This is a genomic window from Streptomyces sp. NPDC093225 (assembly GCF_044753805.1).
Classification (GTDB): Bacteria; Actinomycetota; Actinomycetes; order Streptomycetales; family Streptomycetaceae; genus Streptomyces.
Genome location: NZ_JBIVNX010000016.1, coordinates 1 through 54,942 on the forward strand (window position 1 = coordinate 1; position 54,942 = coordinate 54,942).

The 54,942-nt window shown below is 74.6% G+C and carries 54 protein-coding genes; 30 read left to right on the forward strand and 24 right to left on the reverse strand.

Features of this window, described 5'->3' with window-relative positions:
• The first annotated feature begins 282 nt into the window (after positions 1-282).
• Together ACIQCH_RS16785 and ACIQCH_RS16790 are read left to right on the forward strand one after the other, a co-directional pair.
• Entirely contained in the window at positions 283-1,176 is an 894-nt protein-coding gene (locus ACIQCH_RS16785) for an alpha/beta fold hydrolase (RefSeq protein ID WP_402581446.1), read from the forward strand.
• 151 nt (positions 1,177-1,327) lie between these two features.
• On the forward strand, positions 1,328-4,129 hold the full coding sequence (locus ACIQCH_RS16790; protein WP_402581448.1) for a hypothetical protein: 2,802 nt from the start codon (positions 1,328-1,330) through the stop codon (positions 4,127-4,129).
• Between the two features lie 52 nt (positions 4,130-4,181).
• Here ACIQCH_RS16790 and ACIQCH_RS16795 read toward each other — a convergent pair whose 3' ends face one another.
• The 7 genes from ACIQCH_RS16795 to ACIQCH_RS16825 all read right to left on the reverse strand — a co-directional run bounded on the left by ACIQCH_RS16795 (position 4,182) and on the right by ACIQCH_RS16825 (position 12,110).
• Entirely contained in the window at positions 4,182-4,793 is a 612-nt protein-coding gene (locus tag ACIQCH_RS16795; RefSeq protein ID WP_402581450.1) for a TetR/AcrR family transcriptional regulator, read from the reverse strand.
• 160 nt (positions 4,794-4,953) lie between these two features.
• Positions 4,954-6,123, reverse strand: coding sequence for an acyl-CoA dehydrogenase family protein (locus ACIQCH_RS16800; protein WP_402581452.1), 1,170 nt, complete (start codon positions 6,121-6,123; stop codon positions 4,954-4,956).
• A gap of 114 nt (positions 6,124-6,237) precedes the next feature.
• Positions 6,238-7,413 carry an acyl-CoA dehydrogenase family protein gene (locus ACIQCH_RS16805; RefSeq protein WP_402581453.1) on the reverse strand — a complete coding sequence of 392 codons (1,176 nt, stop codon included), beginning with the start codon at positions 7,411-7,413 and terminating at the stop codon, positions 6,238-6,240.
• Positions 7,414-7,528: 115 nt separating this feature from the next.
• Entirely contained in the window at positions 7,529-9,730 is a 2,202-nt protein-coding gene (locus ACIQCH_RS16810; protein WP_402581455.1) for an acetate--CoA ligase family protein, read from the reverse strand.
• Position 9,731: 1 nt separating this feature from the next.
• Positions 9,732-9,923 carry a ferredoxin gene (locus ACIQCH_RS16815; protein ID WP_402581457.1) on the reverse strand — a complete coding sequence of 64 codons (192 nt, stop codon included), beginning with the start codon at positions 9,921-9,923 and terminating at the stop codon, positions 9,732-9,734.
• A gap of 156 nt (positions 9,924-10,079) precedes the next feature.
• Entirely contained in the window at positions 10,080-11,369 is a 1,290-nt protein-coding gene (locus tag ACIQCH_RS16820; protein WP_402581459.1) for an NADH-ubiquinone oxidoreductase-F iron-sulfur binding region domain-containing protein, read from the reverse strand.
• Between the two features lie 375 nt (positions 11,370-11,744).
• On the reverse strand, positions 11,745-12,110 hold the full coding sequence (locus tag ACIQCH_RS16825; RefSeq protein ID WP_402581461.1) for a hypothetical protein: 366 nt from the start codon (positions 12,108-12,110) through the stop codon (positions 11,745-11,747).
• Positions 12,111-12,666: 556 nt separating this feature from the next.
• Here ACIQCH_RS16825 and ACIQCH_RS16830 point away from each other — a divergent pair.
• The 7 genes from ACIQCH_RS16830 (at position 12,667) to ACIQCH_RS16860 (ending at position 21,257) form a co-directional block, all read left to right on the forward strand.
• Positions 12,667-14,100: an SRPBCC family protein gene (locus ACIQCH_RS16830; protein WP_402581463.1), complete on the forward strand. Its 1,434-nt coding sequence runs from the start codon at positions 12,667-12,669 to the stop codon at positions 14,098-14,100.
• Positions 14,101-14,231: 131 nt separating this feature from the next.
• On the forward strand, positions 14,232-15,416 hold the full coding sequence (locus tag ACIQCH_RS16835; protein ID WP_402581465.1) for a spermidine/putrescine ABC transporter substrate-binding protein: 1,185 nt from the start codon (positions 14,232-14,234) through the stop codon (positions 15,414-15,416).
• Position 15,417: 1 nt separating this feature from the next.
• The gene (locus tag ACIQCH_RS16840) at positions 15,418-16,392 is read left to right on the forward strand and encodes an ABC transporter permease (RefSeq protein ID WP_402581467.1); all 975 of its coding nucleotides are present in this window, start codon (positions 15,418-15,420) and stop codon (positions 16,390-16,392) included.
• Entirely contained in the window at positions 16,389-17,291 is a 903-nt protein-coding gene (locus tag ACIQCH_RS16845) for an ABC transporter permease (protein ID WP_402581469.1), read from the forward strand. The genes ACIQCH_RS16840 and ACIQCH_RS16845 overlap by 4 nt, the downstream gene beginning before the upstream one ends.
• A 3-nt stretch (positions 17,292-17,294) precedes the next feature.
• Positions 17,295-18,443: an ABC transporter ATP-binding protein gene (locus tag ACIQCH_RS16850; protein WP_402581471.1), complete on the forward strand. Its 1,149-nt coding sequence runs from the start codon at positions 17,295-17,297 to the stop codon at positions 18,441-18,443.
• 14 nt (positions 18,444-18,457) lie between these two features.
• Complete coding sequence (locus tag ACIQCH_RS16855; protein WP_402581473.1) at positions 18,458-19,777, forward strand: flavin monoamine oxidase family protein; 1,320 nt, start codon at positions 18,458-18,460, stop codon at positions 19,775-19,777.
• Between the two features lie 55 nt (positions 19,778-19,832).
• Positions 19,833-21,257, forward strand: a complete 1,425-nt coding sequence (locus ACIQCH_RS16860; protein WP_402581688.1) for an aminobutyraldehyde dehydrogenase — start codon at positions 19,833-19,835, stop codon at positions 21,255-21,257.
• 113 nt (positions 21,258-21,370) lie between these two features.
• Here ACIQCH_RS16860 and ACIQCH_RS16865 read toward each other — a convergent pair whose 3' ends face one another.
• Positions 21,371-22,690, reverse strand: a complete 1,320-nt coding sequence (locus ACIQCH_RS16865; protein WP_402581475.1) for a cytochrome P450 — start codon at positions 22,688-22,690, stop codon at positions 21,371-21,373.
• Positions 22,691-22,882: 192 nt separating this feature from the next.
• On the opposite strand from ACIQCH_RS16865, the gene ACIQCH_RS16870 reads away from it, so the two are divergent.
• The 6 genes from ACIQCH_RS16870 (at position 22,883) to ACIQCH_RS16895 (ending at position 28,981) form a co-directional block, all read left to right on the forward strand.
• Positions 22,883-23,482: an SgcJ/EcaC family oxidoreductase gene (locus ACIQCH_RS16870; protein WP_402581477.1), complete on the forward strand. Its 600-nt coding sequence runs from the start codon at positions 22,883-22,885 to the stop codon at positions 23,480-23,482.
• Entirely contained in the window at positions 23,479-24,288 is an 810-nt protein-coding gene (locus ACIQCH_RS16875) for an SDR family NAD(P)-dependent oxidoreductase (RefSeq protein ID WP_402581478.1), read from the forward strand. Before ACIQCH_RS16870 ends, ACIQCH_RS16875 begins: the two co-directional genes overlap by 4 nt.
• A 131-nt stretch (positions 24,289-24,419) precedes the next feature.
• Positions 24,420-26,546, forward strand: coding sequence for a SpoIIE family protein phosphatase (locus tag ACIQCH_RS16880; RefSeq protein ID WP_402581480.1), 2,127 nt, complete (start codon positions 24,420-24,422; stop codon positions 26,544-26,546).
• A 273-nt stretch (positions 26,547-26,819) separates the two neighbouring features.
• Complete coding sequence (locus tag ACIQCH_RS16885) at positions 26,820-27,218, forward strand: Ser-Thr-rich GPI-anchored membrane family protein (RefSeq protein ID WP_402581481.1); 399 nt, start codon at positions 26,820-26,822, stop codon at positions 27,216-27,218.
• Positions 27,219-27,355: 137 nt separating this feature from the next.
• On the forward strand, positions 27,356-28,369 hold the full coding sequence (locus tag ACIQCH_RS16890; protein ID WP_402581483.1) for a helix-turn-helix domain-containing protein: 1,014 nt from the start codon (positions 27,356-27,358) through the stop codon (positions 28,367-28,369).
• Between the two features lie 69 nt (positions 28,370-28,438).
• Positions 28,439-28,981, forward strand: a complete 543-nt coding sequence (locus ACIQCH_RS16895; protein WP_402581485.1) for an RICIN domain-containing protein — start codon at positions 28,439-28,441, stop codon at positions 28,979-28,981.
• A gap of 48 nt (positions 28,982-29,029) precedes the next feature.
• Here ACIQCH_RS16895 and ACIQCH_RS16900 read toward each other — a convergent pair whose 3' ends face one another.
• Together ACIQCH_RS16900 and ACIQCH_RS16905 are read right to left on the reverse strand one after the other, a co-directional pair.
• A complete protein-coding gene (locus ACIQCH_RS16900; protein WP_402581487.1) occupies positions 29,030-29,620 on the reverse strand; it encodes a hypothetical protein in 591 nt (196 codons plus the stop codon).
• A complete protein-coding gene (locus tag ACIQCH_RS16905; protein ID WP_402581489.1) occupies positions 29,617-30,294 on the reverse strand; it encodes a hypothetical protein in 678 nt (225 codons plus the stop codon). Before ACIQCH_RS16905 ends, ACIQCH_RS16900 begins: the two co-directional genes overlap by 4 nt.
• Positions 30,295-30,364: 70 nt before the next feature.
• Between ACIQCH_RS16905 and ACIQCH_RS16910 the strand changes: the two genes are divergently transcribed.
• Positions 30,365-30,733 carry a hypothetical protein gene (locus ACIQCH_RS16910; RefSeq protein ID WP_402581491.1) on the forward strand — a complete coding sequence of 123 codons (369 nt, stop codon included), beginning with the start codon at positions 30,365-30,367 and terminating at the stop codon, positions 30,731-30,733.
• Positions 30,734-30,879: 146 nt separating this feature from the next.
• On the opposite strand, the gene ACIQCH_RS16915 is transcribed toward ACIQCH_RS16910, so the two are convergent.
• The 3 genes from ACIQCH_RS16915 to ACIQCH_RS16925 all read right to left on the reverse strand — a co-directional run bounded on the left by ACIQCH_RS16915 (position 30,880) and on the right by ACIQCH_RS16925 (position 32,663).
• Positions 30,880-31,620 (reverse strand): ATP-binding cassette domain-containing protein, encoded by a 741-nt coding sequence (locus ACIQCH_RS16915; RefSeq protein ID WP_402581493.1) that lies wholly within the window; start codon positions 31,618-31,620, stop codon positions 30,880-30,882.
• Between the two features lie 123 nt (positions 31,621-31,743).
• Entirely contained in the window at positions 31,744-32,154 is a 411-nt protein-coding gene (locus tag ACIQCH_RS16920) for a hypothetical protein (RefSeq protein ID WP_402581495.1), read from the reverse strand.
• Positions 32,155-32,240: 86 nt separating this feature from the next.
• Positions 32,241-32,663 carry a hypothetical protein gene (locus ACIQCH_RS16925; RefSeq protein ID WP_402581497.1) on the reverse strand — a complete coding sequence of 141 codons (423 nt, stop codon included), beginning with the start codon at positions 32,661-32,663 and terminating at the stop codon, positions 32,241-32,243.
• A gap of 371 nt (positions 32,664-33,034) precedes the next feature.
• Between ACIQCH_RS16925 and ACIQCH_RS16930 the strand changes: the two genes are divergently transcribed.
• Genes ACIQCH_RS16930 through ACIQCH_RS16945 form a run of 4 tightly spaced genes read left to right on the forward strand, consistent with a single transcriptional unit; the run spans position 33,035 to position 35,203 of the window.
• The gene (locus tag ACIQCH_RS16930; protein ID WP_402581499.1) at positions 33,035-33,550 is read left to right on the forward strand and encodes an RICIN domain-containing protein; all 516 of its coding nucleotides are present in this window, start codon (positions 33,035-33,037) and stop codon (positions 33,548-33,550) included.
• A 34-nt stretch (positions 33,551-33,584) separates the two neighbouring features.
• Positions 33,585-34,103 (forward strand): RICIN domain-containing protein, encoded by a 519-nt coding sequence (locus ACIQCH_RS16935; RefSeq protein ID WP_402581500.1) that lies wholly within the window; start codon positions 33,585-33,587, stop codon positions 34,101-34,103.
• Between the two features lie 29 nt (positions 34,104-34,132).
• Positions 34,133-34,648, forward strand: a complete 516-nt coding sequence (locus tag ACIQCH_RS16940; protein WP_402581502.1) for an RICIN domain-containing protein — start codon at positions 34,133-34,135, stop codon at positions 34,646-34,648.
• Between the two features lie 30 nt (positions 34,649-34,678).
• Entirely contained in the window at positions 34,679-35,203 is a 525-nt protein-coding gene (locus ACIQCH_RS16945; RefSeq protein ID WP_402581503.1) for an RICIN domain-containing protein, read from the forward strand.
• Positions 35,204-35,248: 45 nt separating this feature from the next.
• Here ACIQCH_RS16945 and ACIQCH_RS16950 read toward each other — a convergent pair whose 3' ends face one another.
• Both ACIQCH_RS16950 and ACIQCH_RS16955 read right to left on the reverse strand, forming a co-directional pair.
• Positions 35,249-35,884: an isochorismatase family protein gene (locus ACIQCH_RS16950; RefSeq protein WP_402581505.1), complete on the reverse strand. Its 636-nt coding sequence runs from the start codon at positions 35,882-35,884 to the stop codon at positions 35,249-35,251.
• A gap of 41 nt (positions 35,885-35,925) precedes the next feature.
• Positions 35,926-36,918, reverse strand: a complete 993-nt coding sequence (locus ACIQCH_RS16955; RefSeq protein ID WP_402581507.1) for a GlxA family transcriptional regulator — start codon at positions 36,916-36,918, stop codon at positions 35,926-35,928.
• Between the two features lie 190 nt (positions 36,919-37,108).
• On the opposite strand from ACIQCH_RS16955, the gene ACIQCH_RS16960 reads away from it, so the two are divergent.
• From ACIQCH_RS16960 to ACIQCH_RS16975, 4 genes are all read left to right on the forward strand, one after another.
• Positions 37,109-37,618, forward strand: a complete 510-nt coding sequence (locus ACIQCH_RS16960) for a hypothetical protein (RefSeq protein WP_402581509.1) — start codon at positions 37,109-37,111, stop codon at positions 37,616-37,618.
• A gap of 158 nt (positions 37,619-37,776) precedes the next feature.
• Positions 37,777-39,030 (forward strand): MFS transporter, encoded by a 1,254-nt coding sequence (locus ACIQCH_RS16965; protein WP_402581511.1) that lies wholly within the window; start codon positions 37,777-37,779, stop codon positions 39,028-39,030.
• Between the two features lie 201 nt (positions 39,031-39,231).
• The gene (locus tag ACIQCH_RS16970; protein ID WP_402581513.1) at positions 39,232-40,092 is read left to right on the forward strand and encodes an alpha/beta hydrolase; all 861 of its coding nucleotides are present in this window, start codon (positions 39,232-39,234) and stop codon (positions 40,090-40,092) included.
• Positions 40,093-40,224: 132 nt separating this feature from the next.
• Positions 40,225-40,521, forward strand: a complete 297-nt coding sequence (locus ACIQCH_RS16975) for a hypothetical protein (protein ID WP_402581515.1) — start codon at positions 40,225-40,227, stop codon at positions 40,519-40,521.
• 18 nt (positions 40,522-40,539) lie between these two features.
• Here ACIQCH_RS16975 and ACIQCH_RS16980 read toward each other — a convergent pair whose 3' ends face one another.
• The 3 genes from ACIQCH_RS16980 to ACIQCH_RS16990 all read right to left on the reverse strand — a co-directional run bounded on the left by ACIQCH_RS16980 (position 40,540) and on the right by ACIQCH_RS16990 (position 45,535).
• On the reverse strand, positions 40,540-44,175 hold the full coding sequence (locus ACIQCH_RS16980; protein ID WP_402581517.1) for an AfsR/SARP family transcriptional regulator: 3,636 nt from the start codon (positions 44,173-44,175) through the stop codon (positions 40,540-40,542).
• Between the two features lie 121 nt (positions 44,176-44,296).
• Positions 44,297-44,668 carry a hypothetical protein gene (locus ACIQCH_RS16985; protein WP_402581519.1) on the reverse strand — a complete coding sequence of 124 codons (372 nt, stop codon included), beginning with the start codon at positions 44,666-44,668 and terminating at the stop codon, positions 44,297-44,299.
• A gap of 84 nt (positions 44,669-44,752) precedes the next feature.
• Positions 44,753-45,535, reverse strand: a complete 783-nt coding sequence (locus tag ACIQCH_RS16990) for a TetR/AcrR family transcriptional regulator C-terminal domain-containing protein (RefSeq protein WP_402581521.1) — start codon at positions 45,533-45,535, stop codon at positions 44,753-44,755.
• A gap of 165 nt (positions 45,536-45,700) precedes the next feature.
• Here ACIQCH_RS16990 and ACIQCH_RS16995 point away from each other — a divergent pair, with 165 nt between their 5' ends.
• From ACIQCH_RS16995 to ACIQCH_RS17005, 3 genes are all read left to right on the forward strand, one after another.
• Positions 45,701-46,438 carry a DUF4386 domain-containing protein gene (locus tag ACIQCH_RS16995; RefSeq protein WP_402581523.1) on the forward strand — a complete coding sequence of 246 codons (738 nt, stop codon included), beginning with the start codon at positions 45,701-45,703 and terminating at the stop codon, positions 46,436-46,438.
• A gap of 126 nt (positions 46,439-46,564) precedes the next feature.
• Complete coding sequence (locus ACIQCH_RS17000; RefSeq protein ID WP_402581525.1) at positions 46,565-46,972, forward strand: YidB family protein; 408 nt, start codon at positions 46,565-46,567, stop codon at positions 46,970-46,972.
• Positions 46,973-47,105: 133 nt separating this feature from the next.
• Complete coding sequence (locus tag ACIQCH_RS17005) at positions 47,106-47,774, forward strand: hypothetical protein (protein ID WP_402581527.1); 669 nt, start codon at positions 47,106-47,108, stop codon at positions 47,772-47,774.
• A gap of 104 nt (positions 47,775-47,878) precedes the next feature.
• Here ACIQCH_RS17005 and ACIQCH_RS17010 read toward each other — a convergent pair whose 3' ends face one another.
• The 4 genes from ACIQCH_RS17010 to ACIQCH_RS17025 all read right to left on the reverse strand — a co-directional run bounded on the left by ACIQCH_RS17010 (position 47,879) and on the right by ACIQCH_RS17025 (position 50,869).
• Complete coding sequence (locus ACIQCH_RS17010) at positions 47,879-48,721, reverse strand: class I SAM-dependent methyltransferase (protein WP_402581529.1); 843 nt, start codon at positions 48,719-48,721, stop codon at positions 47,879-47,881.
• A 205-nt stretch (positions 48,722-48,926) separates the two neighbouring features.
• The gene (locus ACIQCH_RS17015) at positions 48,927-49,379 is read right to left on the reverse strand and encodes a GNAT family N-acetyltransferase (RefSeq protein WP_402581530.1); all 453 of its coding nucleotides are present in this window, start codon (positions 49,377-49,379) and stop codon (positions 48,927-48,929) included.
• A gap of 39 nt (positions 49,380-49,418) precedes the next feature.
• The gene (locus ACIQCH_RS17020) at positions 49,419-50,126 is read right to left on the reverse strand and encodes a class I SAM-dependent methyltransferase (RefSeq protein WP_402581532.1); all 708 of its coding nucleotides are present in this window, start codon (positions 50,124-50,126) and stop codon (positions 49,419-49,421) included.
• A 137-nt stretch (positions 50,127-50,263) separates the two neighbouring features.
• Positions 50,264-50,869: an RNA polymerase sigma factor gene (locus tag ACIQCH_RS17025; protein ID WP_402581534.1), complete on the reverse strand. Its 606-nt coding sequence runs from the start codon at positions 50,867-50,869 to the stop codon at positions 50,264-50,266.
• 261 nt (positions 50,870-51,130) lie between these two features.
• Between ACIQCH_RS17025 and ACIQCH_RS17030 the strand changes: the two genes are divergently transcribed.
• The gene (locus tag ACIQCH_RS17030; RefSeq protein WP_402581536.1) at positions 51,131-52,153 is read left to right on the forward strand and encodes an alpha/beta fold hydrolase; all 1,023 of its coding nucleotides are present in this window, start codon (positions 51,131-51,133) and stop codon (positions 52,151-52,153) included.
• Here ACIQCH_RS17030 and ACIQCH_RS17035 read toward each other — a convergent pair.
• Positions 52,132-52,386, reverse strand: a complete 255-nt coding sequence (locus tag ACIQCH_RS17035) for a DUF6225 family protein (protein WP_402581538.1) — start codon at positions 52,384-52,386, stop codon at positions 52,132-52,134. The two genes, ACIQCH_RS17030 and ACIQCH_RS17035, sit on opposite strands and share 22 nt — an antisense overlap.
• Positions 52,387-52,584: 198 nt before the next feature.
• Positions 52,585-53,277, reverse strand: a complete 693-nt coding sequence (locus ACIQCH_RS17040) for an ABATE domain-containing protein (protein ID WP_402581540.1) — start codon at positions 53,275-53,277, stop codon at positions 52,585-52,587.
• Positions 53,278-53,438: 161 nt separating this feature from the next.
• Between ACIQCH_RS17040 and ACIQCH_RS17045 the strand changes: the two genes are divergently transcribed.
• A complete protein-coding gene (locus ACIQCH_RS17045; RefSeq protein WP_402581689.1) occupies positions 53,439-54,182 on the forward strand; it encodes a metallophosphoesterase in 744 nt (247 codons plus the stop codon).
• Positions 54,179-54,880 (forward strand): LysE family translocator, encoded by a 702-nt coding sequence (locus tag ACIQCH_RS17050; protein ID WP_402581542.1) that lies wholly within the window; start codon positions 54,179-54,181, stop codon positions 54,878-54,880. The genes ACIQCH_RS17045 and ACIQCH_RS17050 overlap by 4 nt, the downstream gene beginning before the upstream one ends.
• The last annotated feature ends 62 nt before the right edge of the window (positions 54,881-54,942 follow it).

The following is a 54,942-nucleotide window of genomic DNA, read 5'->3' on the forward strand; positions in this document are numbered from 1 at the left end:
GGGGGGGGGGCGGGGCGGCGGGGGGGGCGGGGGGGCGGCCGGCGCCCGGCGGGGGGGGGGCCCCCCCCCCCCCCCCCCCCCCCCCCCCGCCGGGGGGGGGCCCCCCCCCCCCCCCCCCCCCCCCCCCCCCCCCCCCCTCCGCCGTTTCCGACCCGCCGTTTCCGACCCGGGCACCGGCGTCCCGGCACCGGACGGAACTTTTTTCGCGGACAGCGATGAGTTCCGAACCCGACGCCGGTCCAACCCATGACAGCACCGCACGCAGCACGAAGGAGAAGGACCATGACCTCCATGACCGGGACGGTGACCCGCACGCTGGAGTCCGTCGGCGCGACGATCGCGTACGACGTGCGCCCCGCGCAGGGTGCGGGCGAGGGGACCGGGGACCGGCCCGCCCTGCTCCTGATCGGCTCGCCCATGGACGCCACGGGGTTCACCACGCTCGCGTCGCACTTCCCCGACCGGACCGTGATCACGTACGACCCGCGGGGTGTCGGCCGCAGCGTCCGCACCGACGGCGTCGCCGAGAACGTGCCCGGCGAGCACGCCGAGGACCTGCGGCGGGTGGTCGAGGCGGTCGGCGCGGGACCGGTGGACGTCTTCGCGAGCAGCGGCGGCGCGGTCAACGGGCTCGCCCTGGTGGCGGCCCACCCGGAGCTGGTCCGCACCCTCGTCGCGCACGAGCCGCCCACCGCCCAGGTGCTGCCGGACCGGGAGGCGGCGCTGGAGGTGTGCGCCGACATCCACGCGACGTACCTGCGGTCGGGGACGGGGCCGGCGATGGCGAAGTTCTTCGTGGTGGTGAGCCGCCGCGGCCCGTTCCCCACCGACTGGCGGGACGAGCCGACGCCGGACCCGGCCGCCTTCGGCCTGCCGACCGAGGACGACGGCACGCGCGGTGACCCGCTGCTGGGCCAGAACATGCGCGGCTGCACGTCGTACGAGCCCGACTTCGACGCGCTGCGGGCCGCGCGGACGCGGCTGGTCGTGGCGGCCGGCAAGGAGTCGGAGGGCCAGTTCCCGGCCCGCGCCGCGGCGGCCGTCGCGGAGCGGCTGGGGACGGACCTGGTGCTCTTCCCCGGCGACCACGGAGGCTTCCTCGGCGGCGAGTACGGCCAGCAGGGCGAGCCGGAGGCGTTCGCCCAGACCCTCCGCGAGGTCCTCGACCAGGACTAGTACTGCGCCGACGGCTTCCTCTCGGCCCGCGCGCCCTCGTGGCTGACCTTCCTCCGCCGGTGAGGTGGCGGAGGAGGGTCAGGACTTGACCGCCCCACGGCGGCGGGACGACCCTGGAGGTAGGACCCCGAGATTTGTGGGGTGATCCCCCATGTCATTCCCCAGCGGTATCCGTTCGGGGGAGCCCAGCACGGGTCAGGCCAAGGTGCGGCAGTCCTTGCCGCCACGTCCGATGGCGGGCTCCTACGCCGTGGACGAAGCCCTCTTGTTGGAGAACGCGTTGGACGCCGTGCGCGCCCGGCCCGATATCGCCAACCAGTTGAGGCTTCTCCAAAACGCCCCGGACCTCGCTGCTGTGGTGGAGGAGCAGCAAGATCTCCTCCAGCGGAACCTGAACGACCAGCTGGAGCGGACCCGCCAGGTTGCGGGCCGCCTGGATGATCTGCTCGTGACGCAGATGAGATCCGATCCGGTGAAATACGCCGCGTTCACGGAGCTGTCAGAGGTGGCGGACGAACTACGCGATTCGCGGGCGGCGCTGCTCGATCTCAACCGTGGACTTCCCCGCGATGCGGCGATCGAAGCAATGGCGGACTACGTACGGGACCAGCTGACCGTGGCGTGGCAGCGACGGGAGAAAGCCCGAAGACTGCTGGTCGCGCGCACGTCCGGCACCGGCAACTTGATACGGGGCATCGCAAAGGAAAGTCCGGCCGCTCCGCCCACGTGGCCGAACGATTCCCGAGTCGCGATCTTCCGCGAGCTCACGGCACTCCGTAGCGCACAGGCCGAAATTGAGGCCGGCCTGGTGGAGGACGTGCGCGAACAACAGGCACGGGCCAGTGAGCGCCAGGACTACCGCGCCCTGGAGACAGAGTGGCGGGCAGCGCGGGCGGAACTCGACTCAGTCGCGGAATCCTGCGTCTATACGGTGGTCGTCACTGCCCTCAACAGCGCGGTGGCCGCGCAGTTCGCCTTGAGCATGAAGGTCGGTTCCCTTGACCTTCTCCGCGAGACGGTCGCCAACAGAAAGGTAGTGATGACCTCTGCCTTCGAGCGGTTGGAGTCGATGATCGACCGGTGGGGCGAGGGAAGCTTCGGCATCGCGGGTCCCCGCGGTGTGGGCAAGTCCAGGCTCATCGAGTACTTCACGACGTCCAGTCAGCCGACCACGGGAGCCGAGGAGGCGGACCTGCCGCCTAAGCAAACCAGGGTGGGGGTCAGGCTGGCAGCCCCCGTCGCGTACGATCCGCGCGATTTCGTCCTCCACCTGCACGCCGAAGTCTGCCGTGCCCTGCTCGGCCCCGACGCAGATCGCAGTCTCGAAGCCGAGGTGAACGACAGCCCACGCCCACGCTACGCGACAAGAGCCGCCACCGCGGTGGGCATCGCGCTGGGCGGAGTGGCCGTCCTGGCGACCGGCGCCACACTAGTGGCCCGCGCGGCCCGGCTGGTCACCGCTCCGGACGATGCGTGGACCTATGCCGGCCTGGCCCTGACCACCGCCGCGGTGGCCCTGATGGTGGTGCTCTTCGCTGCTGCCGTAGAGCTGGCAGTGCCACCTGCCTTCCGGTCCACGTCCACGTCCGCTCCAGCCTCCGAGGGCGGGCCTGCGTCCGAACAGGACCGACGGCACGCCCGGGTGGAAGGTCTCACGAGGCGGTGGTGCCCTGCCCTCGCGCTGTGCGCGGCGGGCGGCCTATCGCTGCTCACGGTGTCTGGCGGGCTGGGGCGGGGTACGTGGATGCTGCTGGGCGGTGTCGCGATGGTCCTCCTCGGTGCGGCGCTGATCCTCGCAGGAAGCCGGCTGGCGACATCGTCCACGCACTTCTGGCGGATCGCCCGCGCCGGGACACCCGACAAGTCGAGGTACTCCCGGGAGGCCGCGCTCCGTGAACTCGCCCTCGACCAGCTCCGGCAGATCCGCTACGAACAGACCCTCAGCAGTGAGCACACGATGACACTCAGGCTCGGCGGTGCGCGCCAGCTTCCGGTAGGGGTCGACATCGGCGCCAAGCGAGGGACGACGGTGGCGGAGCGGGCCAAGAGCTATCCCGAGATCGTGGCCGGACTCCGGGTGTTCCTCGAGGCCGTGACCCAGCACTACCAGCTGATCATCGCTGTCGACGAGCTGGACAAGCTGAGGAGCGCGGACGAAGTCGAGAAGTTCCTCAACGACGTCAAGGGAATGTTCGGAGCCAGCCGGTGCTTCTTCCTCGTTTCCGTTTCCGAGGAAGCCGCCGCAGGCTTCGCACGGCGCGGGATGCCCTTCCGTGATGTCTTCGACAGCTGCTTCGACGACGTCCTCGCGCTGCAGCGCCTGGAGCTTTCCACCGCGCAGCAGATGCTCCACGGACTGCTCCTGGGGTGGAAGGACCCCTTCGTGGCACTGTGCTACGTCCTCTCGGGCGGCCTCCCCCGCGAACTGCAGCGCAGCGCACGCGCGTTGGTCGGCCAGCACGAGGAGGGGAGCGAGATCGACCTGGTGCAAGCGGTGCCGCAGCTCATGAGGAGCGAGGCCGTGGCGCGGCTGGCCGGCGTTCGCCACGGATTGCTGAGGGAAGCCGCTGGCCCGGCGGGCCTCGCGCTCGTCAACCGGATCGAAGTCATCGAACCTGAGGGCGCCTCAGCGGACCGATTCCGCGAGTGGTACGAGGAGCTCGGCGCGTGGTGCCTCCGGCAGTACACCGTTCTCCGCCCGACCGACGGATCACCCCAGATGCCCGCGGCAACCCGCCTGGGTTGTGAGCTCGCCGCCTACATGCTCTTTGCCGCGACGGTGATGCAATTCTTCGGTGCACATCTGACTTCCGAACGCCTCAAGCAGGCCACAGCGCCCGGCGCGGGCGCCGCTTCCCTCACCAAGCTCGCCGACGCCCGCCACGCCCTCTCCCTCAGCCCCTGGACTGCAGTCGGCTGCCTCATCTCCTTCCGTGACGCCTGGGGCCTCTGAAAGCGACCCGGGGGCACGGCCGGACCCCGTCCATCCGGCGGGCCCGGCGGCGTCAGAGGGCGGGGAAGGCGGGCGGGGTGCCGAGGGCCGGGGCGATGGTGCCCCAGATCGCGGCCTCGGCCGCGGCGACCGTCAGGCGGGGGTCCGCGAGCATGAGGCGGATGCCGAAGCCGTCGCACAGGGCCAGCACCAGGGTGCTCACGGCGTCGACGTCGCAGGGGGCGAACTCCCCCGCGCCGATGCCGCGGCGGATCGCCTCGGCGACCCAGACGTGCAGTTGCTCGTAGAGGTCCAGGGTGAGCTCGTGGGCCGAGGGATCGCGCAGGGCGCGGACCCACAGCTCCTGCCACAGCTTCCAGTCCTGGCGCAGCTCGGCGTCGGTGGGGAGCATGCTGTGCACGATGCGGGCCAGGGTCACCGCGGCCGGCACGGCGCCGGCGTCCCGCTCCAGCTCGGTGCCGGTCTGCTGGAAGGAGTGCCGCATCGCCTCGTCGAAGAGCTTCTCCCGCGTCTCGAAGTGGTAGTGCAGCAGCGCGGTGGAGACCTGGGCGCGCTCGGCGACCATGCGCATGCGGATCTTCTCGAAGCCGACCTCCGCGATGACCGCGCAGGCCGCGGTGAGGATCCGCTCGCGGGTCTCCTGCGTGCGTTCGGCCTTGCTCACGTCGTGACTCCCCATCCGTGTCCGTCCGTGCCGGTACGCGTGTCCTCGGGTCGGCCGCCGCCCGGACCCCCGTACCCGCGGTGACCATCTTCGCCCATGAGTCACCGCGGGCGGGGGTGGCGGTGGCGGCCGGGTCGTGCCCGGGCCGCCCTACGGTCCGTCAGGCGGTGGGCAGGTGCAGCACGCCCGTGCCCCGCTTGACCAGTTCGCCCGCGATGATCAGGCGCTGGATCTCCGACGTGCCCTCCCAGATGCGGTCCACGCGCAGCTCGCGGTAGAGGCGCTCGACGGCGTACGTGCGGTCGTAGCCGCGCCCGCCGAAGACCTGCACGCAGCGGTCCACGACCCGGCCGGCCGCCTCGCTCGCGGAGAGCTTCGCGATGGCCGCCTTCGCGTGCAGGGTCTTGCGGTCGGCGTCGGGCTGGTCGGTCTCCCACGCCACCTGGTGGAAGTACGCACGGTTCACCGCGATGTCGACGGCGCAGTCCGCCAGCATGCCCTGCACGAGCTGGAAGTCGGCGATCCGGGAGCCGAACTGGCGCCGCTCGACGGCCCAGTCGCGGGCCAGCTCCAGTGCCCGCTCCGCGGCCCCCGTCGTCCGGGCGGCGATCATCAGGCGCTCCTCGGTGAACCAGGAGCGGGTGATGTCGTAGCCGTCGCCGATCCCGCCGAGGACGGCGTCCTCGGGCACCTCGACGTCGGTGAACGTGAACTCGGGGTGCTCGTAGACGAAGGTGTGCATGAAGCGCGGAACCCGGGTGATCTCGACCCCGGGGGTCTCCTTGTCCACGAGGAAGAGGGTGGGGGCCCGCTCCTCCCCCGCCGCCGCCAGGACGATGAGGAAGTCGGCGTGGTCGCCGACGGTCACGAACCACTTCTCGCCGTTGATGACCCAGCCGCGGTCGGTGCGGGTGGCGGTGGTGGCGAGGTTCTGGGGGTCCGAGCCGGCCCCGGGCTCGGTGACGGCGTAGCAGTCGCGGCGGTGTCCGCGGATGACGGGGACGAGGTAGCGCTCGCGCTGCTCGGGGGTGCAGTGGCGCAGGGCGTTGGCCGGGCGCCAGACGGTGTCCCACAGGGCGCCGGTGAGCCGGCCGAGCTCCTCCTGGACCACGGCCTGCTCGAAGATGGTCAGGCCGGCGCCGCCCCATTCGGCGGGCATGTTCACGGCCTGGAGGCCGCTGGCCAGGACGGCGTCGCGGATCTCGGCGTGGGCCGCGGGGGGCAGGCCGTTGGCCTCCTCGCAGTCGAGCTCGTACTTCTCGATGAAGGCGGCCAGCTCGCGGGCGGTGGCCTTGAGCTGCTGCTGACGGGGGGTGAGGCGGAAGTCCATGGGTTCCTGTCTCCGGTCTGGTGGGTGCGGTCGGGCGGGACGCGGTCCGGTGGGGGCCGCTCCGGTGGGCGGGCGGGCGGGAGGGACGGGGGGAGGGAGGAGGGGGCGGGCGGGTCAGGGGGCGGTGGGGAGCGCCAGGGCGCCGGTGCCGCGCTTGACCAGCTCGTTCGCGACGATCAGGCGCTGGATCTCGGACGTGCCCTCCCAGATCCGGTCCACCCGGAGCTCGCGGTACATGCGTTCGACGGCGTACGTACGGTCGTAACCGCGCCCGCCGAAGATCTGCAGGCAGCGGTCCACGACCCGGCCCGCGGCCTCGCTGGCGGCGAGCTTGGCGGTGGCGGCCTTGGCGTGCAGGGTCTTGCGGTCCGTGCCGGGCTGGTCGGCCTCCCACGCCACCTGGTGGGTGTACGCGCGGTTCACGGCGATGTCGGCGGCGCAGTCCGCGAGCATGCCCTGGACCAGCTGGAAGTCGGCGATCCGGGAGCCGAACTGGCGCCGCTCGACGGCCCAGTCGCGGGCCAGCTCCAGCGCCCGCTCCGCGGCCCCGGTCGTCCGGGCGGCGATCATCAGCCGCTCGTCGGTGAACCACTCCCGGGTCAGCTCGTAGCCGTTGCCGACGCCGCCGAGGACGTCCTCGTCGGGGACGAACACGTCGGTGAACGTGAACTCGGGGTGCCCGTTCACCGCGGAGTGCATGAAGCGCGGGACCCGCGTCATCTCCACCCCGGGGGCCTGCTTGTCGACGAAGAAGAGCGTGGCCTCCCGGTCGGGGCCGGCGTCGGCCTGGACGAGCAGGAAGTCGGCGATGTCCCCGCAGGTCACGAACCACTTCTCACCGTTGAGCAGCCAGCCGCCGGCGGTCCGGGTGGCGGTGCTGGTGCCGGATCCGGGGTCGGATCCGGCACCCGGCTCGGTGACGGCGAAGGCGTCGAACCGCTCACCGCGGATCACCGGCAGCAGGTACTTCTCGCGCTGCGCCCCGGTGCCGTACGCCAGCACGTTGGCGGGACGCCAGGGGATGTCCCAGAGGCAGTTGGTGACCTTGCCGAACTCCTCCTCGACGATGACCTGGTCGAGGAGGGAGAGGCCGGCGCCGCCCCACTCCGCGGGCATGTTGATGGCGTAGACGCCCGCGTCCATGGCGGCCCGGGTGAGCTCGCGGACGGTGTCGGCGGGGAGCGAGCCGCCGGCCTCCTCGGACTGGTTCTCGTAGGCCATGAGCAGCCGTGCGTAGCCGGCGGCACGGGCTTTGAGGTCGGCCTGGGCGGGGGTGTAGCGGAAGTCCATGTGCGGCTCCTGGGTGGATCTGGGCTGGGTCTGGGGCTGGGGTCGGGCGGTGGGGTCGGGCGGTGAGGCGGAGGGACAGGGTCGGCGGAGGACCGGGCCGGGTGGGGCCCGGTCGTCAGGGGGCGGCGGGCGGCGGGGCCAGGACCGCGCGGGCGTCGAGGGCGAGGACCCCGTCCGGGCGGGCCAGCAGCGGGTTGACCTCCAGCTCGTCGATCTCGGGATGGGCCGCGGCCACCTCGGTGATCAGGGCGACGGCCTCGGCGGCGGCCCGCAGGTCGACCGGGGGGCGGCCGCGCGCGCCGGTCAGGAGCGCCGCGGTGCGCAGGCCGCGCAGGAGCCGTTCGGCGTGCGCGGGCGGGACGGGGGCGAGGGCGAACGCCACGTCGTGGAGTGCCTCGGTGAACACCCCGCCGAGGCCGACCATGGCGACCGGCCCGAAGCGGGGATCCCGGTTGACGCCGACGATGAGCTCGACGCCGTCGGTGAGGTCCGCCATGGCCTCCACGGAGTACGCGGCGGCGCCGAGCCGGGCGTGCATGGCACGGTGGGCCGCCACGAGGGCCGTCCGGTCCGGCAGCCGCAGGGCGACCCCGCCCGCGTCGGACTTGTGCAGCAGGTGCAGGGCCTTCAGGACGTACGGGCCCGGGAACGCGTCGGCGGCAGCGAGCACGCCGGCCTCGTCGATCACCTCGCGGGCGGCCGGGAAGGGCACGCCGGCGGCGGCGAGCAGGGCCCGTACGCCGTGGTAGCCGGGGTCGCCCAGCGGCACGGCGGGGTCGGGCAGGGGGGCGATGACGGTGGCCGGCCGGGGGGCCGTCATGGCGGCCAGGGCCCGCGCGGCGTCCTCGGTCGCCTCGAACACCGGTACGCCGGCCCCGGCGAGCACCCGGCAGCTCGGCGAGTCGGGGTACATGGACTGCACGACCAGGGGCTTGGGGGTGCCGGCGGAGCCGCGGGCCGCGCCGCCTCCGGCGGTCGCGCCGGGCGGGACGAGGCGGGCGGCGAGGGTGCGGGCCGCCGCCAGCTCCCCGGCGGCCAGGGTGCCGGGGGCCGGCTCGTCGGGCGCGAGCGGGGTGGCGGCGCCCGCGGGAGCCTGCGCGGCACCGGGGTCGGTGCGGGCCGCCGTACCGCCGCCGAGGCCGCCCTCGGAGGCCGCGTACCCGCCGAAGTAGCCGGTCATGAGGACGGCGTCGACCTCGTCCGCGTCGAGCAGGGCCGCGACGGTGCGTGCGTACGAGTCCGGGTCCTGCTCCCCCATCCCGGCGAGGTCGACGGGGTTGGCGACGGAGGACTGGGCCCACAGGACCCGGCGCAGGGATTCGCCTACCGGGGCGCTGAGTTCGGGCACGGTGAGGCCCTGGGCCTCGACGGCGTCGGCGGCGATGGCCCCGTGGCCGCCGCCGTCGGTGAAGACGGCCGTCCGGCGGCCGGTTCCGCGGGTCCTCGTCCGGGACCGCAGGGCGGCGAGGACGACGGCCATCTCGCGCGGGGTGGCGACCAGTTCGACGCCCGCGTCGCGGCAGGCGGCGGCCACCACGTCGGCCGAGGTGGTGAGGGCCCCGGTGTGGGACTGGGCGCTGCGGGCCGAGGCGGTGCCGCGTCCGGCGCTGAGCAGGACGACCGGCTTGTCCGCCGCCGCGGCGGCGCGGGCCAGCGCGCGGCCGTCGCCGAAGTCCTCCGCGTACACGGCGATGGCGTGGGTCTCGTCGTGGCGCGCGCAGTCCTCGACCAGGTCGACGAGGGTCACGTCGGCCTGGTTGCCGAGCGAGACGAAGCGGGAGAAGCCCACGCCGTGCGGTGCGCAGCGCAGTTGGAGTTCCAGGGCGAGGTTGCCGCTCTGGCTGAGGAGGGCCACGCCGCCGGGGGCGAACGCGTCGGAGGCGAGGTAGAGCTCGGTGGTGTTGTCGGCGATGCCCAGGCAGTTGGGGCCGACGAGGACGGCTCCGGCGGCCCGGACCCGGTCGGCGACCGCGCGCTGGCGGGCCAGTCCGGCCGGGCCGGTCTCGGCGAAGCCGGCGGTGATCGCGACGATCGCGCGGGCCCCGCAGGCCAGGGCGTCGTCGACGGCGGCCTCGAAGCCGGGGCCGGGTACGGAGACCACGACCAGGTCCACCGGTTCGCCGAGCTGCGGGAGGGAGGTGGCGGCGGGGCGGCCGAGCACGGTCCCGCCGCGGCGGTTGACGAGGTGGACGGGACGGCGGCCGGGCGCGCGCAGGGCCTGGGCGGCCACCGCGTGGCCGTACTTGGCGGGGTCGTCACTGGCGCCGACGACGGCGACGGAGCGGGGGTCGAAGAGGGCGGTGAGGTCGCGGGCCACGTCAGCCGACCACGCGCAGTGCGGCGTTGGGGCAGGCCTCGGCGCAGGCCTTGGCGTCGTCCTCCGCCGAGAGGGGGACGGGGATGTCGAGGACGACGGCGTAGCCCCACTCGTCGAGCTCGACGAGCGCGGGCGCGTGCTCCTGGCACAGGCCGTAGCCCTGACAGCGGGTGGAGTCGAGGAGGAGTTTCATGACGGTCCTTTCGGGAGGCCCGGGCCGGGGCCGGGCCGGGGTGCTGCGGGGTGGGGGAGGGCGGTTGCGGCGCAGGGGGGCCGGGAGGCGGGCGGCGGGGATGCGGGCGGGTGCGGGACGGGTGCCGGACGGCGGGGCTGCCGGGCGGACGGGACCTCAGGGCTCCCGGGGCCGCTCGGGGCCGGGTGGGGCGAGGTCCGGGACCGGGACGGTGAGGTCCGGGGCCGGGAGCGTGAGGGGCGGGACCGGGACGGTGAGGGGCGGGCAGGGGGCCGGGCAGACGGGGCAGGCGCCCTGCACGTGGGTGTCGAGGGCGGCGGGGAAGGCGGTCGCGACGGTGCCGGCGAGCTGGGCCGCGGCACTGGGCAGGCCGCAGGCCCCGCGGCCGCGCAGGCCGGTGGACCAGCGGTGCAGGCGTTCGCGGAGGTCGGCCGGGGCGTCGCCGAGCGTGAGCCCGCGGAGGGCGTCGGCGATGGCGGCCGTACCCGAGACGCAGACCCCGCACTGGCGGCTGCTCTCGGCGGCGAGGTACCGGGCGGCCTCCGCGGCGAGCGCGACGGGGCACTCCTCGGGGCCCAGGAAGCGCAGTGCCCCGCAGCCCACTGCGGTGCCCGCGGCGCGCAGCGCCTCCGGCTCCAGCGGCAGGTCGAGGCCCGTGCGTCCGACCAGCCCGCCGAAGAGCCCGCCCACCAGGGCGCCCCAGGCGTCCGGGACGCCCTGCGCGGCGGCGAGTTCGCGCAGCGGCACGCCGTACGGCACCTCGGTCAGGAGGGCCGGGGCCGCCCCGCCGGAGAGGGTGAGCAGCGTGCTGCCGGCGATGGCGTCGCGCAGGTCGGGGCGGGCGGCGACGGCCGCGATCCGGGCCAGGGTCTCCACGTTGGCGACGAGGGTGGGGGCGCCGCCGACGCCCTGTTCGTACGGGCGCGGGGGCTTGGCGGTGGGGAGGGCGGGGCCGCCTTCGATGCGGCGCACCACGGCGCTCTCCTCGCCCGCGACGTAGCCGGGAGCGGTCAGGACGATCCCGACGGGGAGGGGCGTGGGGTGGCGCGTGAGGGCGTCACGGACGCGGTCGGCGGCGTCGGGGTCGGAGACGTACACGTAGCCGCGCGCGGCCCGGGTGATCCGGGCGGCCTGCACCAGGCCGTCGAGGACGAGGCCGGGGCGGGCGCGCAGGAGCCAGCGGTCCTTCACCGAACCGGGCTCGCCCTCCTCGCCGTTGGCGACGACGACGGGGGCCGGGCCGGCGCCGGCCGCGTCGCGGACGGCACGCAGCTTGCGGGCGGCGGGGAAGCCGGCTCCGCCCCGGCCGCGCAGCCCGGCGGCGGCGAGGTGCCCGAGCAGTTCCTCGGGGTCCGGGCCGTGGACGCCGGACGGGGCGTCGTCGGCGGGGTGGAACCGGAGCAGCGCGCCGGCGTCGGGGACGAGGGACTTCACCACCGTCGTCATGGCTGGAACTCCCTTCCTGGTGAGGGCGGGGTGTGGGTGGGGTGGGGGCGCGGCGAGCGGTGGGACGGGAGGGAGGGGCCTGACCGCTTCGGGCGGACCGTCGCTCGCTCCGCCGCCGGCTCCGCGCCGCGCGCCGCGGGCGGTGCGGCGGACGCGGGCGGTGCTCGGGTCCCTGGGTCCCCGGGTCCCCGGGTCCCCGGGTGACGGTGCCGGCGAACCGGTCCCGCGCAGTGCCCGGCGGGTGGGGGTGCGACGGGCGACACGGCCTGCCGTCGGCGGCAGACCTCCGTCGTCCCCCGCGGGACCGGTGGGCGGGGCGGACGGTGCCGCCGGGGTGCCGACCGGTGGCGCCGCCGGGGCCGGCGCTCGGGCGGTCTAGGCGGGCAGGAGGGACAGCGCGTGTTCCAGGGCCCGGCGTTCGGAGGTCGTGCGGTCCCAGCCGGGGCCGGGCAGGCCGATCAGCATGCGGTGGTGGTCGAGGACGACCTCGGCCGCCAGTCGGGCCGCCCGCCGGTCGCCGGGGCGGGTGCCGGCGGCGACGGCGGTGACCAGTGAGGTGACCTCGGCGAGGTAGCGGAGCCAGGCGCGTTGGGTGCCGTGCAGGACCAGGTGCTCGAGTCGGCGGCGCTCGGCGGCGGCCGGGGGTGCGTCGGGGTCGCGCAGGGTGGCCACGGCGAGGGGGAGTTCGCGTTCGGGTTCGGGGGTGAGCCCGAGCCAGGTCAGGTTCCGGCGACCGCTCATGCCTGCCTCCGAGGGGCTGGTGGTGGGTGCTCCCCCGCCGCCGGTGCCGGCCGGTGCGCCGTCGGGTCCGTGGGCGGGCGGGGGTGTGCGGGGTGTGGAGGGGCCCGTCGGCCGGTCGCGGCCGGTGGGCCGGACCGGGGGTGGGCGGGTCGTGCGTCGGGGAAGGTCCCGTTCGGTCGTGGCCGGGGGGAGGGACCCTGGTGGGGTACGTGTGGCGCGTCGTACAGGAGGGGCGTCCCGCGGGCCGGAGCCGGCCGGTGGGCCGGGGCGGCGGGCGGGTGGTGCAGCGCGTTACGTCGGGGGCGCGAGCGCCCTTGGGGGCCTCGTCCGGCCGCCTGGGGAGCGGAGGGCCGGGACCGGCTGATGGGACTACGCTAACTAACCAATCAGTCAGTCATCAAGTCTTGACACCCCGGAAACCCACCAGCAATCTGACTGACCAATCAGTCAGCACCAGCCCCGGACGCCCCGTCCCGGGCGGGTGCCGACAGCCGATCGGGCCGCCCCGCCCGGCCGTCCCCACCGGCCGCCCGCGCGGGGCATGGAGGATTCCGCGATGCGCCCCGAAGCCACCGAATTCCAAGCCCCCCAGACGTCCGAGGCCCTGCGATCCCCGGCTCGCGAAGCCCCCGGACCCCAACCGCTCCCGGCGGATCCGGGGGCCCGCCCTCCTCGGACCGCGACCGAAGGCCACACCTCCCGGACCGCCGGCGAGGCCCCCGCCGCCCGGACCGCCGCCGAGCCCCGCACCCCCCGCACCCCCACCGACCCCGAGGCCGCCCCGGTCGCACCCGAGGCGGCGGCCCGCGAGCCCTTGGCTCCCGGGGCACCCGACCCCCACGGGCCGCCGCCGCAGGCCCTGCCGGCGCGCTACTACACCGACCCCGCGCTCGCGGAAGCGGAGCAGCGGCACGTCTTCGCCACGTCCTGGCAGCTGGTCTGCCACGAGTCCGACCTGCCGGGACCCGGCGCGCGGCTCGCCGCCCACGCGGCCGGCCGCGAGGTGCTGGTCGTACGGACCCAGGACGGCTCCCTGGCCGCCCACCTCAACGTCTGCCGCCACCGCGGCACCCGGCTCGTGACCGCCCCCGAGCCGTCCGGCAAGGCCATCCGCTGCCCGTACCACGGTTGGACGTACCGCCTCGACGGCACGCTGGTCGGGGCCCCCGAGGCCCGCCAGATCCCCTGCCTGGACAAGCCGAAGCTCGGGCTGCTGCCGGTGCGCGTGGAGTCCTTCCTCGGCTTCGTCTTCGTCAACCACGACCCCGACGCCGTTCCGCTGGCGGAGAGCTGCGCCGGGCTGGCCGAGGCCGTGGGCCACTACGCGGGGCCCGAGCTCGTGCCGATCGGCAAGGACCGGATCCACGACCTGGCCGGCGCCGAGGTGCAGCACGCCAACTGGAAGGTGGCGGTCGACAACTACCTGGAGGGCTACCACGTCCCGGTCGCCCACCCCGGACTGATGCGGCTGCTGGACTACCAGTCCTATACCGCCGAGACCGCCGGGGCGTACGCCCTCTTCGCCTCCCCGCTGCGCGACAAGCCCTCCTCCAACTGGGCCGAGCGCCTCTACCAGCGGGTCACGGCCCCGATGCCCGGCCTGCGGGAGGAGGACCGCCGGGTGTGGCGGTACGCGGTGATCTACCCGAACACGCTCATCGACTTCTACCCGGACCACGTCCTCGCCTGGACGGCCGTGCCGACCGCCGTGGACCGGGTCGCGGTGCCCGGCGCGTTCTACGCCCGGCCCGGCAGCGGTCTGCGCACCCGTATCGCCCGCCGGCTCAACGTCCACATCGGCTGGATCACCAACGACGAGGACGCCGAGCTGGTGGCCAGGGTCCAACAGGGCCTGGGCACACCGGGGTTCGTCCCGGGCCCGCTGTCACGGCGGGAGGCCGCGGTGGGCTGGTTCGCCGACCGGATCCGTGCCGACCTCGCGGACGCCGACGCCGACGCGGCCCCGGAACGACCGGCCCCCGAGGCCTGAGGCCCCCGGCCCGACGCCCCCAGACACCCGCCCAGCGCTCCGGCACACAGCACCCCCGATCCCCACCCCCCGCGCCTCCGAACCACCGCCGAACCGCCGCCGAACCGCCGCCACGACGGAGAGGACCGCAGATGTCCCCCGAGGCACCACCACCCCCAGCCCCGTCCCCCGCCCCCTCCCCCACCCTCGAGCCCGCCCCCTTCCCCGCCCCGTCCCGGCGCTCCTTCCTCCGCGCCGGCGGAGCCGCCGCCCTCGCCCTGACCACCGCCGGCTGTGGATTCATGGCGAGCGGGTCCACCGGCGCGGCGGCCGAGCGGCCGATCGAGATGAAGCCCGACGGCGACCTCGTCTACTTCAACTGGGCCGACTTCGTCGACCCGGCGGTCTTCGCCGGCTTCGAGGACGAGTACAAGGTCAAGGTCATCCAGTCCAACTACGACTCGATGGAGGGCATGGCGGCCAAGCTCAACGCCGGCAACCGCTACGACGTCGTCTTCCCGAACGCCAAATGGGCGCAGCGACTCGCCGCCGGCGGCCGGCTGCACCGCATCGACCACTCCCAACTCACCAACGCGGGAGCGGTGTTCGACGCTTACGACTACTTCGCCGACCCCTGGTACGACGCCAGGTCCGCGCACACCGTGCCGTTCACGATGTACAAGACCGGCATCGGCTGGCGCCGGGACCGGCTCGGCGACGAGCTGACCGGCTCGTGGGACGACCTGTGGAACGCGAAGGCCCGCGGCAAGGTGTTCGTCCTCGACGACCGCGACGAGGTGCTCGGGCTCGCCGCCCTCAAGCTGGGCGTGGACCTGTGCACCGCGGACCCGGGTGAACTGCGCCGCGTCACCGCCACGTTGAAGTCGCTGCGTCCGCACCTGCGCGGCTTCTCCAGCGACAGCTACAACAACCTCCTCAACGGCAACGCCGTGATGACCCAGGCGTGGAGCGGCGACATGGCCGCGATGCTGGCCCAGGCCAAGGACCCCGACGTGTTCGGGTTCGAGACCGCGAAGGAGGGCGCCCCCGTCAACTCCGACTGCTACGCCATCCCCGTCGACGCCCCGCACCCCGGCACCGCGATGCTGTTCATCGACTACATGCTGCGACCGGAGAACGTGAAGCGGAACATCCGCTACATCGGCTACCCGATGCCCGTCGCCGGGACCGAGGACACGTACCGCTCCCTGGTCGGCCCGTTCGAGGCCTGCGTGGTGAGCACCGACGACCTGCGGGACGAGCTGTTCTTCCGGGGCACGGACGGCCCGGGCGAACGGGCCCGCGACCGCGCCTGGACCGAAGTGAAGGCCGGCTGACATGGCACGACGCACGCGCACGGCACCCCCGCGCACCACGGACCCCACCCACACTGCTGACCCCACCCACGCCACCGACCCCACCCACACCACTCACCCGGCGCACGCCGCGGGCCCTGCCCGGCCGACGCGCACCCGCCTGTGGACCTGGCTCATGCTCCCCGGCACCGTCTGGATGAGCGCCTTCCTCCTCGCCTCCCTCCTGCTGGTCGCCGCACTCTCCGTCGGCACCACCGACCCGCTCGGCAACCCCCGCTTCGGCCTCGACCCGAGCAGCCTGGCGGCCCTCGTCGACCCCGCCTACCGGGTGGTGCTGCTGCGCTCCCTCGGGTACGCGGCGCTGGCCTGCCTCGTCTGCCTGCTGGTCGCCTACCCGGTGGCGTACGCCATCGCCCTGCACGGCGGCCGGTTCAAGAACCTCCTCATCGCCGCGATCGTGGTCCCGTTCTTCGCCAACTACCTGGTGCGGATGTACGGCTGGTCGGTGGTCCTCTCCGACGACGGGCCCGTGCTGCGGGCACTGCGCGCCCTCGGCATCGCCGGCGACGGCACCGCCATCCTCCAGACCGGCCCCGGGGTGATCGCCGGACTCGTCTACGGGTTCGTGGTCTTCATGGTCATCCCGCTCTACGCGGCGCTGGAGCGGATGGACGTCTCGCTCATCGAGGCCGGCCGCGACCTGTACGCGGGGCCGCTGCGCACGTTCCTCTTCGTCACCGTGCCGGCCACCCGGCAGGGGGCGACGGCCGGCTGCGTGCTCGTGTTCCTGCCCGCCATGGGCGACTTCGTCAGCGCCCAGCTCATGGGAGGGCCGGACCAGATCATGATCGGCAACCTGATCCAGGACAAGTTCTTCCAGGGCCAGGACTGGCCGCTGGGTTCGGCCCTGACGATGCTGCTGATGGCGGTGCTGTTCGTGGTCCTGCTGGGCTACCTGCGCCGGGCCCGCCGCGACGAGGCGGAGGCGGTCCGATGAGCTCGGAGTCCACCGCCGTACCGACGGCCCCGACCGCCGCCGCGCGTCCCGCCCCGAAGGGCGCGACCGTGCGCCGGAGCCGTCGCCGGCGCGCGGAGCGCCGGCCCCGGTTCGCGATCGCCGTCACCGTCTGCTTCTTCGCCCTGCTCTACCTGCCGATCGGGGTCGTCGCGCTGTTCTCGTTCAACGCGCAGAAGTCCCTGACCGTGTTCAAGGGCTTCAGCCTGCGCTGGTACCAGGCCTTCGCCCACGACGACCTGCTGCTGGGCTCGTTGGGCACGTCGCTGCGCATCTCGCTGGTGGCGACCGTGGGTTCCATCGTGCTCGGGGTGACGCTGGCGCTCGGGCTGGTCCGCTCGCGCAACCGACTCGGCTCGCTGGCCGGCCTGATCATGCTGGTCCCCCTGATCACTCCGGAGATCGTGACGGGCGTCGCGGCGATGCTGCTCTTCAAGGGCGTGGCCGTACCGCTGTCCACCACCACCGTGATGCTCTCCGAGATCACCTTCTCCATCAGCTACGTCACGGTGATCATGCGGTCACGCATCGCGGCCCTCAATCCGGAGGTGGAGGAGGCCGCGATGGACCTCGGGGCCACTCGCTGGCAGGCGGTGCGGCTGGTGACCCTGCCGGCCCTGCTGCCCGGCATCCTGGCCTGCGCGGTGCTCGTGTTCGCCCTCGTCTTCGACGACTTCGTGCTCGCCTACTTCACCACGGGCGTCGACCCCCAGCCGCTCTCGGTGCGCATCTACTCGGCCATCCGGTTCGGGGTGCAGCCCACCATCAACGCCGTCGGCACGCTCATGCTGGCCGGTTCCGTGGCCCTGATCGCGCTGGCCCTCGCGATCCCGCGTCTCTTCGGCCGCCGCGGCGGCCTCGACCTGCTCTCCGGGAAGTGATCCATGACCTCCGCGCCCGCCCAGCCGCCCACCGGTCCCGCCGCACCCGACCCCACCGCACCCCGTCCCGCCGCGCCCGGTCCCGAGGGCCCGCCCGCCGTCCGGCTCGACCGGGTCAGCCGGCGCTACGGGGACGCGTACGCCGTCCGTGACCTCAGCCTCGACATCGCCCCCGGCGAGTTCTTCTCCCTGCTCGGCCCCTCCGGCTGCGGCAAGACCACCACCCTGCGGATGATCGGCGGCTTCGCCGACCCCACCGAGGGCGCGGTGCTGCTCGGCGGCCAGGACGTCACCGGCCTGCCCCCGCACCTGCGCAACGTCAACACGGTCTTCCAGAGCTACGCGCTCTTCGACCACCTCTCGATCGCGGACAACGTGGCCTTCGGCCTCAAGCGCAAGGGCGTCGGCCGCGCCGAGATCCGCTCCCGGGTCTCCGACATGCTCGACCTGGTGCAGCTGGACGGGCTCGCCGACCGCAGGCCGCGCACCCTCTCCGGTGGTCAGCGGCAGCGGGTCGCGCTGGCCCGGGCGCTGGTCAACCGGCCGCAGGTACTGCTGCTGGACGAGCCGCTGGCGGCGCTGGACCTGCGGCTGCGGCGGCGCATGCAGGTCGAGCTGAAGCAGATCCAGCGGGAGATCGGCATCACGTTCGTGTTCGTCACCCACGACCAGGACGAGGCGCTGACGATGTCCGACCGGGTGGCCGTCATGGAGGAGGGCCGGATCGCGCAGTGCGGCACGCCCGAGGACGTGTACGAGCGGCCGGCGAACGGCTTCGTCGCCTCCTTCATGGGCACCTCCAACCTGGTGCCGGGCGTCTTCCGGGAGGGCCGGGTGCACGTCGACGGCGGCCCGGCGCTGCCCGTCGGCGAGCGGCCCGACATCGCCGAGGGCGGCCGGGTGCACCTGGCGGTGCGCCCCGAGAAGATCTGGCTGTCCGACTTCGAGCCGGGCATGACCCTCGCCGACGGCGTGGTCCGCGAGACCGTCTACTCGGGCGCGACCACCACGTACCTCATCGAGCTGGCCCCCGGGGTGAGCGTCGCGGCCCTGGAGCAGAACACCGACCGGTCCCGCCGGGAGGACCGGTGGATCGGCGGCGAGCCCGTCACGGTGGGCTGGCGGCCCGAGCACTGCCTGGTCCTGGACTGAGGGGGGACGGTCACGTGAGGTACGACGTCATCGTGCTCGGGGCCGGGCTGGCCGGCCTCAGTGCCGCCCGCGACCTGGCCGCCGGCGGGGCCGACGTCCTCGTCGTCGAGGCCCGTGACCGGGTCGGCGGCCGGGTCGAGCAGACCCGGCTGCCGGACGGCCGGCTCGTCCAGCTCGGCGGCGAGGTGGTGGGGCGGGCGCACACGGCCTACCTGGAGCTGGCGGGCGAGCTGGGGCTGACCCTGGTGCCCAGCTACACCGCCGAGCCGGGGGTGATCGCCCGGGCCACGCCCGAGGGGGTCTCGACGGGAGAGCCGCCGCACTGGTTCGGCCCGGGTGACGGGGGGTGCCACGAGCGGGTCACGGCGGCGTTCGTCGCCCTGGCCGGTACGGTCGACCCGGCCGACCCGTGGTCCCACCCGCGGGCCGCCGGGCTGGACCGGCTCTCGGTCGGCGACTGGCTGCGGGCCGAAGGGGCGTCCCCGGCCGTCGTGCGGTTGTGGGAGATCGGCCAACTGGGGCTGGCGAGCGGCTCGTACGAGCGGACGTCCCTCCTGTCGGCGTTGCGCAAGCACGCGGCCGTGCCCGGCGGGGAGGCGTACGGGTACGAGGACTGGGAAGGCCTGCGGGTCGCGGAGGGCTCGGCCACGGTGGCCCTGCGCATGGCGGACGGACTCGGCGCGGACCGGATCCGGCTCGACGCCCCGGTCCGGGCGGTCGAGGTGTCCCCGACCGCCGGCTGCACGGTGGAACTCGCGGACGGGGAGCGGCTCACCGCCGGAGCCGTGGTGTGCGCACTGCCCGTCGGGCCGCTGCGCCGGGTGGCCGTGCGCGGCGTGGCCGAGGAGCGGCTCGCCTCGCTGCGCCGTCAACGGCAGGCGCACGCGGCCAAGTTCGTCGCCGCGTACGACAAACCGTTCTGGCGGGAGGCGGGGTGCAGCGGCCTGTCGGAGAACGAGGGCGTGCTGGGGAGCACCTGGCCGCAGGGCGAGGGCGTCCTGTCCGCGCTGGTGCCGCCGGAGCGGTTCGGCGTGCTGGCGGGAATGCCCGACGAGCTGCGCGAGGGCGAACTCCTGAGCGAGATGGCCCGGTTGTACGGGCCCGGGGCGCTGGACCCGGTGGCGGTGTTCCTGCGCCGCTGGGGCACCGACCCGTGGACGCAGGGGTACGTCACGCAGTGGGTGCCCGGGGACGTGATGGCGGTGGGGCCTCGGCACGGCACCCACGAACCGCCCTTCTACGTCTGCGGATCCGACCAGTGGGTGGCCGGCTACATGGAAGGCGCGGTGCGGACGGGCCGGGCCGCCGCGAAGGAGGCGCTGCGCCGTGGCTGAACTCGATGCGGGACACCGACCGGCCGCGGTCCCCGGGCCGGCTCCGGCACTGTCACTGGCACTGGATCCCGAACTCACCAACCACATCGGCGGCGTCGACCGGCCGGCCGCGTCCGGTGCGTGGATGGAACTGACCGACCCGGCCGGCGTCGGCCCGGTCCGCCGGGCCCCGCGCTCGGGACCGGCCGACGTCGCGGCCGCCTGCGCGGCGGCCGAGGCGGCCGGCGGCCCGTGGGCCGGGCGCACCCCCGCCGAGCGGCAGCGGGCCCTGCTGGACCTGGCCGACGCCCTGGAGGGACACGCCGGCCGGCTGACCGCGGCGGAGGTCGCGGACACCGGCAAGCCGCCGCTGCTGTTCCGCACCGACGAGCTGCCGGCCGTCGTGGACGTCGTACGGTTCTTCGCCGGGGCCGCGCGGGGCCTGCCCGGCACGGCGGCCGCCGAGTACGCGGCCGGGCGCACCTCGCTGCTGCGCCGGGAGCCGGTCGGGGTGTGCGCGCAGATCACACCGTGGAACTACCCTCTGATGATGGCGGTGTGGAAGGTGGCGCCCGCCCTGGCCGCGGGGAACACGGTGGTGCTCAAACCCGCCGACACCACGCCGAGTTCGGCGGTGCTGCTGGCCCGGATCGCCGCCGCGCACCTGCCGCCCGGGGTGGTGAACGTGGTGTGCGGGGACCGGGACACCGGGCGCGCGCTGGTCGGCCACCCGGCGGTCCGGATGGTCGCGGTGACCGGGAGCGTGCGGGCGGGCCGGGAGATCGCGGCGGCAGCGGCCGACGACCTCAAGCGCGTCCACCTCGAGCTGGGCGGGAACGCGCCCGTGATCGTGCACGAGGACGTGGACGTGCCGGCGGTGGCGGCCGAGCTGGCCGGCGTCGCGTTCTACAACGCCGGTCAGGACTGCACGGCGGCCGCGCGCCTGCTGGTGCACGACCGGGTGTACGAGGAGTTCACCGAGGCCTTCGCCAAGGCCGCGGCCGCACTGCGCACCGGGCCGCCGGGCGATCCGTCGGCCGACTTCGGTCCGCTGAACAACGCGGCCCAACTGGCCTCCGTACGCGGGCTGCTCGCCCGGCTGCCCGACCGGGCGGAGGTCCTGACCGGCGGCCGGGCCCTGGACCGGCCCGGCTTCTTCCACCGCCCGACGGTGGTCGCGGGGGTGCGGCAGGAGGACGAGATCGTGCAGGAGGAGGTCTTCGGCCCGGTGGTGACGGTGCAGCCGTTCCGCAGCGAGGAGGAGGCCCTGCGGCTGGCCGACGGGGTCCGGTACGGGCTCGCCGCCAGCGTGTGGACGCGGGACCTGGACCGTGCGCTGCGGGCCACCCGGGCGCTGCACACGGGGATCGTGTGGGTGAACACGCACGGGACGACGGTGTCGGAGATGCCGCACGGCGGCGTCCGGCACTCGGGGTACGGCAGCGACCTGTCCCTGGCCGGGCTGCTGGAGTACACGCAGGTCAAGCACGTGATGCTCTGACCACCGGGCCCGTTCGCCGCCCTGCCGCCGCCGTCCGCGCCGCCCACCGTGTCCTGCGGGGGCGGCGCGGACGCGCGGGCGGCACGGGACACGGTGGTGACGGAGACGGATCGTCAGTCCACGTGTACGGGCAGGGTGTCGACGCCGTAGACGATCGAGAGCTTGCGGAACTCCAGCTCGGCCGGCGGCACGGCGAGCCGCAGCCCGGGGAAGCGCGCGACCAGCTGCGGGAAGGCGGCGCGCAGCTCCATCTTGCCGAGTTCGGCGCCTATGCACCGGTGGATGCCGTGGCCGAAGGCCAGGTGCGAGGGGGCGGGCGGGCGCGACGGGTCGAAGGCCTCCATGTCCGCGCCGAGGCGCGGGTCGCGGTCCGCGGCGCTGAGCGAGACGATCACGATGTCGCCGCTCGTGATCGGGACGCCGCCGATCTCGACGTCCTCGCGGGCGAAGCGCGGGAAGGCGGTCTGGACCACGGTCAGGTACCGCAGCAGTTCCTCGACGAACGGGGCCGCGACGACGGCGGGGTCCTCGGCCCGCTGCAGGGCGTCGAAGTGCTGGCGGTCCTGGAGCATGATGAGGGTACCGAGGGCCAGCATGCTGGCGGTGGTCTCCAGGCCGCCGGTCAGGACGCCGTCGGCGAGTCCGGCCAGCTCCTCGTCGGTGACGGCGTCACCGTGCTCGCGTATGAGCATGCCGAGCAGGCCGTCGCCCGGATCGCGGCGCTGCGCGGCCACGACCCCGCGCAGGTACTCCAGGGACTGGGCCACGGCGCCGAACGAGGCCGCGGTGCCGCCGACCACGTCGAAGCGGGCCACGGAGAACTCCTGGAACGCCTCGCGCTCCTCGTACGGTATGCCGAGCAGTTCGCAGATGACGAGGGCGGGGACGGGCATCGCGAAGTGCTCGACGAAGTCGGCCCGGCCGTCCGGGTCGGCCTGGGCGGCCTTCTCCAGCTGCGCGAGCTGCTCCTCGACGATGGCGTGGATGCGGGGCGTGAGCCGGTTCAGCCGGCGCATCGTGAACTCCGGTGTCAGCAGGCGGCGCAGCCGGGTGTGGTCCGGCGGGTCGCAGAAGCCGAGCCCTCCGGGGTTCTCGTCCGCCTCCGACGCGGCGGTGCCCACCAGGTGCCGGAAGTCGTTGCTGAACGCCCCCGCGTTGCCCAGGACCTCCTTCGCCTCCGCGTACCCCGACACCAGCCAAACCGTCGCTCCGGGTATCGGCAGCCGGCTGACCGGTTCGCGGTCGCGGAGCTCGCCGAGCGGTGCGACGGGATCGAGGCCGTCCCGGTGCAGCGGCATCAGCGCGGCGTCGGGGAGCCTCCTGAGCACGGACAGGTCGAGGCCGCCCTGCTTGCGCAGGCGCACGAGCAGGAGGCGGGTCAACCACGTTGTGGCCCAGGAGCGGAGGGACATGAGCATGAGTGGGGCTCGCATCGTCGAGATCGGATGGTCGTGGCCGGCGCGGGCCGGTTACCGACGGGTGTAGGCGGAGCGTAGTCGGGGGCGTGCGGGGTGGACCCGGCCGGGTCCACCTCCCGATCATTCCGCTTGCCTAATCTCTTCTTCTATGCAGATAATTCTTTCACGCAGTCAGTTCAGCGAAGAAGAGAACGGGGACCTCCTGCCATGAACCGCACGACCGTCAAGCGCGCCGCCCTGGCCACCACCGCCGTCCTCGCCGTCGGTGCCGCGGGGTCGTACCTCTACCTGGACAGCACCTCCGACATCCACCGGGTCGGCTCCTCGGCCTGCACGGACGTGATCCCGTCCGGTGCCGAACGGGCCGACGGCGAGGCCGTCTGCGCGACGCTGGACGCACTCACGGCAGCATGGGGGCGCGGCGACGCGGAGGCGTACGGCCGCCAGTTCACCGAGGACGGCACCTACACGACGTACGTCGGCAGCCACTACGAGGGCCGCGCCGACATCACCGCCGGCCACAAAGCCCTGTTCCGGGACTTCGTGAAGGGCACCAAGCTCGCCGCCAGCTACCTGGACCTGCGCTTCCTCGGGAAGGACGCCGCGATCCTGACCGGCCGCGGCGACGACTACAGCGGCGACCCGCCGAAGGCCTCGGAGCTGTCCAAGGTGCAGACCTACACCCTGGTCCGGGACACCGACGGGGCCTGGCGCATCGCGGCGTTCCACAACACCCAGCGGCAGGACGTCATGGAGCGCTTCTCCTTCCTCTACTCGCCCGAGACGGCCCCGAAGGCGGAGCGGTGAGACCGCTGACCCGCCACCGCGCCCCCGCACCCCGCCGCGGGGCGTCCGCGGTCCCGCGCCGCGCCCTGGTCACCGGCGCGACCGAGGGCATCGGCCGGGCGCTGGCCCTCGCCCTGGCCACCGACGGCTACGCCGTCACCGCCGTCGCCCGCACCGAGGAGCGGCTGCGCGAGCTGACCTCCCTGCTCGGCCCCGGCCACGACCACCTCGCCGCCGACCTCAGCACCCCGGAAGGGATCCGGGCGGTGGCCGCGGCCCTCGAGGACGCGGGACACGACGCGGACTCCGGCCCGTACGACCTCCTCGTCAACAACGCGGGCCTGGCCCGGCCCGGCCCCTTCGCCACGACGGCGCTCGACGCCCAGCTGCCCGTGCTCCGCCTCCACTGCGACGCCGTGACCGCCCTCTCCCACGCCTTCCTCGGCACGGCCCGCCCCGGCGCGGCCCTGGTGAACGTCGCCTCCACGCTCGGCCTCACCCCGCAGCCCGGGCAGGCCCTCTACAGCGCGAGCAAGGCGTTCGTCGTCTCCTTCTCCCAGGCCCTCTGGCACGAGCACCGGCCGCGGGACGTGTACGTGACCGCGCTCTGCCCCGGCCCCACCGCCACCCGGCCCGGCCTCCACGCGGATGCGCCCGCCCGCCTGGTCCTCACCCCCGAGCGGGTCGCGGCGGCCACCCTCGCGGCCCTGCGCCGCCGGCACGACCCCGTCGTCGTACCCGGCCGGCTCACCGCCCTCGTCACGGCCGCGACCCGGGCGCTCCCCCGGCGCACCGCCCTCGCCCTGCTCGCCGGCGCCCCCGCCTGAGGGCCGGCGGCGGGCGCGCGGTGCGCCGCGCCCCGGCCCGTACGGCCGCCGGAGCCCAGCGTTCGCACGCCGGTGGTCCGCTGCGCAGAATTGAGGGAGCCGACCGGGGCGCCGCACCCGAAGGGGGTCCGATGGCATCGCGCCTGCCGGGGGAGGAACCTGCCGCGGGAGCGGAGCGGTCGTGGAGCAGCCCGCTCCGGTCCGAGGCGGGCTCGCTGCTGGAACAGGTCGCGGTCGCCGTCTTCGGCCTGGACGACGACGACCGGGTCTGCCGCTGGGGGCCGGGCGCCCGGGAGCTCTTCGGGCACACCGCCGGGGACGTGCTCGGCCGCCCGGCGGCCGTGCTCTTCCCCGCCCCGGACCCCGGTGCCCCCGAGCCCGGCGCCCTGCTCGCGGAGCGGGCCCGGACCCTGGGCTACTGGCGGGTCCGCATGCCCGCCCGGCACCGCGACGGCACGGTCTTCGACTGCGGCTTCCGCGGCTTCCCCGTCGCCGGCACCGGCGGCTCCGACGTCATGGTGCTGGCCAGCAACGGGGTGGACCTCGACCGCGTCAAGACGAACCTGTCCTTCCTCGACTCCCTCTTCGAGACCTGCCCGATCGGTCTGGCGATGCTCGACGAGGAGCTCCGGTACGTCCACCTCAACCAGGCCCTGGCCGACATGGACGGCGTCCCCCTGGCCGACCACTTCGGCCGGCGCGTGGACGAGGTCACCCCGGTCCACGACCGGGGCGCGTACGTGCGGATGCTGCGCGGCGTCGCGGCCGGTGGACCGCCGGTGGTCGGCGCCCTCGTCGCCGTGCGCGCCGCCGGGGACGTGGAGCAGGTGCGCTCGGTCAGCTTCTTCCCGCTCAGCGGCGCCGGGGACTCCCGGCGCGGCTGCGGCGGGGTGCTGCTGGACGTCACGGACCGCGAGCGGGCCATCGTGGAGGCCGCGGTGGCGCGGCGGCGGCTGGAACTGCTCGACCGCGCCTCGGCGCGCATCGGCACGACCCTCGACGTCCGGGTCACCGCCGGGGAGCTGGTCGCGGCGGTGGTGCCGGAGTTCTGCGACGGCTCGGTCGTGGAGCTCGTCCGGTGGGCGGACGAGGCGGTCCCGTTCGACCCGGCGCGGCCCCTGGTCACGCGCCGCATCGCCGCCCACACCGTACTGCCGCCGCCCGCGCCGGAGATGCTCACCGAGCTGGACACGGTGACCTACCCGCCCGCCTCCGCCATCCACGACATGCTGCGCACCGGTCGCCCGATCACCGTACGGGTGGACGAGGACTTCGTCGCCCGTACCGTGGTGCACAAGGAGCGGGCCGGGCGGCTGCTCCACAGCGGGCTCGCGTCCCTCCTGATCGCCCCGCTCGTCGCCCGCGGCACGGTCCAGGGCATCACGATGTTCGGCCGCGGCACCGCCCGGCCCGGCTTCACCGAGGCCGACCTGCGGCTCGCCAGCGAGCTCGCCTCCCGGGCGGCGCTCTCCCTGGACAACGCCCGCCTCTACAGCCAGGTCCAGGACATCGCCCTCACGCTGCAGCGGGCCCTGCTGCCGAGAGCACCGGCCACCAGCCCGTACGTCGACGTCGCCCACCGCTACCTCCCCGGCGGCCGCGTCACCGAGGTCGGCGGCGACTGGTACGACGTGCTGGCGCTGGCCGGGGGCCGCATCGCGCTGGTCGTCGGGGACGTCATGGGACACGGCGTGCCGGCCGCGGCGGCGATGGGGCGGCTGCACACCACGGCGAAGGCGGTCGCCCGGTACACCGAGCGGCCCGAGGAGGTGCTGGCGGAGCTCGACGTGTGCGCCCAGGAGGCCGGCATCGAGCTCGCCACCTGTCTGTACCTGGTGTACGACCCGGACACGGGGCGGGCCCGCATCGGGAACGCCGGCCACCCGCCGCCGCTGGCGCGGCACCCGGACGGCTCGGTGCGTCCGCTCGGGGACGTGCTCGGCGTGCCGCTCGGCGTGGGTGGCGTGCCGTTCCGGTCGACCGGGGCCGAGCTGCCCGAGGGGTCCGTCCTCGCCCTGTACACGGACGGACTGGTCGAGGCCCGCGGCCGGGACCTGGACGTCGGGCTGGCCGCGCTGCGCCGTGCGCTCTCGGAGGAGGCGGGCGCCGCGCGGGCGGACTCGGCCGAGGGGCTGGAGGCGGCCGCCGACCGGATCCTGGCCCGGCTCCTGCCCGAAGCCCCCACCGACGACACGGTGTTGGTCCTGGCACGGGTGCACCGCACGGGGCGCGGCGGGGGCGGGGTGGCACGGGGCTGAGCGGGGCGGGGTGGGCCAGGCGTTCGGCGGCGCGCCGGAGCTCGCCGCCGTAGCCGTGCCGCCGGGCGCCGGCCCGGTGACGGCGTGCACACCGAGGGTAGACGCCACCCGTGATCACATCGAACCCGCATGAATGACCGAAAGAGGGAGGAATCAGACGGATCCCCCGGCCTAGCGTGGTCGTACACCCCTCCGCGGGACCCGCCCGTGGACCCCCGGGCCGACCGCCGGAGGCCGGCCCGCCCGTGGGCCCCCGCCCAGGAAGGAAGACCCATGCCGAGGAAGGCCCTCAACGATCACGCCCGCAACGTCGTCCGGCTCCTGGACCGCCTGCTGAGCCGACCCGGCGCGGCCCCCCTGACGTACGCGGACGACCTCGTGGTCACCTCGCCCGCCGGGGACACGGTGTGGACCGTCGGCTCGCGCCGCCGCGTGACCTGGCGGACGATCGGCGTCGTCGGCCGTTCCGTCGACCTCGAGCTGGTGACGGGCGACGGCGCGCGTGCGCGTACGGTCGCGTTCCTCGCCGTGGACGTACCGCCCCGCACGCTCGGCGCCACGGTCACGGTGCCCGACGCACCCGAGGGCACCTACCGCGTCCGCGTCACCTCCGAGGGCGACGCGCTCGACGTGTACAGCCGCCCCGTCCGGATCACGTCCATCCACGGATGATGTCGGCCGGCCGGGCGCGGCTCAGCCCCGTCCGCAGCGGGACTCTGGTAATGATCAAGGCGAGGTGGGGGCGAAGCACGGCGGCGAACAGCCGGTGAACGGCTGACGCTCCGCCACGTCGAGGTGTGGGGGATCGCATGGAATCACCGGTCGCGTCGGATGCCGTCGGGGCGCGCGAGAGCAGGTTCGACTGGTTCTGCGAGGCGGTGTCCACCGACGTGATGCCCGTCGCGCTCAGCACCCGCCGTGCGGCCGACTTCCGGGCGAGCATCACGGACCTGGACCTGGGCGTGGTGCGGCTGTCCGTCGTGGCTTGCTCACCGGTGCTCTCGCGCCGCACCTCGTCCCACGTCCGGCGCGGCGATCCCGAGCACCTGCAGCTGGCGCTCGTCACCCAAGGGTCCGTGAGGATCTCCCAGCGGCGCAACGAGTCGGTGGTCGCGGGGGGACTCGTACTCACGGACACCTCACGACCGAGTGAAGGGGCGTGCACAGGCGGGCAGATCGAGTCGGTGGTCATGCAGATCCCCCGTCAGGCCGTGGCGTTGCGCCCGGACCGTGTGGACCGCCTCCTCGCGCAGAGCCTGGCCGCGGACGCGGGGTCGGGGGCGATCCTCGCCGACTTTTTGAGGACGCTGCTGTCGCGCGGCCCGGGCTGTCGCCCGGAGGAGCTGCGCGCGATGGGGTCCGTCGCCCTCGACCTGGCCACCGCGTTCCTCGCTCGACAGCTCGGTGACCCCGGCCAGGCGCCCGGTGAGGCCCGTGCGCAGGAGACCCTGCAGCGGGTGCACCGCTTCGTCGAGAACAATCTCGGCGATCCTGGCCTGACTCCCCGGATGATCGCCGATCGGCACAACATGTCGCTACGGCGTCTCTACGTCCTCTTCGGCGACCAGCCCCTGACCATCGCGGCACACATCCGCCGGAGCCGGCTGGAGCGCGCCCACACCGACCTCGCATGCGGAGAACTGAGCGGTCAGCCCGTGCAAGCGATCGCGGCCCGCTGGGGCTTCTCGAGCGCCACCGGTTTCAGCCGGGCGTTCCGCGAGGCCTACGGGATCACCCCGACCGAACATCGTGCGCTCTCCCAGGTCACCCACGGCATCCAGAGGACAGAAACCCTGCACGCCACGCACACCCCCGCGCGCTGAGCGCACCTACATTCTCCTCCGGAGACACCACCCCAGGGTGCCCCTCAGACGCAAAAGGTTGAGATGCTCATGACAGACAGACTCGTCACGTTCGTTCGCCGCGCCGTCGGGACGGTTGCGGCCGGTGCGTTCGTGTCCCTGTGCCTTCCCGCGCCGACCGCGTCTGCGAGCATCGGCAGCAACTGGCAGAGGCTCAGCAACTACAACAGTGTCAAGTGCCTTGAGGTCGCGGGCTGGAGCACTGCCGACGGCGGTGCGGTCGGGCAGTGGGACTGCCATCCGGGGAACAACCAGCTGTGGTGGTTCTGGAACAAGGGTGGTGCGGGCGACCTGCTGTACAACGGCCACAGCGGCAAGTGCCTGGAGGTCGCGGACTGGAGCCGGGCGAACGGCGCTGCGGTCCGGCAGTGGGACTGCCACGGAGGGGCCAACCAGCAGTGGAACTGGATGGGCACCACTGTTGACGGAACCGACTACGTGGTCCTTCAGAACGTGCACAGCGGCAAGTGCCTCGAGATCGCGGACTGGCGTACGGACGACGGCGCTCCGGCCCGCCAGTGGGACTGCCATTACGGGGGGAACCAACTGTTCTTCGCTGCCGACGCGTCGTGACACGAGCGGCGGGAACCGTGAACGGCCGTACGCAGTGCGAGCCCGCGGTCAGAAGGCGCCGCGCGGCGGCTTGAGGCTGCTGAACGTCGCCCCGGCGACCAGCACCGCGACGCCCGCCAGGAGGGCGGGCATGCTGGTTGCCGGGTGCAGGACGACAGCCCACGGCTGCGCTCCGCGGCCGCCGCTCCGCCATCCTCCGACGGCCAGGACCAGGGGTACGGCGGTGAGGACCGGCGCCGCGATCCGGGCGCCGGTGAGCGGGTTGAGGAGGAGCGCCAGGCCGAGGTAGCAGGCGGTGTTCCGGCCGATCGCCAGGGCGACGGGGTCGGCGCCCGCGACGTGTCCGAGGACGGCCGTGGTCAGGGCGAGGGTTGCGCAGGCGGCGGCGAGGGTGGCGTCGAAGCGGTGGACGGCCCGCACGGCGACCGCTTCGGTGGCGTCCCGGGCGCGGCCGGTGAGGGCGAGCCACGTCACGGCGGGGATGACGGTGATCAGCGCGGCGAGCAGGAAGCGTCCGGCCCCGCCGACCATCGCGGGCACGGGGATGTGGCTCTGTCCGAACGCCAGGCCTGCGCCGGCCGTCACAGCGGTGACGGCGGCGAGGGCGGGGACGTTCCGGGATGCGGCCCACCAGTTCACCGGCCCGCCCCTTCGGGGTTCAGGGTCGGCCCCCGGTCGCAGCCGGTGAGCGCGGCCCGGTTCGTCTCGTACCACGCGCGCTGGCGGTCGGAGGGCAGCGTGAGGACCTTCCGGGCGAGTGCGGCGTCGTCGGGGGAGACACGCCCCCGGACCGGCGCCGGGGGGACGTGCGTGGCGATGGCGCTCAGCCATGCGGTGAGCGGCCCCCGAGCGGGAAACGCCGGGTACGTGTGGCTGGTTCGGGCGCATTCGGGGATGCGGGGAAGGAGCGTGTACGCGAGGTTGGCGGCGACGGACTCCTCGCGGACCTGACCGCTGCCGCCGAATCCGGCCTGCCCGGGCTCGAGGTCACGGTTCTGGGTGAGGGAGGAGGACACGGGGAGCCCGGCGTCCTTCAGGCGGCCGCTGTAGGTGCGGGTGATCGCCGCGATCCGGGCGCGTCCCGGGGTCTCGGGCCACAGGCACACCTCGGGAACGCCGGCGGTGTCGCAGACCAACGCGTCGGGGTTCCGGCCGGCGACCGGCTCGTAGTCCATGTCCACGACCAGGAACACCGAGGCCACGGACGCGGTGACCAGCACGGCCAGGGGCTTCCAGCGGCCGGCCCGGGCGATCGCGAGGAGGCATGCGGTGATGATCCCGCCGGTGAACAGGAGCGGCGCCCACACGGCCACGGGGTCGATGACCGATCCGACCGAGCAGCAGCTGTCGTAGGCACCGGCGACCAGGTGGCGGGGCCACGGGGTGTCCCAGGATCCGGGGAACGCGGTCAGGCAGAACCCGGCGACCATCGCCAACGGTGCGGCCGCAAGGTGCGGAAGACGGCCGCCCAGGAGGTACCCGGCCAGCGTGGCGGCCGCCATCAGCAGCGCGTACACCGCGAACATGCCCAGGTGGGAAAGGGACGGGAGCGCTCCCGCGGCCGAGACCGCGAGACCGACCGCGACGAGCATCCCGGCGACGCCCATCGCCCACACCGGAACCAGCAGCGGCAGCGCGACGGCGAGCCGGCCCCGGGCGGGGGTCTGCTCGAAGACGTTGCCCCGGCGCAGGCGCGCGCTCTCCCATGCTCCGCTCGCCGCGCACGCGGCCGCGGCGAACGGGATCGTGTAGGAGGCGCTGCCGAGGACGGACGGCCCGTATCCGGGAACGGCGGACGAGGTGATCGCCTCCGACAGGAGCAGCAGGACGTAGCCGGCCAGGAAGACGAGCATGGTTCCGGCGGAGGACGACCGCAGGAGGGTGGAGGTGCGCATCGGTCAGATCTCCCGTCCGACGAGCATCACGTAGGCGGCTTCGGCCTGCTGGCGTCCGCCGATGGCGGCCGGTGCCAGGGCGTGGAAGTCGGCGGGGTCGCCCTGGAAGCAGATCTCGCCGTCAGCGAGGACGGCCACGTGCGTGTACAGGTCCGCGAGGTCCTCGGTCTGGTGCGTGGAGACGATCACCTGCACGCTGCCGGCGAGGTCGTCGACGAGCTCACGGAACACCTGGCGCTGCGTGGGGTCGAGGCCGGCGGTCGGCTCGTCCATCAGGATCAGCTCGCTGCGGTGGGTCAGCGCCCCCGCGATCCCCATGCGGCGGAGCTGCCCGCCGGACACCTGGTGGCTCTTGCGCTCCGCGAGGCGCGTGAGGTCGACGCGGCGCAGCGCGTCCTCGGACGCCTTCCACGCCAGGGCCTTCGGCATGCCCTTGAGCCATCCCGCGTAGGCGACCTGTTCGCGTACGGTCAGCCCGGGCATGGGGGTGATCTGCTGGGGGATCCACGCCACGCGCTCGCGGTAGGCGGCCATCCGGCGGCCCTTGGCGGTGCCTCCGTCGAAGGTGACCGACCCGGAGGAGGGGGACAGGTGGGAGGCGGCGAGGGCCATCAGTGTGGACTTGCCGGCTCCGTTCGGGCCGAGGAGGACCGTTGCCCGCGCATCGATCCGGAGGCTGAACTCGGTGAAAACAGGTGTCTTGCGCCCGTACCGGAACGAAACACGGTCAAAAACCAAAGACATGGAGGAACGCGCAATCCGCCACCCCGCTGCGGGCGGGACGACTGTGGTCGTGGGACAGTGGACCGGAGAGGGTCCCGGTGCTGAACCCACCGGGACCCTCCCCCTACGTGTCGAGCACGCGCACTACCAGGCGACCTTCACGTAGTCGACGGAGAGGAACGAGCCGCTGGACACGTCCGTCAGCTCGAAGTAGTAGTTGCCCCGCGAGTTCGGGTCGCCGTAGTCCACCCACCCGCAGTAGTTCCTCTCGTTCCCCTTGTCGCGGTCCGGAGCGCCGTCGACGACCTTCCACAGCCGGAGGTCGGCGAACCTGAACCCGTCACCACCGTCCGCCTCGCAGCCCGCGAAGTAGATACCGGTGTAGTCCCAGGTGTCGTTGTTGTCCCACCAGCGACGCGACTCGTTCTGCACGCGCCACGAGTCGATGTGGGACTCGAACCACCCCTCCGCGGCGTGCGCCGGAATCACCGACACCGCACCCAGGAGCGCGGCACCGGCCACCGCCCCGGCCAACGACTTCGAACCGATCTTCACTTGATCCCTCTTCCATGTGTCCGGCGCCGCCCCCAGTGGACGGCACCCTCGCGGGTCGGGAACCCCGACCCCGATCCGGCCGGCGGCTACCAGGCGACCTTGACGTAGTCGATCTTGATGTAGTCGCCGTTCCCGACGTCCGCCAGCGAGAAGTAGTAGGTGCCGGCGTCGTCCGGATCGCCGTAGTCGACCCACCCGCAGTAGTTGTTCCGGGTGCCCTTGTTGCGGTCCGGGGCGTAGGAGACGTACTTCCACAGGCTCAGCGACGCGTAGTCGTAGCCCCGGTAGTCGTCGTCCGACCGGCATCCCGCGAAGTAGATGCCGGTGTAGTCCCAGGTGTCGTTGTTGTCCGACCAGCGGCGGGACTCCGTCGGAGCCGTCCACCACTTGATTTCCGACTCGAACTGGCCTTCCGCGGTGACGCCCGCGTTCGCCGGCGTGATGCCGCCGAAGCCGAGGAGCGCAACACCTGCCAGCAGGCCGGCCGCTTTCCTGCGCCGAGTACTCATCGGTTTCCCCTTTCCCTGCTCGTCGGCCCTGCGTGAGGGCGTGCGGGAGGGAGGAGACGTGGTGCGAGGCCTCCCCCCGAGGCGATCCGAACGCTAACGGCAGTACGGAGGGACGAGCGGACCCTGCACGGAACATCGAACAACCGTGCACGGATCGCACAGTTGCCGTCATCCCCGGAAAGGTTTAATCGGGGTGTCGGCCGGCCGGCGGCGGCACGTCGAGCACCGCGACCAGGGAAGCCTCTCCTGCCGCCAGGTCTGGTCCGGCCCGAACAACCGACGCCCCCTCGACGGGGCGGAAGAGATCACGCACCATTCGCCCGATACGGGCTGAAAGTCGACCTTGACCGGTCGCATGAGGGGATATTTCCGTGCGCCTGAACATCGCCAAGTCCGTCCGCCGCGTGCTGAGTGCCGCCGGCGGCGCGCTGCTCATCTCGATGGCCCTGCCCTCCGCGCCGGCCACCGCCGCCGACCTGAACGAGTGGTACTGGCTCGCCAACTGGAAGAGCTCCAAGTGCCTGGAGGTGGGCGGCTGGTCCACCGACAACGGCGCCGGCGTCAACCAGTGGGACTGCCACGACGGCAACAACCAGAAGTGGAAGGGCGTCCCCTACGGCGAGGGCCGACTCATCTACAACGCCCACAGCGGCAAGTGCCTCGAGGTCAAGGGCTGGTCCAAGGACAACGGCGCCCAGATCGGCCAGTGGGACTGCCACGGCGGCGCCAACCAGCAGTGGAAGTCGGAAGTCCTGGGCGAAGGCGTCCTGCTCCTGATCAACGTGAACAGCGGCAAGTGCCTGGAGATCGGCGGCTGGCGCACCGACAACGGCGCCCCCGCCACCCAGTGGGACTGCCACCGGGGCGACAACCAGGTCTGGGCCTGACCCCCGTCCCACCCCCGCTCTTCAGGAGAACACCATGCGATTCAAGGCAGCCAAGCACCTCCGCCGCACCCTGGGTGCAGCCGTCGGCGCCCTGCTCGTCTCCCTCGCCCTGCCCACCTCCCCCGCGGCCGCCGTCGACCTGTCCCAGTGGCGTTGGCTGTCCAACCTCAACAGCAGCAAGTGCCTCGAGGTGGGCGGCTGGTCCACCGACAACGGCGCCGGTGTCAACCAGTGGGACTGCCACGCCGGCAACAACCACTACTGGGCAGGGACCCCCCACGGGAGCGGCTACCTCATCTACAACAAGCACAGCGGCAAGTGCCTGGAAGTCAAGGGCTGGTCCAAGGCCAACGGCGCCCAGATCGGCCAGTGGGACTGCCACGGCGGCGCCAACCAGCAGTGGATGGTGCGCTACGAAGGCTTCAGCGACACGGCGACCCTGGTCAACGTGAACAGCAACAAGTGCCTGGAGATAGGTGACTGGCGCACGGACAACGGCGCCCCGGCCACCCAGTGGGACTGCCACGGAGGCCTGAACCAGGACTGGTACTAGTCCACACCGCCACGCGCCAGGAGAACACCATGCGATTCAAGGCAGCCAAGCACCTCCGCCGCACCCTGGGTGCGGCCGTGGGCGCCCTGCTCGTCTCCCTCGCCCTGCCCGCTTCCCCCGCTGCCGCCCTCGACCTGTCGCGGTCGGACCTGATCATCAACATCAACAGCAGCAAGTGCCTGGAAGTGGGCGGCTGGTCCACCGCCAACGGAGCCGGCGTCGACCAGTGGGACTGCCACGCCGGCAACAACCAGAAATGGACCGGGAGTTTCCACGGAAGCGGCTACCTCATCTACAACCTGAACAGCGGCAAGTGCCTCGAGGTCAAGGGCTGGTCCACCGCCAACGGTGCCCAGGTCGGCCAGTGGGACTGCCACGGCGGCGCCAACCAGCAGTGGACCATGCAGTACGCGGGCGAACGCATCGTCACGCTCGTCAACGTGAACAGCGGCAAGTGCCTGGAGATCGGCGGCTGGTCCAAGGACAACGGCGCCCCCGTCACCCAGTGGGACTGCCACAAGGGCCTCAACCAGTACTGGTACTAGTCCGTACCCACCAGCCCCGAGGAGATCATCATGCGATTCGAAACAGCCAAGAACCTCCGCCGCACCCTGGGCGCCGCCGGCGGCGCCCTGCTGATCACGCTGGGCCTGCCCGCCTCACCCGCGGCGGCCGCCGTCGACCTGTCGCGGTGGAACCCGGTGTCCAACTACAACAGCGGCAAGTGCCTGGAAGTGGGCGGCTGGTCCAAGGACAACGGAGCCGGTGTCAACCAGTGGGCCTGCCACATCGGCGACAACCAGCTGTGGATGGGCGTGCCGTACGGCTCCGGGCAGCTCATCTACAACAAGAACAGCGGCAAGTGCCTCGAGGTCAAGGGCTGGTCCAAGGACAACGGGGCCCAGATCGGCCAGTGGGACTGCCACGGCGGCGCCAACCAGCAGTGGAACGTCTACGAGGTCGGCGACCGGGACATGACGTCCGTCCTCGTCAACGTGAACAGCGGCAAGTGCCTGGAGATCGGCGGCTGGTCCAAGGACAACGGCGCCCCGGCCACCCAGTGGGACTGCCACTGGGGCAAGAACCAGACCTGGTACTGACCCGCACCGCCACCGCCACCGGCAGCGGATCGCCGGTCGTCGACGTCAGGGGCGGGCGGTGAGGTCGGCGACCGTGGCGGCCACGACGCCGAACAGATCGGCGACGGTCGTCAGGGCCGCGTTCTGGAGTGCGGCCGCGGACACGACGGTGCCGTCGGGGGCGGTGAGCGGTCGGGTGGCGGTGGCCTCGGCGACGACGGTGGGGCGGAAGCCGAGGTTGAAGGCCCCCTGCGCGGTGAAGGCGACGCACATGTGGGTCATGAAGCCGGCCAGCACCAGGTCCTCGCCGGCACCCAGGTCACGCAGGGTCCTCTCCAGGTCGGTGCCGTGGAAGGCGTCGGGCACCGCCTTGACGACCACCGGCTCGCCGTCGACCGGGGCGACCTCGGCGCTGATGGCGCCGATCTCGGCCCGGATGTCGTACGGGGTGTTCGCGCCGCCGTCGTTGACGACGTGGACGACGCGGGCCCCGGCGGCACGGGCGGCGGCCAGCAGTCGCGCCCCGGCCCCGAGGGCCTCTTCGGCGCCTTCGAGGGCCATCACGCCGGTGCGGTAGGTGTTCTGGAAGTCGATCAGGACGACGGTGCTGTCGGCGAGTCGGGGGAGGCGGGCGTCGAGGCCGATGACGTCGCGCAGCGTCGTGGAGGACGGCGGCGTGGACGTGGACGTGGGCACGGACATGGGTATGGAACTCCTGTTCGAACGAAGGGATGGGAAGGGACTCAGCCCGTGGTGCGGAAGCGGCGCCGGTAGGCCGCCGGGGTGGTCCCGATCTGCTTGCGCAGCGCGCGGTGCAGGGTCTCCACCGAGCCCAGCCCGCTGTCCGCGGCCACCCGGTCCAGCGGCTCGTCGGTGCTCTCCAGCAGTCGACGGGCCGCCTCCACCCGGGCGGCCTCGACGTACGCCGCCGGCGTGGTGCCGGTCTCCTGACGGAAGACCCGGGCGAAATGGCGCTCGCTCAGGCACATCCGCGCCGCCAGCGAGGCCGCCGACAGGTCGTCGTCGAGGTGCTCGGCGACGAACACGCGCAGCTCGTCGATGTCCCTGCGGGCGGCGGGCGGCCGGCTCAGCGGGACCGAGAACTGGCTCTGGCCGCCCTGCCTCTTGAGGTACATGACCAGCTGCCGGGCCACGGCCAGCGCCACCTCCTCCCCCAGGTCGTCGGCGACCAGCGCCAGCGCGAGGTCCATGCAGGCGCTGATCCCCGCGCCGGTCCACACGGTGCCGGACCGTACGAAGATCGGGTCGGGGTCCACCGTCACCGCCGGGTGGTCGGCGGCCAGTTGGGCGGCCGTCGACCAGTGGGTGGTGGCCGTCCTGCCGTCCAGCAGCCCCGCGGCGGCCAGCAGGTGGGCGCCCACGCACACCGAGGCCACCCGGCGGGCCAGCGGCGCGACCCTCCCGAGCCACGCCACCACGTCCCGGTCGATCCGGGCGACCGGTCCGTCCGGGTGCACGTCCACCGCCCCGGGCACCAGCAGGGTGTCCAGGACCCCGTCGACCTCGGCGAACGACAGGTCGGCGACGAGGCGCACCCCCGCCGACGTCGTGACCGTCCCGGCGCCCGGGGCGGCCAGCAGCACCTCGTAGCCCGCCCGACCGCCCGTCTCTCGGTTGGCCAGCGCGAACACCTCGGCCGGGCCGGTGACATCGAGGAGGTCGACATCGGGGAAGACCGCGATGACGACGCGGCGGGTGGTGGGCGTCGTGGACATGCGCCCATCCTCACCGCGTACCCCGCACGCCCACAATGACGGACTTCTGTCACATCCTGCCGCGGCGGACGTCCGGCCCCCTGGCGGGGGCGCGGGGCGGTCGGGCACCATCGGGGTGCCCGGCCGGCACTCCGGGCCCCACCTGCACGCCCGTCCCATTCCGCACGGTGACCCGCAGGAGAGACACGCCATGAAGGTTCGCCCGGTCCTCAGCGCACTCGTCCTCGTCCTCGGCGCCCTGTTCGCCCCCGGCGTCGGCGTGCTCACAGGCGCGACGGACGCCCACGCCGCGACCAAGATCAGTCACGCCACCGCGACCTCGATGTTCCGGAGCTCGGGCATCACCTGGTCCTCGTCCGGCGGCTGCTCCGACCGCAACAACCCGACCTGCACCTCCTTCGAGCAGCTCAACCTCGCGACGGCGCAGGGCGCCCAGACCCTCAAGGGCGCGAGCGGCTGCGCCCTCAACATCACCGGCGGGACCGAGACCGGGCACGCGTCCGGCACGTACTCGCACTGGAACGGCTACAAGCTGGACTTCGCCAAGTACACGTGCATCGGCGCCTACATCAAGAACACCTTCGCCTACATCGGCCTGCGCGGCGACGGGGCACCCCAGTGGAAGTCCGGCGCCGGCAACCTGTACGCCGACGAGGGCAACCACTGGGACGTCACGTACTTCAACTGCGGCGGCTGCTGAGCCCGGCGTCCCCTCCCTCGACGGCCCGGACGCCCACCGAGCCCCGTCGCCGCCCCGGGGCGGCGACGGGCTTCCGCGAGGCGGGAGGCCGGGACCGGACCATTTAGCCCAGGGCTACATCGATTGGCAGGGCGCGGTCGGTGGCGTGGACTTCGGGTATGAGCCGTCGACTCGTGCTGATCCTGGCCGTGACCTGCGCCGTGGCCGTGGGCAACCTCTACTTCCCGCAGGCCGTGGGCCCGCTCATCGCCACCGGCCTGGGCGTCTCCCCCGACACCGCCACCGTGGTGGTGACGGCGACCCAGATCGGCTACACGGCGGGCATGGTCTTCCTGGTGCCGCTCGGCGACCGGTTCCGGCACCGCACGCTGCTGGTCGTGCTGCTCTCCCTGGCCGGCCTGGCCCTGCTGGGCGCGGGCTGCGCCCCGTCGCTGCCGCCCCTGGTCGCGGCGAGCGTCCTGGTCGGGCTCACCACGGTGGCCGCGCAGATCATCGGTCCGCTGGCGGCCGGGCTCGTGGCGCCCGAGCGCCGGGGCGCGGTGCTCGGCACGCTGTTGAGCGGCTCGACGGGCGGCATGCTGCTGGCCCGCGCGTTCAGCGGGACGCTGGGCGAGTGGCTGGGCTGGCGGGCGCCCTACCTGGTGGCCTCGGCGGTCACCCTGGTGCTGGCCGGAGTCATGGCGTACGCGGCGCCGTCCACCACCCCCTCCCCCGCCGCCGCCCGCCTCCCGTACGCCCGGTTCCTGGCCGAACCCCTGCGCCTGCTGCGCAGCGAGCCGGAGCTGCGCCGCTCCTGCCTGTACCAGGCCGCCGCGTTCGGCGGCTTCTCCGCGGCCTGGACCTGTGTCGCGCTGCTCCTGACCGGCCCCGAGTACGGGTACGGCACCTCGGCCGTCGGCGTCCTCGCCCTGGTCGGCGCCGCCACCATGCTGTCCACTCCGTACGCCGGACGCCTGGTGGACCGGTACGGCCCCGGCCCGGTGAACCTGGTGACGCTGCTCGGGATCCTCGCCTCGGCCGTGGTCCTCGCGGCCGGCGCCCTGGGCGGGGCGGTCGGTCTGGTCGCCCTGACCGTGGGCATCCTGCTCCTGGACGTCGCGATGCAGTCCGGCGCGGTCGCCAACCAGTCGCGGATGTACGCCCTGCGCGCGGACGCCCGCAGCCGCCTGAACACGGCCTACATGACCTGCGCGTACTCGGGCGGCACGGTCGGCTCGTGGCTCGGCGTCCGGGCGTACGCCGCCTTCGGCTGGCCGGCCGTGTGCGCTCTGATCGGCCTGCTCGCCCTCGTCGCCCTGGTACGGCACCTGGTCCCCGCCGGACGCGCCCGGGAGGCGGTCGGCGCCGGTCCGGCCGCCCCGGCCCCCGACCCGCAGAAGGCGACCGATGCGGCCGGGCACCGGCCGGTGTGACCGCGTACCGGCCCGTGTGACCGCGGCCGACGGGGCCGGCACGGGAGCTTCGCGGTGCGCCCGCCCGGAACTCCGGCCGGCCGGTGCGGAGTCGGCCGGGGGCCGGCGTGATCTTCGCGAGCGGGCCCGGGTAGGGTCGGCGCCGATCCGCCCGTACGTGATCGGGTACCGGCGGGACCACGACCGCAGACGGGGGTTCGCGTGTCCGCGCAAGAGGAGTTCTCCGCCGCCTACGACGCCCTGCTCGCCCGCTGGCCGGACGGCACGCGCGAGCTGGACGTGCCGACCCCGTACGGCAGCACCCGCGTCCACGCCTACGGGCCGCCCGAGGCGCCCCCGCTGGTCCTGCTGCACGGCGGCGGTGCCACCGGCACCGTCTGGTTCGGCAACGCCCGGGCGCTGGGGGCGCGCCACCGCGTGCTCGCCGTCGACGTCCTGCGGGACGCCGGACGCAGCGTCCCGGCCGGCCGGCCGCTGGGCGGCCCCGGCGACCTGACGGCCTGGCTCGACGCCGTGCTCGACGGCCTGGGCGTGGCGCGGGCGCGCCTGCTGGGGCACTCGTACGGGGCCTGGATCGCCACCTCGTACGCCCTGTACGCGCCGGGCCGGGTGGACCGGCTGGTGCTGCTGGACCCGACGCAGTGCTTCGGCGGCTTCCGGGCGGGGTTCCTGCTGCGCTCGCTGCCGCTGCTGGCGCGGCCGACGCGGACCCGCGCGCTGCGCTTCGTGGCGCGGGAGACGGCGGGGACCCGGACCGACCCGGAGTGGCAGCGCCTGTACGCCCTGGCGGCCGAGGCCTTCGCCGGTCGGCGGCCGGTCACGGGGCGGCGACTGGACCCGGCGGGGCTGCGGGCCCCGCTGCTGGTCCTGCTCGCCGAGCGGAGCGCCGTGCACGACGCGGCCCGGATCGCCGTCCGCGCCCGGGCGTCCGTCCCGCACGCCCGGGTCGAGGTCCTGCCCGGCCTGACCCACTTCGCGCTCCCCACCGCCCTGCCCGAGCCCACGAACCGGCTGATCGCCGACTTCCTCGACGGGGCGGGGGGCGGCCCGGCACCCCGGTGAGGTCCAGGGCCGACCGGCCGCCGTCCGGATGCCGTCCGGTTCGGGGCGTGGTGTCCTGGGCGATGGGGCTCCGGCCGCCACCGGGCGACCGGGCGGGCCCCGCGTCCGACGTCACGAGGAGGGAAGGGCCAAATGGCGGTCCTCGTCCACGCCGCGCTCCCCGGCATCAGCACCGACCAGTACGACGCCCTGAACGCGAAGCTCCAGGAGACACCGGAGATCTTCGACGGCTGCGTGTCCCACACGTGCGTGCCCACCGGCGAGGGCCTGGAGGTCTTTGACGTCTGGGACACCGAGGAGCAGATGAACGCGTTCACCGAGCGCATGATGCCGCTCGCCGTCGAACTGGGCTGGCCCAGCGATCCCGAGAAGGTCTCGGTCCGGGTCTTCCCCGTCCACAACTACTGGCCGCCCAAGGGCCGGGGCTGATCTCCGCCGCCGCGCGCGTCACACGAGCGCGGTGGCCCGGTCCTGGTCGAGTGCGGTGCCCTCCGCGTGCGCGGCCTCGTACGCCGCGTCCCCGAGGGCGGCCCTGAGCAGCGCCTCCGTCCGGGTGGCGCTCTGCCGCTCCGTGGTCACGGGCACGTGTCCGGCGGGGAGTTGGGCCTCGTAGGCGCCGAGCAGCCGGGCCGCCGTGACGGACCGGTCGGGGCCGCCGAGCCCGGCGAGGGCCTCCGCGGCGGTCATGAAGCAGACCGCGGCCATCTGCGGTATGACCATCCGCATGAGGCTGTCGTGGACCGTGACGAGCGTGCGGCGCACGACCGCCAGGGCCTCCTCGTACCGGCCTTCGAGGTTCTCCAGCCAGGCGAGGGCTCCGAGCAGGAACCCGTCGAAGACCGCGTACGAGCCGAGCGGGAACTCGCTCTGCAGGGTCTCCAGTTGGGCGCGCGCCTCGGCGTGCCGGCCGGTCCGGCCCAGGCGCACGGCGAAGAAGATGCGGGCGGCCGGCAGGGCCTCGTTGCCGAACCGCGGGGGGTCCTCCAGGATGCGCTGCAGCATCCGCTCGCCCTCCTCCTGCTCGGCGGGCCCCTGTTCGGAGAGGGTGCCGGCCAGCCGGACCTCAAGGACGGTCACCTGGGCGTGCGCGCCGAGCCGGCGCGCGTGCCGGACGGCCGCCCGGTAGTCCGCCGCGGCCAGGGCGAACTCCCCGTGCTTCTCGCGCGACTCGGCGCGGGCGGAAAGGGCCTCGGCGCACCCCCAGTCGTCGCCGAGCCGACGGAACAGAGCCAGGCTCTCGTCGGCGTCGCGGGCCGCGCCCTGCGCCCAGTCGGCCCGGTTGGCGAGGATGTTGGCGCGCAGTTGGAGGGCGGCCGCGAGCTCCCACTGGTGGTCGCCCGCCCGGCAGGTCTCGACGGCCGCGTCGACGTGGCGGCGCAGCAGCTCGCCGTCGCCGGTCAGCATCACGGCGTACACCCACAGGCCGCCGGGGTGGCGGCTGAGCTGCGGCAGACCTGGGCTGTAGGCGGCGAGCACGCCGTCGACCCGGGCGGGCCAGTCCTCGGTCCACCACTCGCCGCCGCCCTGGTCGCTGCGGGCGGCGAAGCGGATCATCTGGACGCCGCGCCAGCCTTCCGTCCGCACCTCGCCGTGGTACGGCGGAGGCGTGTCGAGCAGCCTCTCGTACACCGGCAGGGCGGGGACGACGGGCCGCGCGAAGGGGTCGGGGCCGAGGGCGGCGGCCGCGTCGGACCAGTGGCGGGCCTCGGTGCGCAGGTCGTGCATCAGCCAGTACCAGGAGAGGCTGTGCACCAGGCACAGCACCTCGTCGGCCTGTCCCGCGGCGGCGGCCCGGCGCAGGGCGGTCCGCAGGTTCTCGTACTCGGTGGTGAACCGGGCGTCGGCGGCACGCTGGTCGCGGCCGCGCAGCAGGGGCTCGGTGGTCCGGGCCAGTTCGCGGTAGTGGACGAGGTGGCGGGCCTCGGTGGCAGCCCGGTCGGGGCCTTCGCCGGAGACGGTGGCGGCTTCGGAGAGGACGGCGGCGTCGGAAGCGGGGTCGGCTTCGGAGGCGGCGACGGGGCCGGGAGCGGGTGCGGGGCCGGAAGCGGGTGCGGCTTCCGCCGTGGCAGCGGTGAGGCGCTCCGCGGCGTACTCGGCGACGGTCTCCAGCAGCCGGTAGCGCATCTGGCCGTCGTCCGCGGGAGCGACCACGACCAGGGACTTGTCGACGAGGGAACCCACCACGTGCGGTACGTCGAAGCGGTCCCCCGGCGTGGCGCAGACGGCCTCCGCGGCGGTGAGGTCGCAGCCGCCGGCGAAGACGGACAGGCGGCGCAGGACGGTGCGTTCGGGCTCGTCGAGGAGCTCCCACGACCAGTCGACGACCGCGCGCAGCGTCTGCTGGCGGGGCAGCGCGGTGCGGGCGCCGCTGGTCAGGAGGCGGAAGCGGTCGTCGAGCCGGTCGGCGATCTGGCGCGGTGAGAGCATCCGGAGCCGGGCCGCGGCGAGTTCGATGGCGAGGGGCAGGCCGTCGAGGCGGCGGCAGATCTCGGCGGCCGCCTCGGGGTCGTCGGCGGTGCGGAAGCCGGGGCGGGCGGCGGCCCCGCGGTCCTGCAGGAGGCGGAGGGCGACCGGGTCCGGCAGCGGTTCGACCGGGCGGGTGACCTCGCCCGGGACGCCGAGGGGCTCGCGGCTGGTGGCCAGGACGCGCACGCCGGGACAGTGCGTGAGCAGGGCCTCGGCGAGGTCGGCGGCGGCAGCGACGAGGTGCTCGCAGTTGTCGAGCACGATCAGGAGTTCGAGCGGGGCGCAGTGGTCGAGCAGCCGGGCCAGCGGGTCACCGCCGGTGCGGTCCGTCAGGGCGCGCAGTTCCTCGGCGGCGGCACCGCGCAGCTTGGTCTCGCGGGCGCCGAGCGCGGCGAGGACCGCCTCGGGTACGTCCTCGGGGGCGTCCACGGGCGCGAGTTCGACGAGCCACGTGCCGTCGCGACCGGCGCTGCGGCCGAGGGCCTCGGCCGCTTCGAGGGACAGCCGCGTCTTGCCCGAGCCGCCGGGTCCGAGCAGCGTGACGAGCCGGGCGGCGCCGAGGTCCTCGGCGACGACCCGGATGTCCTCCTCGCGCCCGACGAACGTCGTCAGGCGGGCCCGCAGGTTGCCGGCGGGGCGGGTCGGGGCGGTCACGGGCCCGGACCGTCCGGTGCCCGACGCAGTTGCCGTGGCCGTCGCAGTTGCCGTGGCCGTCGCCGTCGCCGTTTCGGCGCCGGTGCCCGGCGGTGTCCCGTCGCCCGTCGTCACCCCGGTCCCGGTGCCCGGCGCCGACGCGGCACCGGCTGCGGGCGCGGTGGCGGGTGCCGTCGCCGTTCCGGTGTCGGGCGTCGGGGCGGATCCGGGGCGGGTCGTGGCGGGCGTCGGCCGCGCTGCCGGGTCGGGGGCGAGGAGTTCGCCGTGCAGGGCCCGGAGTTCCGGGCCGGGGTCCGTGCCGAGCTGCTCGGCGAGGGCACGGCGGACGTCCTCGTACGCGACCAGGGCCTCGGCGGGCCGTCCCGCGGCGCGCAGGGCGCGGATCCGCAGGGCCTGCAGGGGCTCGTCGAACGGGTGGTCGGCGCACAGCACGGTCAGTTCGCGCAGCGCCGGGTCCGCCTCGCCGAGCGCGAGCGCGGCGGCGATCCGGCCGCGGTGGGCGTCTCGGCGCACCGCCTCCCACCGGGCCGCCTCGGCGCCCGGTTGGGGCAGGTCGGCCAGGGCGGGGCCGCGCCAGAGGGCGAGGGCCTCGTCGTAGAGCGCGGCGGCCCGGGCCGGACGCCCGGCGGCCAGCTCGGCGGCGCCCTCGCGGGCGAGGCGGTCGAGGCGGTACGCGTCCACGGACTCGCGGTCCGCGGCGAGCCGGTAGCCACCGGTTTCGGACAGCACGTGGTGGTGGCCGAGGGCGCGGCGGAGCCGGCCGACCAGTGCCTGGAGCGCGGCCACGGCGTCCGCGGGCTCCGCGCCGTCCCAGATCTCGGCGACCAGCGTCCCGGCGGGCACGGCCCGGCCGGGCCGCAGGGCCAGCGCGGTGGCGAGCGCGCGCAGCCGTGCCCCGCCGAGGTCGACCGGGCTGCCGTCGTCCCGTACCACCTGGGCACTGCCGAGAATCGCGTATCGCATCCGCCCATTGTCGCGGACGGGCCCTCGGCACCGGACGGGTGGCGCCGTCGCCGACGCCCACCCGCACACCGCCGCCGCACCCCCTGGCGGGGGTCTTACGGATCAAGCCGGGCCCACGGGGTCAGAACTCGAAGGTCCAGTTGCTCAGGGCGCTGAAGACCGCGCCGATGCCGACGACCCACACCCCGGCCGTGCCGAGCAGCGCCCCCGCCGCGGCCCCGACCGCCGGGCGGCGTCCCAGGACGGTGGCGCCCGTCCAGCCGGCCGCGAGGCCGAACAGCGGTAGTCCGGCGAGCAGCATGGCGGCGTGCTCGAGTCCGACCTTCGTCGCGTGGTTGCCGGCCCAGTCGGTGCCGCTCTTGTGCTCGATGGCGCTGTTCACGGCCCACCAGAAGGCGGCGCACAGCGGCGCGAGCAGCAACCCGGTCAGGACGACGAGGACGGGGACGGCGGAGCGGGTCCGACCGCCCGCCCCTGTGGGGGAGTTGGTCATGCGGGCATCGTGGCGCGGGTCGGCCGCGGGCCGCATCCGTACGCGTACTCAGACGGCTCCCGGACATGCCCGGGGCGCGCCCCCTCAGGCGCGGCCGGCGGTGGCGGAGGTCCAACCCTGCCGGTGGAGGCGTTCGATCCCCTCCAGGAGGAGGTCGAGGGCGAACTCGAACTCGAACTGGTCGTCGCAGCCCGCCCCCACCACCGAGGCACCGTCGTGCGTGCGGTCGGCGACGACGGCGGCGATGTGCGGGTACCGGGCGGCGAGTTCGCGCATCCCGGCCGCCGCGGGGTCGCCCCCGCCGCCGTCGCCGCCGACCTCGCCACCGGAGTCGGCCGTGGTGCCGGCACCGGCACCTGCACCGGTCTCCGCGCCCGGAGTCGTCCCCACCCCGGTGGGCACCAGTTCCTGCGTGAAGCCCAGGACGCGGCTTCCGAGGGCGTGCATCGCGTGGTGGGCGAGGTCCACGGACAGCCCGCCGCCGCGCAGGGTCCCGATGACCGAGTCGAGGTAGGCCAGCGCGCCGGGGGTCGGAGCGGCGCGCGAGGTGATGACCCGGGCGGCCCAGGGGTGGCGCAGCAGCACCTGACGGGCCGACAGGATCCGTTCCCGGACGGCTGCCTTCCAGGTGCCGTCCACGACCGGCGGGGCGATCTCGGCGAGCACCGCGTCGACCAGGCCGTCGAGGAGCTCGTCCTTGTTGGCCACGTGCTTGTAGAGCGCCATGGGCACGACGCCCAGCTCCTGGGCGAGGCCGCGCATGCTCAGCGCGTCGATGCCGGCGCCGTCCGCGTACGCCACGGCGGCGCGCAGTACGCGCTCCCTGCTCAGGGGCGCCCGGCGCGCGGTCCCACTCGGCCGGTCCATGGTCCGCCCGCCTCCTGTCAGGGCCGGTCTCCGACCGGCCACCGCTTGACTGGTGTACGTCGTACACCCTACCGTGCGAACGGAGGTGTACGCCGTACACCTCGCCCGGTGGTCCCGTCGACGGCGACCGCCGCGGGCCGAACCCCCGTGTCCCAGGGAGTCCCCGTGACCTCGTCCAGGAAGCTCGCACTCGCCGCGGGCCTGTGCTTCTTCGTCACCCACGTCACGTCCATCGGTGCCCTCGTCCTCTACGAGCCGCTGCTCCAGCACGCGGAGTACGTCACCGGACGCGGCCCGGACACCCCCGTACTGCTGGGCGCCCTCTTCGAGGTGGGTCTCGCCCTGGCGATCGTCGGCACGGCGGTCACCCTCTTCCCCGTGGTCCGCCGCCACGGCGAGGGCCTCGCGCTCGGCTACGCGGCGCTGCGCACGCTGGAGGCGGCCGTCATCTGCATCGGGATCGTCAGCCTGCTGGCGGTGGTGACGCTGCGCCGCGACGGGGCGGGGGCGGCCGGTCCGGACGGGGACGCGCTGCGGACGGTCGGCGGCGCACTGGTGGCGGTGCACGACTGGACGTTCCTGCTCGGACCGAACTTCGTCCTCGGTGCCAACACCGTGCTGGCCGCCCTGCTGATGTACCGGTCGCGGCTGGTCCCGCGCCCCATCGCCGTCCTCGGACTGGTGGGCGGCCCGCTGATCCTGGCCTCCGCGACCGCGGTCCTCTTCGGCGCCTACCCGCAGCTGTCCCCGTGGGGTTCCCTGGCCGCGGTCCCGGTCTTCGCGTGGGAGCTGGCCCTGGCCGGCTATCTGACCGTCAAGGGGTTCCGCCGCCCCGGCACGGCCGGCTCCCCCGGCCCGACCCTGCCGGTCGCCCCCACGACCGCGGCCGCGCCGACGGCCTGACCGACCCGCCGCCCCCTGACGGGTGAACGCGCCGGGGCGAGGGGCCTCGCCGGGACGGCGTGGCGGGGAGCGGCTCGTATAACGGGGTGGACGTCAGGACGTCAGGACGCGAGGAAGGCGACGGCGATGGGCAACGACCTGGGAAGTCTGCTCGGCGGACTGCTCGGCGGGCAGGGCGGCAAGGGCGGGGGGGCACTGCTGGGGGCGCTGCTCACCTCCCTCGGCGGGGCCGGCACGCACGGCGCGGGCAGCAACCCTCTGGGGGCGCTGCTGGACACCCTGAAAGAGGGCGGGTTGGGCGCGCAGGCCGACTCGTGGATCGGCACGGGCGGCAACCAGGAGGTCACCGGCCCCGAGGTCGCGCAGGCACTGCCCTACCAGGCACTGGACCACGTGGCACAGCAGGCCGGCGTCTCCCCCGAGGAGGCCGCCGACGAACTGGCCCGCACGCTCCCCGCGGCCGTCGACAAGCTCACCCCCGAAGGGTCCGTGCCGGAGGGCTCGCTGGAGGACCTGATCCGCCGGCAGAGCTGACGCCCCCCCGGCCCGCCGGACGGGCGGCGGGCGGATCGTGCGCGGCCGGGCCGGCCGGCGGGAGCCCGGCCGGCAGGAGCGGGTCGCGCCGAACGGGTGGCCGGCCGCGGGCCGAACCCCTAGGCTCGGCCGGGTGTCCGATCATGATCTTGCGCTTCGCCCCGCCGCCCCGGGCCCCGTGACGGCCGACGACCTGGCCGAGGGGGTCCGGCTGGTCACCGCGCTGCTCCGCGCGCCCGCCGCGCTCGCCGCGGACTGGGACCGGCCCGCCGGCACCCTGGAGTGGACCTGCTGGGAGACCGCCGAGCACCTGGCGGACGACCTCTTCGCGTACGCCGCCCAGTTGGGCCCGCAGACCCCGCACGCCGACTCCGACGTGCCGTTCGTCTACCGCCGCACCGCTCCGGGCAAGCCGGCGAACGTCGTCTTCGCCGAACGCGACGGCGGACCCGCCGGGGTGGTGCAGGTGCTCGAGGCGTGCGGCGCGCTGCACGTGGCGATGGTGCGGACGGCGGCACCGCAGGCGCGCGCCCACCACGTGTTCGGGACGGTGGACGCCGAGGGCTCGGCGGCCATGGGCCTCGTCGAGCTGTTCGTGCACGCCGAGGACCTCGCCCTGGGGCTCGGGCTCGACTGGCGGGCCCCGGCGGCGGTGTGCGCCCGCGTGCTGGCGCGGCTGTTCCCCGAGGCCCCCGCCGGCGCCGACCCGTGGGCCACCCTGCTGTGGGCGACCGGCCGGGGCGAACTGCCCGGGCGGGAGCGCGTGACGCGGTGGCGCTGGCAGGGCGCTCCGCGCGGGTGAGCCGCGCGCGGACGGCCACGCCGGCGGCGGGCGACGGCTGCGGTCGGACGGCGGTGGCGGGCGGCTGGCGGGCGGGCGGCGGGGCTGGCGGCAAGGGCAGTGGCTCAGGGAGCCGGCGGTCGGTGGGCCGTGACGAGGTGGTAGTCGAGGATCCCCCGCTCGTAGGCCCGTAGGAAGTTCCGCGGCCACGTGTCCGGCGCCCACGACCGGGCCAGCCAGGTATCCCAACCCGCCCACACCTGGGGGCCGATGGAACCGGCCCGGGCGTCGGCGAGGCCGGCCGCGGTGAGCGCGCCGGTGAGGGCCGTCACGGGGCGGGCGATGTCCAGGCCGTTCGCGAAGGTGTCCAGCAGCTGGGCGAGTTCCGCGGCCCGGCCGGCCCCGTCGTCCGCGGCGAAGAAGCTGGCGACCGCGACCCGTCCGCCCGGGCGCAGCACCCGGGCCGTCTCCGCCGCGAAGGCGGCCAGGTCCGGGAAGTGCTGGGCGGCCTCGACGCTGACGACCGCGTCGAACTCGCCGTCCCCGAAGGGCATCCCCTCGGCCGCTCCCCGGACGAACCGCAGCCGCCCCGGCGCCTCCTCCAGGAGGCCGGCGTGGGCGTCGCGGGCCCGCTCCAGCTGGGCGGGGTGGATGTCCATGCCGGTGACGGCGGCCGGCCCGCGCTCGCGCAGGGCCAGGGTGCAGCCCATGCCGAGCCCGCAGCCTACTTCGAGGACGCGCTGCCCACCGAGCGGTCCGGCGGCGTCCAGGACGTGCCGGTAGAGGTCCTGCTGGCTGCGGATGCGCTCCGCCTCGCCGAGCGGGGCCGTCAGGTCGACGGCGCTCCAGTAGCCGAAGTTGATGAACCCGCCGGCGAAGACCGGCTCCCTGCTCAGATCCGACGGACCGTAGGTCTCCCGCACCGCGGGGCGCATGACGGGGAAGGACTCCTGGGCACCGAATGCCACGCCGTGACACCTCCGGGAACGTACGCCGCCGAACCGACCCGCCCAGTCTGGCACCCGCCGCGCCCCGGCCGGGGGCAGGCGGGCGCGCGTGGCCCGGTCCGCACCCCGGACGGCCGGAACCGTTCGCTCCCCCGACCACCCGTGCGGGAGGGGGAGCGGGAGCGGGAGCGGCGCCGGATCCGCGCGGGCGGTCCCGCGCCCGCGGTCAGAGCTGGAGCTTGAAGCCCAGGTGGGAGCCGGTGAAACCGAGGCGCTCGTAGAAGCGGTGGGCGTCGGTGCGGGTGAGGTCCGAGGTCAGCTGCACGAGCTGGCACCCCTGCCGGCGGGACTCCTCGACGGCCCATTCGACGAGCTGGGCGCCCAGACCCCGGCCGCGCTCGCTGCGGTGCACCCGCACCCCCTCGATGACGGAGCGGGTCGCGCCCTTGCGGGACAGGCCGGGGACGACGGTGAGCTGCAGGGTGCCGACGACCTCTCCCCCGCGGTCGGCGACGACCAGCAGCTGGTTCGGGTCGACGGCCAGGCGGTCGTACGCGGCCTCGTACGGCGTGAGGTCGTCCGGCGACTCGCGGGTCGCGCCGAGTTCGTCGTCCGCGAGCATGGCGACGATCTCCGGGAGGTCCTCGCGCCGGGCGGCCCGTACGGTGATCTTGGTCATGACGCGCATGCTATCCGCAGCCCCTACGGGACGTGCGCGTCAGCCGGGCGCGCCCGGCCGGCCGGCGACCGCCCGGACCCAGATCCCGTCCGGTGTCAGGTAGGCGTCGGCCGTCAGGCCGGCTTCCGCCAGGGCCGCCTCGAACCCCTCCCGCGTGAGCGGGCGGGTCCGGAAGGTCTGGGTCCAGACCGCGTCCGGGAACACGTACTCGACGTGCACCGCGTGCACGCCGTCGCCGAGCGGCTCGTCCGAGGCGATCCGGACGGTGAACCCGCGCGGGTCGACGCGTTCGCGCGGCACGTCCGTGTGATGGTCCGCGCCCTCCCGCTGGATCAACACGCGGCCGCCCGGCGCGAGGTGCCGGACGCAGGTGCGCAGCAGGGCCCGCCGCAGCGCGAGGTCCGCGGTGTGGACCAGGTAGGAGCCGAGCAGGACGGCGTCGAAGGTCTCACCGAGGTCGAGGTCCTCGATCGTGGCGCACACCGTCCGCGCTCCGCGCACCCGGTCGAGCATCTCGCGCGACTCGTCCACCGCGGTCACCCGGAAGCCCCGCTCCACCAAGGGGTGGGTGACCCGCCCGGCGCCGCAGCCGAGTTCGAGGATCCGGCCGCCCGGCGGCACCTCGGCGGCCACGACGTCGGGCTCCTCCCCCGCCGGCAGGCGGGCGTACATGTCGACGGCGCAGCCGTCCGGGGTGATCGCCCCGGGCCCCGTCCCGTGGTGTCCTGCGCGTGCCTTCGGCCCCATGTCCTCCCAACGGCCGGGCCACCGCGGCCGTTCCCGCGCCCCCCGGCCGGGTGCCCCTGGCACCGCACGGCGACCTCGACACCGCCCGGCGCCCCCACCTCGCCCCGCCCAGCCCCGCCCAGCCCCGCCCTGCAGCGTCAGGCCCGCCAGGCTTCTCTGAACCCTGCCCGGGCGCGGTGCAGCCGGGACTTGACCGTGCCGCCCGGCAGGTCCAGGAGCTCGCCCGCGGCCCGCTCGCCCAGCCCCGCGAGCTCCCGCAGCACGAGGACCTCGCGGTGCGCCGCGGGCAGCCGGCGCAGCACGTCGTGGACGTGGACGACGAGTTCGTGGTCCTCCGGGCTGGGTACGTCCGCCGGGTCGGCGACCGGCTCGACGCGCCGCGCCCGCCGCCGCACCCGTACGGCCTCCCGTACCGCGACGGTCCGGACCCAGGCGTAGCAGGCGTCGGGGTCGGCCAGCCGGTCCAGCCCGCGGAAGAGCGCGATCAGGGTCTCCTGCACCGCGTCGGGCGTCTCGTCGAGCGCGATGGGGCGGCACACCCGTGTGATGTAGGGGGTCATGAGGTCGATGAGCTCGTCCAGGGCCAGGACGTCCCCGTCCCGCGCGGCGCGCACGAGCGCTCCGGCGCGGGCGAACCGGGCATCGGCCGCGGGGGTGCCGGCGGCGGTCCCGTCGCCGTCGCGGGTGGCCGGGGCGTGCCGCTCGCGGGGCGCGGGCGGGGCTGTCGGGGTCGGCGCGGGCATCGCTGGTCTCTCCTCCGTCGTCTGCGGGCTTCACCCCTCAGAGGGCGCGACGGGGCGTCCGCACTCCCCCGGGACCCCGGGAAGTCCGCTGACGGTTCCGCCGGGCGTCTCGTGGCAGGGACGGCCGTACGGTCCGCCGGCGCTTCGGCGGAAGATCCCTGGGAACGTCTGCCGGGTTCGGCGCCTCCTGACGTAGCGGCGAGGGGCCCACCGCCCCTTCGCGGCCGCCGCACGGCTGCCGCATCAGGCAGGAGGAGTCGCATGGACCACCGCACCACCACGACCCACGAGGGACCGGCACACGAGGGTCCGTCACACGCCGGACCGGCGCACGAAGGACCCGGCCACGAAGGGCCCGGAAACGGCCCGGCGTCCGCCGTCCGGGGAGCCCCCGCCGGGGCCGCGCCGCTGCCCGAGGTGCCGGGCGTCACGCACCGGTGGGTGAAGGTCGGGGACGTCACCCTGCACGTCGCCGAGGCGGGGGCGGGCGATCCGCTCGTCCTCCTGCACGGCTTCCCCCAGCACTGGTACGCGTGGCGGCACCTGGTCCCCGACCTGTCCCGCGAGCACCGCCTCATCTGCGTGGACCTGCGCGGCTTCGGCTGGTCACAGGCTCCGGCCTCGGGGTACGACACCGACACCCGCGTCGCCGACGTACTGGCGCTGCTGGACGCGCTGGGCCTGGAGCGGGTGGGCCTGATCGGGCACGAGTGGGGCGCGTGGGCGGGCTTCCGGCTGTGCCTGCGCGCGCCCGAGCGGATCAGCGCCTATCTCGCCCTGAACATGGTGCACCCCTGGCCGCTGCACCGCCGACTGGCGCCGCAGGCCTGGCGGTACTGGTACACCTCGGTGCTGGAGTTCCCGGGGCTCGGCCGGTGGGTGCTGCGCCGCCGGCCCGGCTTCGCCCGGTTCCTGCTGCGCAAGGGGTACGTCGACCGGCGCGGGTGGGACCCGGCGGCGGTGGCCGAGTACCTGCGCTCCGGTGCCGAGCCCGCGCGGGCCCGGGCGGGCGAACTGCTGCACCGGGCCTACGCGTTGCGGGACGTACCGGCGCTCCTGCGGGGCCGGGACAAGGCGGCGCGGCTGACGGTGCCGACGGTGATCCTCGCCGGGGCCGAGGACTTCGTGCTGCCGCCGGGGGTGCTGGCCGGCGGCGAGCGGTACGCGGACGACCTGCGGGTCGAGGTGGTACCGGGCGCCGGCCACTACCTGCACGAGGAGCGGCCCGACGTGGTCGTCGCCGCGGCCCGTGCGCTGTTCGGTCAGTCCAGGTCGGCGAAGTAGACCCCGGCCCTGGCATCGGCGAAGAGGGTGAACTGCACCTCCGTCGCCTCGTCCGCGACGTCGATCTCGACGGGTTCGGCGGCCACGAGCACGTAGTCGCCGTACTCGTCGAAGTCACCGGGGGCGTCGGCGACGCCGATGTGGATCGGGGTGTCCGCGGGGAGGTCCGCCAGCGCTTCGCGCAGCCGGGCCGCGGTCCACACCGCGGGCCTGTGCTCAAACGTCTCTGCCATGAGCGGGAGTATCCCGGTGGCACCCGCCCCGCGCGGCATGGCGCGCCGGGAACCCGTCCGCGCGCCGCACCCCCGGCCCCACCCCGCGGGCGGGCGGGACGGCACTCGAACGCGGCACGGCGGCGGCGTCATGACGAGGGCTTCACGGCGAGGGCTCCACGGCGAAGGCGTCATGTCGAGGCCGGCACGTCGACGGCGTCACGCCGACGGCGGTTCCGAGCGCCGGCGTTCGGCGTGCCGGGCGACCCGGGCCCGGTTGCCGCACGAGGGCTTGCACCAGGCCTGGCGGCCGTGGCTCTGGAGGAAGTAGCGCACGCAGCGCGGCGCCTGGCAGGACCGCAACTGTCCGCTCCGGGGCCCGGAGAGGAAGGCGATCGCGGCGCGGGCCAGCTCGGCGGCCACCGCGCCGGAGTCCGCGGCGTACGCCGCTCCGGCCGCCCGCCCCGGCCCGCCCGGCGTCGCCGCCGCGCCCGCCGGAACCCCCGCCGCCACCACGTCCGCCCCCGCCGGGTCCGAGGCCGCGTGCACCGGTACGAGGCGGGCCTCGGGCGGCGCCTCGGCGGGCCAGCTCAACCGGGGGACGACGGGCTCCCTGGCGGCCGCCGCGTTGAGCCGCTCCAGCGCCTCCCCGACCGGCAGCAGCCGGTGGGCGTCCGCGCGGCTCGGCGGGGCCGGATGGACCGCGCGCGCGAACAGGGCCCGTACCGCCTGACGCAGGGCGACGACCTCGGAGCGCAGCCGCTCGTCCGCCGCCGGTGCGGCGGCGGCGAGTTCGGGTCGGCCGGCCAGCCAGTGGGCCAGGCCCTCGACGGTGTCCAGGTCGTCGGCCACACCGCCGTCGCCGTCGTGGCGGACCGTGCCCGCCAGCTCCAGTGCCAGCCACCGCTCCACGGCCCGTCACCCCGCCTCTCCCGCGGCCCTCCGGGGCCGCCCCGCTCGCTCCCGACACCCGCCGGGCGGGCCGGCGCTTCCTTGCGGCCGCCCGCACGATCAGTCTAGGGTCGTGATCGCTAACGGTAAACACCCGTTTTCCATTAGGGGGAGAGTTGTCTCTGCTGCTCGCTCAGATCAGCGACCTGCACCTGGACGGCACCGCACGGGCCACCGAGCGGACCGCGCGCGTCATGGACCACCTGCGGGCCCTGCCCCGGCCGGTCGACGCGCTGCTGGTCACCGGCGACATCGCCGACCACGGCACCGAGACGGAGTACGAGGAGGCGGCCCGGCTGCTGGACGCCCCGTTCCCCGTCCTGACCTGTCCCGGCAACCACGACGCACGACCGGCGTACCGCAAGGCCCTGCTGGGCGAGGAGCCCGCCGCGGGGCCGGTCAACCGCGTGCACCGGATCGGCGACACCGCCGTCCTGATGGTGGACAGCACCGTGCCGGGCGAGGACCACGGACTGCTCGACGACGAGACCGTCGCCTGGATCGACGCCACGCTCGGCGGACTCGCCCGGGGCACCCGCGCGCTGCTGGCCTTCCACCAGCCGCCGGTCCGCCTGCACCACCCGCTCCCGGACCGCTACCTGCTCGAACGACCCGAGCGGCTGGCCGCACTCCTCGACGGGCACCCGGCGGTGGCCGCGGTCCTGACGGGCCACGCGCACACGGCCGCCGCGTCGACCTTCGCCGGCCGCCCGCTGCTGGTCGGCCCCGCCGTCACCTGGACCCTGCGGCTGCCGTGGGAGGACGCGGGCCAGGGGGTGGCCGACCGCGAGCAGCCGCCCGGCCTCGCGTACCACGTCCTGGACGAGGAGGGGCGGCTGACCACGCACTACCGCGTGGTGCCGTGAGCGGGGCGGGCGCGGACCCGTACGCCGTCGCGGGGTTCCTGGCCGCGCTGCTGCCCCTGGTCGCCACGCCCGGCGCGAGCTTCGCGCTGCTGGTCCGGCACGTGTCGGAGGGCGGGCGCCGGCGCGCCGTACCGTTGGCGCTGGGGACGGTGACGGGCCTGTACGTGCACGCGGGCCTGGCCGTGGCCGGCCTGTCCGCCCTGGTGACGAGCTCCGGCCGGGCCTTCGCGGCGGTGCGGCTGGCGGGTGCCTGCTACCTGGTCGGGCTGGGGCTGTGGACCTGGTACGGCGCCACCTGCGCGGCGCCCGCCACCGGATCCGCCCGGGCCTCCGCTCCGGGGCGGGGGCCGGCCCCCGCCCCGGCCCGGTCGCGGCTCCCGCGCCTCCTGCGACCGGTGCGGGGCGGGAACTCCCCGTACGTGCAGGCGCTGTTGGGGAACGTCCTCAACCCCAAGGCGGCCTCGATCTACCTGACCCTGGTGCCCCAGTTCGTGGCGCCCGGGCGGCCGTTGGCCGGCCAGGTGCTGGTGCTGGCCTCCGCGCACGCCGCCCTCATGGTCGCGTGGCTGGGCCTCTGGGCGGGCCTGGTGGGCCGGGCGGCGGCCCTGCTGCGCCGCCCGCGCGCGAAGGCGGCCCTGGCCCGCGGCACCGCGGCCGTGCTGATCACCCTGGGCCTACGCACGGCCGCCGCGCCCTAGGTGTACTGACCACGAGCCGCGGTTCACCCGGCGCAGACGCCCACGACCGGCGCCGCCAGGCA

Coding starts and splice junctions, on each gene's coding strand:
- ACIQCH_RS16785 (WP_402581446.1), top strand. CDS start 283: ATGACCTCCATGACCGGGACGGTGACCCGCACGCTGGAGTCCGTCGGC.
- ACIQCH_RS16790 (WP_402581448.1), top strand. CDS start 1,328: ATGTCATTCCCCAGCGGTATCCGTTCGGGGGAGCCCAGCACGGGTCAG.
- ACIQCH_RS16800 (WP_402581452.1), bottom strand. CDS start 6,123: ATGGACTTCCGCCTCACCCCCCGTCAGCAGCAGCTCAAGGCCACCGCC.
- ACIQCH_RS16805 (WP_402581453.1), bottom strand. CDS start 7,413: ATGGACTTCCGCTACACCCCCGCCCAGGCCGACCTCAAAGCCCGTGCC.
- ACIQCH_RS16815 (WP_402581457.1), bottom strand. CDS start 9,923: ATGAAACTCCTCCTCGACTCCACCCGCTGTCAGGGCTACGGCCTGTGC.
- ACIQCH_RS16820 (WP_402581459.1), bottom strand. CDS start 11,369: ATGACGACGGTGGTGAAGTCCCTCGTCCCCGACGCCGGCGCGCTGCTC.
- ACIQCH_RS16825 (WP_402581461.1), bottom strand. CDS start 12,110: ATGAGCGGTCGCCGGAACCTGACCTGGCTCGGGCTCACCCCCGAACCC.
- ACIQCH_RS16830 (WP_402581463.1), top strand. CDS start 12,667: ATGCGCCCCGAAGCCACCGAATTCCAAGCCCCCCAGACGTCCGAGGCC.
- ACIQCH_RS16835 (WP_402581465.1), top strand. CDS start 14,232: ATGTCCCCCGAGGCACCACCACCCCCAGCCCCGTCCCCCGCCCCCTCC.
- ACIQCH_RS16840 (WP_402581467.1), top strand. CDS start 15,418: ATGGCACGACGCACGCGCACGGCACCCCCGCGCACCACGGACCCCACC.
- ACIQCH_RS16845 (WP_402581469.1), top strand. CDS start 16,389: ATGAGCTCGGAGTCCACCGCCGTACCGACGGCCCCGACCGCCGCCGCG.
- ACIQCH_RS16850 (WP_402581471.1), top strand. CDS start 17,295: ATGACCTCCGCGCCCGCCCAGCCGCCCACCGGTCCCGCCGCACCCGAC.
- ACIQCH_RS16865 (WP_402581475.1), bottom strand. CDS start 22,690: ATGCGAGCCCCACTCATGCTCATGTCCCTCCGCTCCTGGGCCACAACG.
- ACIQCH_RS16870 (WP_402581477.1), top strand. CDS start 22,883: ATGAACCGCACGACCGTCAAGCGCGCCGCCCTGGCCACCACCGCCGTC.
- ACIQCH_RS16880 (WP_402581480.1), top strand. CDS start 24,420: ATGGCATCGCGCCTGCCGGGGGAGGAACCTGCCGCGGGAGCGGAGCGG.
- ACIQCH_RS16885 (WP_402581481.1), top strand. CDS start 26,820: ATGCCGAGGAAGGCCCTCAACGATCACGCCCGCAACGTCGTCCGGCTC.
- ACIQCH_RS16890 (WP_402581483.1), top strand. CDS start 27,356: ATGGAATCACCGGTCGCGTCGGATGCCGTCGGGGCGCGCGAGAGCAGG.
- ACIQCH_RS16895 (WP_402581485.1), top strand. CDS start 28,439: ATGACAGACAGACTCGTCACGTTCGTTCGCCGCGCCGTCGGGACGGTT.
- ACIQCH_RS16915 (WP_402581493.1), bottom strand. CDS start 31,620: ATGTCTTTGGTTTTTGACCGTGTTTCGTTCCGGTACGGGCGCAAGACA.
- ACIQCH_RS16925 (WP_402581497.1), bottom strand. CDS start 32,663: ATGAGTACTCGGCGCAGGAAAGCGGCCGGCCTGCTGGCAGGTGTTGCG.
- ACIQCH_RS16935 (WP_402581500.1), top strand. CDS start 33,585: ATGCGATTCAAGGCAGCCAAGCACCTCCGCCGCACCCTGGGTGCAGCC.
- ACIQCH_RS16940 (WP_402581502.1), top strand. CDS start 34,133: ATGCGATTCAAGGCAGCCAAGCACCTCCGCCGCACCCTGGGTGCGGCC.
- ACIQCH_RS16945 (WP_402581503.1), top strand. CDS start 34,679: ATGCGATTCGAAACAGCCAAGAACCTCCGCCGCACCCTGGGCGCCGCC.
- ACIQCH_RS16950 (WP_402581505.1), bottom strand. CDS start 35,884: ATGTCCGTGCCCACGTCCACGTCCACGCCGCCGTCCTCCACGACGCTG.
- ACIQCH_RS16955 (WP_402581507.1), bottom strand. CDS start 36,918: ATGTCCACGACGCCCACCACCCGCCGCGTCGTCATCGCGGTCTTCCCC.
- ACIQCH_RS16960 (WP_402581509.1), top strand. CDS start 37,109: ATGAAGGTTCGCCCGGTCCTCAGCGCACTCGTCCTCGTCCTCGGCGCC.
- ACIQCH_RS16965 (WP_402581511.1), top strand. CDS start 37,777: ATGAGCCGTCGACTCGTGCTGATCCTGGCCGTGACCTGCGCCGTGGCC.
- ACIQCH_RS16975 (WP_402581515.1), top strand. CDS start 40,225: ATGGCGGTCCTCGTCCACGCCGCGCTCCCCGGCATCAGCACCGACCAG.
- ACIQCH_RS16980 (WP_402581517.1), bottom strand. CDS start 44,175: ATGCGATACGCGATTCTCGGCAGTGCCCAGGTGGTACGGGACGACGGC.
- ACIQCH_RS16985 (WP_402581519.1), bottom strand. CDS start 44,668: ATGACCAACTCCCCCACAGGGGCGGGCGGTCGGACCCGCTCCGCCGTC.
- ACIQCH_RS16990 (WP_402581521.1), bottom strand. CDS start 45,535: ATGGACCGGCCGAGTGGGACCGCGCGCCGGGCGCCCCTGAGCAGGGAG.
- ACIQCH_RS17000 (WP_402581525.1), top strand. CDS start 46,565: ATGGGCAACGACCTGGGAAGTCTGCTCGGCGGACTGCTCGGCGGGCAG.
- ACIQCH_RS17015 (WP_402581530.1), bottom strand. CDS start 49,379: ATGACCAAGATCACCGTACGGGCCGCCCGGCGCGAGGACCTCCCGGAG.
- ACIQCH_RS17020 (WP_402581532.1), bottom strand. CDS start 50,126: ATGGGGCCGAAGGCACGCGCAGGACACCACGGGACGGGGCCCGGGGCG.
- ACIQCH_RS17025 (WP_402581534.1), bottom strand. CDS start 50,869: ATGCCCGCGCCGACCCCGACAGCCCCGCCCGCGCCCCGCGAGCGGCAC.
- ACIQCH_RS17030 (WP_402581536.1), top strand. CDS start 51,131: ATGGACCACCGCACCACCACGACCCACGAGGGACCGGCACACGAGGGT.
- ACIQCH_RS17035 (WP_402581538.1), bottom strand. CDS start 52,386: ATGGCAGAGACGTTTGAGCACAGGCCCGCGGTGTGGACCGCGGCCCGG.